The sequence below is a fragment of the Bartonella sp. SL317 genome, assembly GCF_059687655.1.
On record NZ_CM185144.1, the window covers coordinates 605686 to 663356 of the forward strand.

Annotated in this window: 45 protein-coding genes and 14 pseudogenes (1 of these 59 running past the window's edge); 20 read left to right on the forward strand and 39 right to left on the reverse strand. The window is 39.4% G+C overall.

Annotation, left to right across the window (positions count from 1 at the left end; genetic code table 11):
• Positions 1-814: 814 nt before the first annotated feature.
• Positions 815-1333: a DUF1465 family protein gene (locus tag AC6ER9_RS02970; protein WP_497074932.1), complete on the reverse strand. Its 519-nt coding sequence runs from the start codon at positions 1331-1333 to the stop codon at positions 815-817.
• Positions 1334-1513: 180 nt separating this feature from the next.
• Positions 1514-2656, reverse strand: coding sequence for an OpgC family protein (locus AC6ER9_RS02975; RefSeq protein ID WP_497074933.1), 1143 nt, complete (start codon positions 2654-2656; stop codon positions 1514-1516).
• Positions 2657-2993: 337 nt separating this feature from the next.
• Here AC6ER9_RS02975 and AC6ER9_RS02980 point away from each other — a divergent pair, with 337 nt between their 5' ends.
• Both AC6ER9_RS02980 and AC6ER9_RS02985 read left to right on the forward strand, forming a co-directional pair.
• Positions 2994-3656: a thiamine phosphate synthase gene (locus AC6ER9_RS02980; protein WP_497074934.1), complete on the forward strand. Its 663-nt coding sequence runs from the start codon at positions 2994-2996 to the stop codon at positions 3654-3656.
• A 716-nt stretch (positions 3657-4372) separates the two neighbouring features.
• Complete coding sequence (locus AC6ER9_RS02985; RefSeq protein ID WP_497074935.1) at positions 4373-5017, forward strand: TIR domain-containing protein; 645 nt, start codon at positions 4373-4375, stop codon at positions 5015-5017.
• 211 nt (positions 5018-5228) lie between these two features.
• Here the strand turns inward: AC6ER9_RS02985 and AC6ER9_RS02990 are convergent, their stop codons facing one another.
• Positions 5229-5423: a type II toxin-antitoxin system RelE/ParE family toxin gene (locus AC6ER9_RS02990; protein WP_497074936.1), complete on the reverse strand. Its 195-nt coding sequence runs from the start codon at positions 5421-5423 to the stop codon at positions 5229-5231.
• A gap of 92 nt (positions 5424-5515) precedes the next feature.
• On the reverse strand, positions 5516-5704 hold the full coding sequence (relB, locus tag AC6ER9_RS02995) for a type II toxin-antitoxin system RelB family antitoxin (protein ID WP_497074937.1): 189 nt from the start codon (positions 5702-5704) through the stop codon (positions 5516-5518).
• An 820-nt stretch (positions 5705-6524) separates the two neighbouring features.
• Here relB and AC6ER9_RS03000 point away from each other — a divergent pair.
• The 7 genes and pseudogenes from AC6ER9_RS03000 to AC6ER9_RS03030 all read left to right on the forward strand — a co-directional run.
• Complete coding sequence (locus AC6ER9_RS03000) at positions 6525-6890, forward strand: helix-turn-helix domain-containing protein (RefSeq protein WP_497074938.1); 366 nt, start codon at positions 6525-6527, stop codon at positions 6888-6890.
• Between the two features lie 696 nt (positions 6891-7586).
• On the forward strand, positions 7587-7736 hold the full coding sequence (locus tag AC6ER9_RS03005; RefSeq protein WP_497074939.1) for a hypothetical protein: 150 nt from the start codon (positions 7587-7589) through the stop codon (positions 7734-7736).
• A gap of 143 nt (positions 7737-7879) precedes the next feature.
• Positions 7880-8922 (forward strand): annotated as a pseudogene (locus tag AC6ER9_RS03010) (tetratricopeptide repeat protein).
• 1568 nt (positions 8923-10490) lie between these two features.
• Positions 10491-11066, forward strand: coding sequence for an elongation factor P (gene efp / locus AC6ER9_RS03015; protein WP_497074940.1), 576 nt, complete (start codon positions 10491-10493; stop codon positions 11064-11066).
• Positions 11067-11078: 12 nt separating this feature from the next.
• On the forward strand, positions 11079-11870 hold the full coding sequence (locus AC6ER9_RS03020) for an inositol monophosphatase family protein (protein ID WP_497074941.1): 792 nt from the start codon (positions 11079-11081) through the stop codon (positions 11868-11870).
• Positions 11871-12056: 186 nt separating this feature from the next.
• A pseudogene (locus AC6ER9_RS03025) lies at positions 12057-12238 on the forward strand (inositol monophosphatase family protein); the annotation flags it as partial.
• A 186-nt stretch (positions 12239-12424) separates the two neighbouring features.
• Positions 12425-12607, forward strand: a pseudogene (locus AC6ER9_RS03030) (inositol monophosphatase family protein); the annotation flags it as partial.
• Positions 12608-13069: 462 nt separating this feature from the next.
• Here the strand turns inward: AC6ER9_RS03030 and AC6ER9_RS03035 are convergent.
• From AC6ER9_RS03035 to AC6ER9_RS03065, 7 genes and pseudogenes are all read right to left on the reverse strand, one after another.
• Positions 13070-14011 carry a hypothetical protein gene (locus AC6ER9_RS03035; RefSeq protein WP_497074942.1) on the reverse strand — a complete coding sequence of 314 codons (942 nt, stop codon included), beginning with the start codon at positions 14009-14011 and terminating at the stop codon, positions 13070-13072.
• Positions 14012-14154: 143 nt separating this feature from the next.
• Positions 14155-14331, reverse strand: a complete 177-nt coding sequence (locus AC6ER9_RS03040; protein ID WP_497074943.1) for a hypothetical protein — start codon at positions 14329-14331, stop codon at positions 14155-14157.
• A gap of 292 nt (positions 14332-14623) precedes the next feature.
• Positions 14624-14830, reverse strand: a pseudogene (locus AC6ER9_RS03045) (ABC transporter); the annotation flags it as partial.
• A 43-nt stretch (positions 14831-14873) separates the two neighbouring features.
• Complete coding sequence (locus AC6ER9_RS03050; RefSeq protein WP_497074944.1) at positions 14874-15239, reverse strand: helix-turn-helix domain-containing protein; 366 nt, start codon at positions 15237-15239, stop codon at positions 14874-14876.
• Positions 15240-15656: 417 nt separating this feature from the next.
• A pseudogene (locus AC6ER9_RS03055) lies at positions 15657-15863 on the reverse strand (ABC transporter); the annotation flags it as partial.
• Between the two features lie 43 nt (positions 15864-15906).
• Positions 15907-16272, reverse strand: a complete 366-nt coding sequence (locus tag AC6ER9_RS03060; protein ID WP_497074945.1) for a helix-turn-helix domain-containing protein — start codon at positions 16270-16272, stop codon at positions 15907-15909.
• A 739-nt stretch (positions 16273-17011) separates the two neighbouring features.
• Positions 17012-18802 carry an ABC transporter transmembrane domain-containing protein gene (locus AC6ER9_RS03065; protein WP_497074946.1) on the reverse strand — a complete coding sequence of 597 codons (1791 nt, stop codon included), beginning with the start codon at positions 18800-18802 and terminating at the stop codon, positions 17012-17014.
• A gap of 189 nt (positions 18803-18991) precedes the next feature.
• Here AC6ER9_RS03065 and rpmE point away from each other — a divergent pair, with 189 nt between their 5' ends.
• Complete coding sequence (rpmE, locus tag AC6ER9_RS03070; protein WP_497074947.1) at positions 18992-19213, forward strand: 50S ribosomal protein L31; 222 nt, start codon at positions 18992-18994, stop codon at positions 19211-19213.
• A gap of 634 nt (positions 19214-19847) precedes the next feature.
• Here the strand turns inward: rpmE and AC6ER9_RS03075 are convergent.
• The 8 genes and pseudogenes from AC6ER9_RS03075 to tkt form a co-directional block, all read right to left on the reverse strand.
• Complete coding sequence (locus tag AC6ER9_RS03075) at positions 19848-20261, reverse strand: hypothetical protein (RefSeq protein WP_497074948.1); 414 nt, start codon at positions 20259-20261, stop codon at positions 19848-19850.
• A gap of 643 nt (positions 20262-20904) precedes the next feature.
• Positions 20905-21444 (reverse strand): annotated as a pseudogene (locus AC6ER9_RS03080) (class I fructose-bisphosphate aldolase); the annotation flags it as partial.
• A gap of 180 nt (positions 21445-21624) precedes the next feature.
• Positions 21625-21949 (reverse strand): annotated as a pseudogene (locus AC6ER9_RS03085) (class I fructose-bisphosphate aldolase); the annotation flags it as partial.
• 24 nt (positions 21950-21973) lie between these two features.
• Positions 21974-22309 (reverse strand): annotated as a pseudogene (locus AC6ER9_RS03090) (class I fructose-bisphosphate aldolase); the annotation flags it as partial.
• A 16-nt stretch (positions 22310-22325) separates the two neighbouring features.
• Positions 22326-23357, reverse strand: coding sequence for a class I fructose-bisphosphate aldolase (locus tag AC6ER9_RS03095; RefSeq protein WP_497074949.1), 1032 nt, complete (start codon positions 23355-23357; stop codon positions 22326-22328).
• Between the two features lie 125 nt (positions 23358-23482).
• Positions 23483-24676 carry a phosphoglycerate kinase gene (locus tag AC6ER9_RS03100; RefSeq protein ID WP_497074950.1) on the reverse strand — a complete coding sequence of 398 codons (1194 nt, stop codon included), beginning with the start codon at positions 24674-24676 and terminating at the stop codon, positions 23483-23485.
• A gap of 542 nt (positions 24677-25218) precedes the next feature.
• Positions 25219-26226, reverse strand: a complete 1008-nt coding sequence (gene gap / locus AC6ER9_RS03105) for a type I glyceraldehyde-3-phosphate dehydrogenase (protein WP_497074951.1) — start codon at positions 26224-26226, stop codon at positions 25219-25221.
• A 189-nt stretch (positions 26227-26415) separates the two neighbouring features.
• A pseudogene (tkt, locus tag AC6ER9_RS03110) lies at positions 26416-28421 on the reverse strand (transketolase).
• Positions 28422-28756: 335 nt separating this feature from the next.
• Between tkt and AC6ER9_RS03115 the strand changes: the two are divergent.
• Both AC6ER9_RS03115 and AC6ER9_RS03120 read left to right on the forward strand, forming a co-directional pair.
• Positions 28757-29032: a DUF4164 domain-containing protein gene (locus tag AC6ER9_RS03115; protein WP_005774573.1), complete on the forward strand. Its 276-nt coding sequence runs from the start codon at positions 28757-28759 to the stop codon at positions 29030-29032.
• Positions 29033-29044: 12 nt separating this feature from the next.
• Positions 29045-29428, forward strand: coding sequence for a cell division protein ZapA (locus AC6ER9_RS03120; RefSeq protein ID WP_497074952.1), 384 nt, complete (start codon positions 29045-29047; stop codon positions 29426-29428).
• A gap of 1098 nt (positions 29429-30526) precedes the next feature.
• Here the strand turns inward: AC6ER9_RS03120 and AC6ER9_RS03125 are convergent.
• From AC6ER9_RS03125 to AC6ER9_RS03145, 5 genes and pseudogenes are all read right to left on the reverse strand, one after another.
• Positions 30527-30828: pseudogene (locus AC6ER9_RS03125) on the reverse strand (pyruvate kinase alpha/beta domain-containing protein); the annotation flags it as partial.
• A gap of 46 nt (positions 30829-30874) precedes the next feature.
• A pseudogene (locus tag AC6ER9_RS03130) lies at positions 30875-31176 on the reverse strand (pyruvate kinase alpha/beta domain-containing protein); the annotation flags it as partial.
• 46 nt (positions 31177-31222) lie between these two features.
• Positions 31223-31524 (reverse strand): annotated as a pseudogene (locus tag AC6ER9_RS03135) (pyruvate kinase alpha/beta domain-containing protein); the annotation flags it as partial.
• 46 nt (positions 31525-31570) lie between these two features.
• Positions 31571-33007: a pyruvate kinase gene (gene pyk, locus AC6ER9_RS03140; protein ID WP_497074953.1), complete on the reverse strand. Its 1437-nt coding sequence runs from the start codon at positions 33005-33007 to the stop codon at positions 31571-31573.
• Positions 33004-33492: a DUF1036 domain-containing protein gene (locus AC6ER9_RS03145; RefSeq protein WP_497074954.1), complete on the reverse strand. Its 489-nt coding sequence runs from the start codon at positions 33490-33492 to the stop codon at positions 33004-33006. Before AC6ER9_RS03145 ends, pyk begins: the two co-directional genes overlap by 4 nt.
• A 271-nt stretch (positions 33493-33763) precedes the next feature.
• Between AC6ER9_RS03145 and AC6ER9_RS03150 the strand changes: the two genes are divergently transcribed.
• Positions 33764-34024, forward strand: a complete 261-nt coding sequence (locus tag AC6ER9_RS03150) for a DUF2312 domain-containing protein (RefSeq protein WP_039760779.1) — start codon at positions 33764-33766, stop codon at positions 34022-34024.
• A gap of 579 nt (positions 34025-34603) precedes the next feature.
• Here the strand turns inward: AC6ER9_RS03150 and rimJ are convergent.
• Positions 34604-35166: pseudogene (rimJ, locus tag AC6ER9_RS03155) on the reverse strand (ribosomal protein S5-alanine N-acetyltransferase).
• A 1686-nt stretch (positions 35167-36852) separates the two neighbouring features.
• On the opposite strand from rimJ, the gene AC6ER9_RS03160 reads away from it, so the two are divergent.
• Positions 36853-36990: a hypothetical protein gene (locus AC6ER9_RS03160; protein ID WP_497074955.1), complete on the forward strand. Its 138-nt coding sequence runs from the start codon at positions 36853-36855 to the stop codon at positions 36988-36990.
• A 42-nt stretch (positions 36991-37032) separates the two neighbouring features.
• Here the strand turns inward: AC6ER9_RS03160 and AC6ER9_RS03165 are convergent, their stop codons facing one another.
• The 3 genes from AC6ER9_RS03165 to AC6ER9_RS03175 all read right to left on the reverse strand — a co-directional run bounded on the left by AC6ER9_RS03165 (position 37033) and on the right by AC6ER9_RS03175 (position 40025).
• On the reverse strand, positions 37033-38898 hold the full coding sequence (locus tag AC6ER9_RS03165) for an ABC-F family ATP-binding cassette domain-containing protein (protein WP_497075260.1): 1866 nt from the start codon (positions 38896-38898) through the stop codon (positions 37033-37035).
• On the reverse strand, positions 38898-39284 hold the full coding sequence (locus AC6ER9_RS03170; RefSeq protein WP_497074956.1) for a YMGG-like glycine zipper-containing protein: 387 nt from the start codon (positions 39282-39284) through the stop codon (positions 38898-38900). The genes AC6ER9_RS03165 and AC6ER9_RS03170 overlap by 1 nt, the downstream gene beginning before the upstream one ends.
• Positions 39285-39389: 105 nt before the next feature.
• Positions 39390-40025 carry a thiamine diphosphokinase gene (locus AC6ER9_RS03175; RefSeq protein ID WP_497074957.1) on the reverse strand — a complete coding sequence of 212 codons (636 nt, stop codon included), beginning with the start codon at positions 40023-40025 and terminating at the stop codon, positions 39390-39392.
• A 160-nt stretch (positions 40026-40185) separates the two neighbouring features.
• On the opposite strand from AC6ER9_RS03175, the gene AC6ER9_RS03180 reads away from it, so the two are divergent.
• Positions 40186-41751 carry a M48 family metalloprotease gene (locus tag AC6ER9_RS03180; RefSeq protein ID WP_497074958.1) on the forward strand — a complete coding sequence of 522 codons (1566 nt, stop codon included), beginning with the start codon at positions 40186-40188 and terminating at the stop codon, positions 41749-41751.
• Positions 41752-41916: 165 nt separating this feature from the next.
• On the opposite strand, the gene AC6ER9_RS03185 is transcribed toward AC6ER9_RS03180, so the two are convergent.
• Positions 41917-42828 (reverse strand): RNA polymerase factor sigma-32, encoded by a 912-nt coding sequence (locus AC6ER9_RS03185; protein WP_497074959.1) that lies wholly within the window; start codon positions 42826-42828, stop codon positions 41917-41919.
• Between the two features lie 584 nt (positions 42829-43412).
• Here AC6ER9_RS03185 and AC6ER9_RS03190 point away from each other — a divergent pair.
• The 3 genes from AC6ER9_RS03190 (at position 43413) to AC6ER9_RS03200 (ending at position 46244) form a co-directional block, all read left to right on the forward strand.
• Positions 43413-44993 (forward strand): hypothetical protein, encoded by a 1581-nt coding sequence (locus AC6ER9_RS03190; RefSeq protein ID WP_497074960.1) that lies wholly within the window; start codon positions 43413-43415, stop codon positions 44991-44993.
• Between the two features lie 21 nt (positions 44994-45014).
• On the forward strand, positions 45015-45356 hold the full coding sequence (gene fdxA, locus AC6ER9_RS03195) for a ferredoxin FdxA (RefSeq protein ID WP_497074961.1): 342 nt from the start codon (positions 45015-45017) through the stop codon (positions 45354-45356).
• 303 nt (positions 45357-45659) lie between these two features.
• Positions 45660-46244 (forward strand): CarD family transcriptional regulator, encoded by a 585-nt coding sequence (locus AC6ER9_RS03200; RefSeq protein ID WP_497074962.1) that lies wholly within the window; start codon positions 45660-45662, stop codon positions 46242-46244.
• 303 nt (positions 46245-46547) lie between these two features.
• Here the strand turns inward: AC6ER9_RS03200 and AC6ER9_RS03205 are convergent, their stop codons facing one another.
• Both AC6ER9_RS03205 and rpmF read right to left on the reverse strand, forming a co-directional pair.
• Entirely contained in the window at positions 46548-46880 is a 333-nt protein-coding gene (locus AC6ER9_RS03205) for a DUF3987 domain-containing protein (RefSeq protein ID WP_497075261.1), read from the reverse strand.
• A gap of 506 nt (positions 46881-47386) precedes the next feature.
• Positions 47387-47566 carry a 50S ribosomal protein L32 gene (gene rpmF, locus AC6ER9_RS03210; RefSeq protein ID WP_005774555.1) on the reverse strand — a complete coding sequence of 60 codons (180 nt, stop codon included), beginning with the start codon at positions 47564-47566 and terminating at the stop codon, positions 47387-47389.
• Between the two features lie 428 nt (positions 47567-47994).
• Between rpmF and AC6ER9_RS03215 the strand changes: the two genes are divergently transcribed.
• Positions 47995-48897 (forward strand): polyprenyl synthetase family protein, encoded by a 903-nt coding sequence (locus tag AC6ER9_RS03215; RefSeq protein ID WP_497074963.1) that lies wholly within the window; start codon positions 47995-47997, stop codon positions 48895-48897.
• A gap of 250 nt (positions 48898-49147) precedes the next feature.
• Here AC6ER9_RS03215 and AC6ER9_RS03220 read toward each other — a convergent pair whose 3' ends face one another.
• From AC6ER9_RS03220 to ispG, 6 genes and pseudogenes are all read right to left on the reverse strand, one after another.
• The gene (locus tag AC6ER9_RS03220; RefSeq protein ID WP_497074964.1) at positions 49148-50314 is read right to left on the reverse strand and encodes an MFS transporter; all 1167 of its coding nucleotides are present in this window, start codon (positions 50312-50314) and stop codon (positions 49148-49150) included.
• A 59-nt stretch (positions 50315-50373) separates the two neighbouring features.
• A pseudogene (locus tag AC6ER9_RS03225) lies at positions 50374-51122 on the reverse strand (HesA/MoeB/ThiF family protein).
• Between the two features lie 64 nt (positions 51123-51186).
• Positions 51187-51474 carry a hypothetical protein gene (locus AC6ER9_RS03230; RefSeq protein WP_497075370.1) on the reverse strand — a complete coding sequence of 96 codons (288 nt, stop codon included), beginning with the start codon at positions 51472-51474 and terminating at the stop codon, positions 51187-51189.
• Positions 51458-51772, reverse strand: coding sequence for a hypothetical protein (locus AC6ER9_RS03235; protein WP_497074965.1), 315 nt, complete (start codon positions 51770-51772; stop codon positions 51458-51460). The genes AC6ER9_RS03230 and AC6ER9_RS03235 overlap by 17 nt, the downstream gene beginning before the upstream one ends.
• 216 nt (positions 51773-51988) lie before the next feature.
• A complete protein-coding gene (locus AC6ER9_RS03240) occupies positions 51989-52204 on the reverse strand; it encodes a hypothetical protein (RefSeq protein WP_497074966.1) in 216 nt (71 codons plus the stop codon).
• Between the two features lie 705 nt (positions 52205-52909).
• Positions 52910-54151, reverse strand: coding sequence for a flavodoxin-dependent (E)-4-hydroxy-3-methylbut-2-enyl-diphosphate synthase (gene ispG / locus AC6ER9_RS03245; RefSeq protein WP_497074967.1), 1242 nt, complete (start codon positions 54149-54151; stop codon positions 52910-52912).
• Positions 54152-55072: 921 nt separating this feature from the next.
• Between ispG and AC6ER9_RS03250 the strand changes: the two genes are divergently transcribed.
• Entirely contained in the window at positions 55073-55360 is a 288-nt protein-coding gene (locus AC6ER9_RS03250) for a hypothetical protein (protein ID WP_497074968.1), read from the forward strand.
• Positions 55361-55845: 485 nt separating this feature from the next.
• On the opposite strand, the gene AC6ER9_RS03255 is transcribed toward AC6ER9_RS03250, so the two are convergent.
• Together AC6ER9_RS03255 and AC6ER9_RS03260 are read right to left on the reverse strand one after the other, a co-directional pair.
• Positions 55846-56853, reverse strand: a complete 1008-nt coding sequence (locus AC6ER9_RS03255) for an HlyD family secretion protein (RefSeq protein ID WP_497074969.1) — start codon at positions 56851-56853, stop codon at positions 55846-55848.
• A 24-nt stretch (positions 56854-56877) separates the two neighbouring features.
• On the reverse strand, positions 56878-57671 hold the final stretch of the coding sequence (locus AC6ER9_RS03260; protein ID WP_497074970.1) for an MFS transporter. Its footprint extends 841 nt past the window's final position; the window shows 794 of its 1635 coding nt (coding positions 842-1635); its start codon lies beyond the right edge, outside the window; it ends in the stop codon at positions 56878-56880.

Here is a 57671-nt window from a genome sequence, read left to right on the forward strand (position 1 = left end):
TGACAGAAAATTTCTGGGTACTCATTCCAATGCGGGGTTTCAAGTTCCAATGTCGGTGTCTGAAGAGAAGCTTTTGCGATTTCTTTTTGTATGTGTTCCGCTGACATTTCCCCTTCGCGCAAAACAAAGAACATATCTCCCCCGAAAGGCTGTTTTCAGCAATTCAATTTGCCTTCCCAGCCAATTATCATTGTTCAAGATAAAAGCTGCCCTATCTTGACCAAAACACATCAACCGCAGCATCAAGCGCATAAACCGCAGCCACATATCCTAAACGAAAAATGCGCATGCCTCTAAAATAAGAGCGAATGAACAAAAACTAAAGGAATATTTTTAAGAACGTCCAAAGGCTGTCTTCAGCAATTCAATTTGTTTTGCTCTCGGATTTTCATCATCTCAAGTACAAGCAGCAGCAGCTTCCCACCCCGCACACATGTATTTTATGCGCGCCTCTCAAACGAGAGTGAATGCGCAACAAATTGACAGAAAATTTCTGGGTACTCATTCCAATGCGGGGTTTCAAGTTCCAATGTCGGTGTCTGAAGAGAAGCTTTTGCGATTTCTTTTTGTATGTGTTCCGCTGACATTTCCCCTTCGCGCAAAACAAAGAACATATCTCCCCCGAAAGGCTGTTTTCAGCAATTCAATTTGCCTTCCCAGCCAATTATCATTGTTCAAGATAAAAGCTGCCCTATCTTGACCAAAACACATCAACCGCAACATCAAGCGCATAAACCGCAGCCACATATCCTAAACGAAAAATATGGGTGCCTCTAAAATAAGAGCGAATGAACAAAAACTAAAGGAATATTTTTTAAGAACGTCCAAAGGCTGTTTTCAGCAATTCAATTTGTTTTCCCACGGGATTTTCATCTTCTAAGGAACAAGCAGCAGCAGCTTCCCACCCTGCGCACATATATTTTATGCGCGCCTCTAAACGCAGTGAATGCGCAACAAATTGACGGAAAATTTCTGGTAGCTCATTCCAATGCGAGGTTTCAAGTTCCAATGTCGGTGTCTGAAGAGAAACTTTTGCGATTTCTTTTTTTATTTGTTCTGGTGACATCTCCCCTTCGCGCTCTGCTCGAAGGAGAAGGAGTTGAGAGGCAATTTGCATAAGTCGTGTACTTAAATACATCGCCTCTTTTGCATAGATTGCAGAAATTTCTGCCGAAAGGGAACGTGCCACGACCTTCCCTTCTGAATCGATATAGGCTGCTGTTTTTTCAATCAGTGCCATTGTCTCTTCATAAAGACGATTAAAAGCATTTTCAAAAGCATTATGCTCAATCATGATAATAGGTTCATCATAGGGACGTTTATGTACGCTCACGCTTTTATACTCCAAGTATCAGCACAAAACCACACCACTCAACGAATAGAGTCCTAAAAAGTTTCTTTTGTTACTGTATAGAATGCTTTTTTTATTGACTACCTCTTTTACATTTTTTGCGCAATGCACTTTTTATACTAAGGTTAACGCAGCCAAACAACAACTATGAAACCGTTTTTCTTACAAACGGATCAGTTTCCTCGAAAACGCGCTCTGCAAAAATCGACGTTTTTCGCAATAGTAAGCGACTCCAAATTGCAAAGCAATACCTGTTATTATTAAGAGACTATCGGAAAAAAACGTTCCTGTCATCACTGTTTTTACAATTTGTCCAAACATAGCAAAAATGGTTCCCGTTACAAAGACCGGTAAACTATGTTTTCCTAAGATTGCTAAAGGATGTTGTGTTGAAACATAAAACCATTTATTGACGCGCGGCAAGCATACAATGAGAAAGGATAGAGCAAGAACATGGAGCAAACGAGGTAAGCTTAAAAAGGTTTTATTAAAGTTGATCAACGGAGAAGACCAACCCAACCACCCCAAAACGCCCCACCAGTTTAAGCGAACCCATAACAGTGCCAACAAGAGATATCCTGCCGCACAAACCACCCAAAAAAACTGAAAAGCAATTGTTTTTCCTTGTTTAAGCGCTAAAGTGCTGGTTAAACCTATAACAAATAGGAGTTGCCAAGACAAAGGGTTCAAAAACCACTTTCCCTTTATAGGATAAGAAGGAGGAGCAATTTTATAAAACCCGCAAGTAAGATAAAGCATAAACGACCCTAAAAGCAGCCATTTTGTCTGTTTACAACCCCAATATAGGATAAAAGGTGCAAAAAACATCAAAACCATATAAAGTGGAAGAATATTATTATAGCCTAATTGATGCCCCAAGCTAAAACTATGCAAAAATGCCGTAAACGGCTGTGTAACAAAAAGCCCCACATTGTTCATCATTAACAGTTTTTCTGTTCTCCATAAGAAAAAGGCTCCAAAAAAAAGGCTTAAAGTTACAAAGGTTGTAAAAAGATAGGCCCCATAAAGTTGCAAAGCCCTGTACCACAGTTTTCGGATAATAAAAGCAAAAGACTTATGCTGTAACTGCCCTTGAAAGCTTAGCCCCAGAGAAACGCCTGAAAGCAAAACAAAAATTTCTGCAGAATCAGAAAAACCGAAGTTTCTATGGGTTATATTCTCATAGAGTGTCCCAGGAATATGGTTAATGAAAATTGTCAATAAAGCTAGAGAGCGAAAAACATCAATGCGTGTATCGCGACAGAAATGTTGCGTATTATGGTTAATAACAGCTTGGTATTTCATCAACGGACTCCCACACACCCTAAACCTAGTGACATAAAAACGGTGGTGATCCTGATCGCAAAAGAATAGTGTAAGAATAAACTTTAATTTTGAAGAGTCAAGTTGCTTTATAAGTCTCATTTTTTAAGACAAAAGAACAAAAAGCAACCACGCATCGAAAACAACAAAAGGCGACATTTTATACTCAAATTATACTCAAAAAAACGCTCATTACTCAATTGAATGGATTTCCACGCACCACAAAAAGTTAGATAAAATAGTAGTGCCCCTCATCGCAAAAAAGGTAGGATGAAATTTTAATTTTTAAATGTTATTTTTAAAAAAACAGGAATTTGACATGACACAACAAAAAAACAAACCGATTGAATCACCTCTTTTTCCTCAATTAGTTTTAACACTTGATGTTCGACGCAACGCCCCAGATAATTTTTTGCGTCCGATTTTACAAACCAAATCTTTTGCTTGTGTCATTCTTTATGATTCTGAAAAGCAAAAAGATGATGGTTCTTTTTTACAACGACAAGCACAAACTTACGCAGAAGATATTCAAAATAATGGTGCCGCCCTTCTTATTGCTGGTGACAGCCGCATTGCCGGACGCATAAAAGCTGATGGTTTACACATAGAAGATGATCTGAACATCCTTGAAAGCTTTAAAAATCAGCAAAAGGAACAAAAAATCATCGGCTTTGGCAATTTACGCAATCGCCATAGTGCTATGCTTGCCGCAGAAACAGGGGTTGATTATCTTCTCTTTGGCAAATTAGGAGCTGATAAAAAACCCCAAGCGCACCCCCGCAATATTCAGTTAGCAACATGGTGGGCAGAGATTATGGAAACCCCCGCCATTATTCAAGGAGGAAGTGATTTTGCAACCTTTGATGAAACCTTAAAGACGGGATGCGAATTTATTGCCGTAGAAGAAGTTATTTTTACCAACGACACCCCCTTGGCTCTGCTTCAAACTTGCCAAGAAAAATGTAAAAATTTCCCCTTGTAAAGCTCTTTATTTAATTGACTCTTGTAAAGGAAAAGCGTTCCCAGACTAAAGCATACTCTTGAACACGCGCCCCACCACACCTTACAAACACACACATCCTATAGTCTAAAAAGAAATAAGTGCTCCTCACTCTTCTTTAAAAAGCAAGCGATTGTGCAACATTTGATGAAGAGACCGCCTGTAAATTCATTGCCGTTAAAGATATCATCTTTGTAAACGACATCCCCTTGCCTCTGCTTAAAACAATGCAAAAACGCCCCCCTTTTAATACGGGAAGAATTTACAAAGAAAGCGTTAAAAACAACACCACACCCACCGCTATATTACCTATGGTGAACACACGGTAACAGATAAAGAGAATAAAAATGTGTTTTGTTTACCTCAAAACTCAATAAAATTGCTTCATAATTCAATCAAAAGAGCTGAAAAAGCTAGCGTCTTTTTTTGACATAATATATAGAAAGAAGGATCATAAAAGCTTTCTAATTCAGTTCTTATAAAAAGAAATCATTACGATTGGGGGATAATCATCATTTTCTCATACCAATAGTGAATACAAACAACTGATGATAAAAATATAAAGGGGATATAAAAATGGAATACAAATACAGAGGAACGTTTGAAGATCTTCAAAAGATAGTTTGCAATGCTGGTATTACATTCTAAAAGCTAAACCTCTCTTACATAATTCTTCTGGAAGATATCAGATCAAAACCTTGTGTGGAGGAATTATTAATTGGTATGAAAGTACAGGAACACTCAACTTTCAAGGTAAAGCATCCGCTGCACGAAAGTTAAAAGAAGATTTAACTCCATATCTAGAAGAAGCATCAACGATTCCTTCCCCAATAACTCTTTCCAACATTCTTAAAACATCTTCTCATGTCTCTCCCCCTTCTCCAAAAATTTTTATCGTTCATGGTCATGATCATGTCTCCTTAACAAAGCTTGAAAATGCTCTTCTCAAACTTAGGCTCGATCCATACATCCTACAAAATACGAGTGGTAATGGTTTACCCATCATTGAAACTTTGAAACAAGAAATTTGTAATGGTTCTATAGGGTTTGGTATTGTACTGCTAACACCTGATGACGTGGGTTATGCGAAGACTGACGGTGAAACAAAGGCCAAAGATCGTGCACGACAAAACGCTGTTTTGGAAACGGGCATGTTAGTCGGCGTGCTTCCTCTTGATAAAATTGCTATTTTATACAAAGAAGGTGTTGAAATACCTTCAGATGTTAATGGAGTTCACTACCTTTCTTTTAAAGAAGACATAAAAGAAACATTTCCTAAACTTATGAAGCGGTTAAAACAAGCTGGCTTCTCTTTAGATGCAGATGCAATTGATGCATTATAAATTTAAACACTCATCCTTAATTTTGAAAGTATACTTTATTTACTCGTAATTTACTTTAAGCAAGCACTATCCCATACGCAAAATAATCCTACTTTTTTCTGCTTTTTAACCCTCTCCACAAACACGGGGTTGATATCATGACTTTGGTCATCGTTCCAGAGAAGTTGAGAAGCGAGAATAGCCTCTCATTCAATTAAAGAGAAATAGGCAATTAAAGAGAAGTAGGAACTTCACGTCGCGCATGTACGACAACGACAATTTCGCTTTGATTTGCAGCAACTCGATACAATATAAGGTAATTTGGATGCGCTATGATTTCTCGCAATCCAAGCACCTTCTCACTCTGTCTGTACAGGTAGGGATGTTCAGCCAATGACAGTACAGATTCTTCCAATAACCTTTTCATTCAGCGTGCAGCGAAGGAGTTCTCGCGAGCAATGTAAGTTAAAATCTAACGCAAATCATTACGAGCCGAAGGCAACCAAACAATTGGAAGCATCACTGTTTCTGTTCAGCTTCAAGTTGATCTATGATAACTTCCATTTCAGCCATAACCTCATCGTGCGGAATAGGAGGAAATGGATTTGCAAAACTTATCGCGACCTTATCATGCAACCATGTCGTGTAGCTTTTTTTCTGCTCAACGGTTTCGAACTCTGAAATGAACGGAGAAAGGGTGGTCTTCATAGCTCTATGTCCTTATCCTTTCCTTAATATTGAAGATAATGGCTATGGTTTATGTTATCAATATTAGCGAATTGAAAACGTTTAATTTTTTAAGCATCCAAAGTTTTTTTGATCTTAAAACTTAAGTTTTTTTGCCGCTCTCCACAAACACGCGGCTGATATCATCATTTTGGTCATCGTTCTAGAAAAGTTGAGAGACCGATAACCTCTCATTAAAAAACAAATTTTGATCTTAAGAACTTATTTTTATTGTAAAATTTCTGAAATGGTTTTAGGGATTAAAAAGTGTTTTGATCGCATACGCAATAATCAAAAGAGCTCTGAAAAATCTAAGCTTGAGCGTAAAAGTACACCCGCTTTTCGAGTGTGTGGAATTCTGGGAGATTTTGCCATGTCCAAGTGCTTTTTAAGCACTAAAAGCAAAATGCTGAGTCAAGTCAGTGTTTTTAACTCCCAGAATACTTCATGCGAGAGTGCTCGAAACCCTAGCGGGGGAAGCCAAACCAGAAACTCTCAAATCACGTTCCCATTGGCAAAAAAATTCGCTTAAAAAGCTCTCTTCATTTTTATTGCCAATCCCCTCAAATTACTTTATGAGTTAAAAGGTGTTTTGGTCGCATACGCAACGACCAATAGGGATTCAAAAACCCGAAACCTCGTACATAAATTTGCCCCACTTTGTGGGTATCCCGGAATTCCGGGAGTTTTTGCCATGTCCAAGTGCGTTTCTACGCACTAAAAGCAAAAAAGCTGATTCGAGGTCAGTGTTTTTGACTCCCGGAATACTTATGCGAGGGCGCTCGCACTAGGGGGAGGAAAAATGCAATCCCAAAATCTTAATATTGATCTTTGTGTGGGCAAAAAAATTCGCTTGAGACGAAAAATGCTCAAAATGTCTCAAACAACTTTAGGAAATGCTTTAGGAATAAGCTTTCAACAAATTCAAAAATATGAAAACGGTTTAAATCGTGTAAGTGCGGGGCGTTTAATGGAAATTGCTGATATTTTGAAGGTTCCGATTTCCTTTTTTTACGCGGATATCATCACAAAACAACAGCCTCCCTACCATCACGATGAAATCATCTCGGATACAGAAGAATATCTGCTGCTTAAAAGATTTAGAACGCTCACTACTGTAAAAAAGAAAGCCTTTTTACAGCTCATCTCTGATGAGAATGCAAGCTAACATCATGCGATAGCGCACACCACGCTCTCCATAACGCGACACATACTCATAGAGCCTACACGCTCTCTAATATTCTGCTCTCTTCATTGAATCAAAATGAAACCCAGCATCATGATATAGAGCGCTATACGCTCTCACACGCTCCGTTATTGACGTGCCATCACAAGCCGGCACCATCGTTATATTTGCCAGTCTTTGCGTGTTACGGACCAACCCTTGGACTTGTAAGACGGTTCATGAAAAAACATTTTTTAGTCCTTTCTTTAGCAATTTTTACCCACACACCAACCGCGCTTTTGACATACAAGCAAGTGATATTAATTGATTCAATATAAGAGGGGTTGTAATGAGAAAATCTTACAATATTCAGAGTTATGATTCAAACTAAAAAAGATATTTTATTATTATAAATCAATGTATTAAATATACATAAAAAGGAAAAGTCTCCTACAATTTTTCAATCTGTAAAAAATTTCCAATCTGTAAGAAGTTTAATGTCTTTTGGAGCTCGTTTCCATTGCTTGACCTCTCATGGGGTTCACTTGCATCAGCTCTAGGAACAAGTGCTTCCTTAAAGACTTAACCACACACACAAAAAACACTTCAATATAGCTTAATTTGTAAATGTACGATCTTGGTATTACTGCCCTAAACAACCGTGTTTTGACACAAAAATAGGATAGGCATTCTCTTAATATGCAGCCTCTTACTTTCATAAGCCATGGTAACAAAGCTGATAAAAAAGCCACACGCTCACCACCGCAATTTTCAGAGAGAAAAATGGAAGCAGAAATTATAAAAATCCCTCCCGTTGTTCAAGCAAGGAATAATTTTGCAACCTTTTAAAACTTTTGAGGCGAAAGAAAAAACCACATATAAATTTATACCCTTGAAGAGAAGTATTTTGATGAAAAATAATTCTTTCCTCATACTTGATATCATAAAAGAAAAATGTGAAAACTCTGATTGGTAATGAGGAGGAGACACGGATGATCAAGAAAAGCGTTAAACTTCTGATGGTAGCCATGATGGGATTGACAAATTCTATTGTAAATTCTGCTGGCAACACTGAAGAATTCTCAAATTTTGAACGCTCTTTCAATACGATTCAAGGATCTTCAAATCCAGAAGAACCTTTTCATCCCTTAAAAGCTGGAGACTATGACAAAGCCTATGACTATTATATCCAAGGTTATTATTTAAAAGCTTTTCGAGAAGCTCTCCGGCGTGCTGAAAAAAATGATCCTTTTGCTCAAACGCTTCTTGCCCGAATTTATATGGAAGGATGCGCTGTTCCAACTGACGGTGCGCGAGCTGCTTTATGGTTTGAACGTGCGGCAAAACAAGGGGAACCCCAAGCCCAGCTTCGCTATGGGCTTATGTTGTTTGATGGTCATTTTGTAAAACAAAATCAAGAGCTTGGAGCACAGTTTATTCGAAAAGCTGTCAACGCAGGCGTCAAGGAAGCCTATTTTTATTATGGACAACTGCTTCTTTATAAAGCCTCACAGGAAAAACAAAATCTCCCGGCGTCTCTTCCTCAAGCCGTGAAAATAAAGCCATTGAACAAGCCTTAAAATGGCATTTAAAAGGGGCTGCTCTTGGAGATGCTGAAGCGGCTTTTGCAGCGGCAAAAATTCTTTCCTTAGGCACTTTAAATCAACCAAAAGATGATCGTAATGCCCGCAAGCTTATGGAAGTCGCGGCTCAAAACAACCACTTACAAGCTCAACTTCATTTAGCACAATGGCTTATACAAGGTCGTGGAGGAGCAAAAGACTTTAACCGTGCTTTTCATTTGCTACTTCACAATGCCACCAACATGATCGCCCCAGCACAAATTTCTCTTGCCAGACTTTACCGCGACGGCATCGGAACAAAAGGCGATACGATCATGGCAGCAGCATGGTATATGCTTGCAAAGGAGGCAAAAATGCAAGCGCCTGACCTTGAAATAATGCTCCAAGACATGAACAAAAAACAACGAGCAAAAGCGCGCAAAGAAGCAATAAAGCTCCTTCCTGTTTTTTAAAACGCATTGAATAAACTTAAATTTTGCTTGGCACAAATTTTCTCAGAAAGACTTTATCAAAAGAATACATAAAATAATACTTCAAAGCATATAAAAAATTGATTTATAATGATAATCTATCATTATTCATATTGAATGAGGGTCCCGAATAATGTAAGATTCCCTTATTTCAAACCTGCTTATATTGAATCAATCAAAACCACTCATTTGCACATAACAAGCGGGATGAGTGTGTGGATCAAATTTGTATAAGACAAGGATTTAAAATGGTTTTTCATGAACCGTCTTATGTGCCAAGGCCTGTCGCAACATTGGGGGCATAGTGTGATGGTGCCGGCTTATTACTTCATAAGCATGGAAGAACAGCACAATAACAACGCCATACTCTAACAAGCCCCGTGCGCTCTATTGGCTAAAACAGACAGAAAGCGCCTGATCTTGAAACAATGCCCCCCCTTACATATTTTACCAGCCATTCTCATCAAAACATCACATGTGCAAAGTCTTATGCCTTACAAAACAACATTTCAAACGAATAGTATTTTACAGCAAACAGCATAAGCACTTATGCATATTTTAAAAAAGGTAACCTTCAAAAACGTGCCCCTCAAAAGAACACATTATCCCTATCATCATCAACATTTTCACGCGGCTTGGCAGAGTTAGAAGAAGCTAAGATAATTGCCAAACATATCCGCAAAGGTTGGTATTTTATCAATCCAAATTTTGTTTTTAATGGACAATATGTGATATTCTCACACCACGTTAATCATAAAGAAGAGCATAACAAAAACGTTGTTTCATACAGCGAATAATATTTTCTTCAACGATGTATGTCTCTTTTTGCACTGAGATGAATTTGAAATAAACTATTGTAAGAGAAAAAAGCACATCATGGCCAGAAAATCACCCCCACGCTGTTCATTAAATTTAAAGAACAATTGATCAATGAAACATTTCTCCCCACATTTCAAAGAACAAAGATCTCAATCTCACACCGCTAGACAGTCATCTGTAAACAATCCAATCTCTGAAAATGCCTTTTAAAAAAAACCATTTCATGGGATTCATATCACGAAGATTATAAGGACAAGCGCCCTCTCCCATATTCATCACAGATTTTCATAAAAAATACCTCATGATTTTACAGAGTTTTTACCATCAACCTTAAGAGTATTTTCCGACACAACAGAATGATTTTCTCCCAAAATCCCCAAAAAACTTCCCAAAAATCTTAAAAAATTTTGCGCAAATTTTTAAAAAGCTTGCGTCTTAGCCCTTTTTATGGTCTTGCAAAGAACTGAAAAGTAAAAATACATCAAGGTCCTTGTTTGTATTTAAGCCTTTCTCTGCAAAGCTCATGAGAAAATTTATGAGAAAACGCCATGAACCAATCCATGGCAAGACAGATGAAAAGCACACAAAGAGACCATGAAAGAGCAGCAAGACTAACAAGAGAGTTTGAACCCAAACACAAGATAAAGAGTTTATTGTTAAAGGCAGCAAAGAAAAGCGCCATCAAAGCGACAAGAGAGCTCTTTTTGCAAGAATAGAATTGGATAGAAACGATGAAAATTAATGGCAATGAAATTCGTCCTGGTAATGTGATTGAACATCAAGGAAGTTTGTGGGTTGCAGTCAAATGCAACGCTGTAAAGCCTGGAAAAGGTGGTGCATTTAATCAAGTTGAACTGAAAAACCTCATTGATGGAACAAAACTTAATGAACGCTTTCGCGCCGCTGAAACGGTAGAGCGCGTACGCTTAGAACAAAAGGATTTCACTTTTCTTTATCAACAAGGGGATGCTTTGGTCTTTATGGATTCAGAGTCATATGAACAACTTGAACTTCAAAAAGATTTTGTTGGTGAACGGGCTGCTTTCTTACAAGATGGGATGACAGTTACCGTTGAACTTTATCAAGAAAAGCCTATTGGCATCTCCCTTCCTGATCAAGTTGCTGTCACGATTGTGGAAGCCGATCCAGCTCTTAAAGGACAAACGGTGACCTCCTCTTATAAACCTGCCATTCTTGAAAACGGTATTCGTATTCTTGTTCCCCCCTTTATGAATGCCGGTGAGCGTATCATTGTTGACACCAACGAGTTGATTTATTTGCGTCGTGCAAATGAAAAAGATAAATAAAGGAATAAAAAGATGGCCCATTCTGCAGTCATGAATGTTATGGTGCAAGCTGCCATGAAAGCAGGACGCTCGCTGGTGCGTGATTACGGTGAAGTACAAAATTTGCAAGTGTCTTTGAAAGGGCCAGCCGATTACGTTAGCCAAGCCGATCGCAAAGCAGAAAAAATTATTTTCACTGAACTAAGCAAAGCACGCCCCAAATTTGGTTTTCTGATGGAAGAATCTGAAGAAATCATTGGAGAAGATTCACAACATCGTTTTATTGTTGATCCTTTAGATGGTACTACAAATTTTCTCCATGGCATTCCTTTTTTTGCTGTTTCCATTGCTTTAGAAAGCCAAGGAAAAATCGTTGCGGGTGTTATTTACAACCCCGTAAGTGATGAACTTTTCACCGCAGAACGCGGCAATGGTGCTTTTTTCAACGACCGACGCTGTCGCGTTTCTGCGCGACGCAGACTAGAAGATTGTGTCATTGCTACAGGCATGCCGCATTTTGGGCGTCCAGGTCATGGAACCTATCTGATTGAATTGCGCAATGTAATGATGGAAGTTGCTGGACTTCGCCGTTTTGGCGCAGCATCCCTTGATTTAGCTTATGTTGCAGCAGGCCGAACTGATGGCTATTGGGAAGACAATTTGCAAATTTGGGATATGGCTGCTGGAATCTTGATGGTTCGCGAAGCTGGTGGTTTTGTCACCGATAAAGAAGGTGGTGATGATATCTTCCGCAAAAAAAATATCCTCGCCGGCAATGAGCACATCCGCACCAAACTAGAAAAAGTTCTCAAAAAAGGCATTTAAACCTCACATTCACCTCTCAAAAAGTGTCTTTCTAAAAAGCAATACGCCCCCTGCTCTTAATCTAAATATCCCTCATCACACAGCCGATCTTATAAAATTGGCAATGTGATGAGACAAGCCATAACCCCTCCCCATTTTGATACTACTGCTCTTGATTGAGCACACCTTGCCACTAGCCAAACCAATAGCTTTTGGGAAGACAACCTGCAAATTTGGGATATGACCGCTGGAATCTTGATGGTTCGCGAAGCCGGTGGTTTTGTCACCGATAAAGAAGGTGATGATAACATATTCCGCAAAAAAATATCCTCGCCGGCAATGAGCACATCCGCACCAAACTAGAAAAAGTTCTCAAAAAAGGCATTTAAACCTCACATTCACCTCTCAAAAAGTGTCTTTCTAAAAAGCAATACGCCCCCTGCTCTTAATCTAAATATCCCTCATCACACAGCCGATCTTATAAAATTGGCAATGTGATGAGACAAGCCATAACCCCTCCCCATTTTGATACTACTGCTCTTGATTGAGCACACCTTGCCACTAGCCAAACCAATAGCTTTTGGGAAGACAACCTGCAAATTTGGGATATGACCGCTGGAATCTTGATGGTTCGCGAAGCCGGTGGTTTTGTCACCGATAAAGAAGGTGATGATAACATATTCCGCAAAAAAAATATCCTCGCCGGCAATGAACACATCCGTACCAAACTAGAAAGAACTCTCAAAAAAGGCATTTAAACCTTATAGCCTTTTGAAAAAACCGTTTTAAAAGGCTTCTTAAAACATGCCCCCTCCTTAAAGTTTTATAGAATCTGAAAAAAACAATGTGGAGGAAAGCTTTTCAACTTTCTTTACAGACTAAAAGAAAATAATAATGAATGCACCAGCACAAACCATCAAGCCCCCCCTAAAAATGCAATAACAGCTTAGCCAATATTATTGACGCTGTTTTCCTCAATTCGCTCACAAACACGCTAGAAAAAAAACCAACACAGCAAACGCTTCAAAAAGCACCAATCATACCAAAAACAAGCCCCCTCCTTCTCTTAAGAAATCACCCTTCACAGCGCAAAATATTGGCTCTAAAAATCTCCTCTTTGCTAAAAGCTGCCGCATCTACCTCTCATGACTTTTCACTCCTACAGAGTGACAGAAATTTCAGTAAATTCATTGCACGTCCCATCCCCCTTCATTTAACCATTAGCTCAGATAGCCTATGAAATGCGCACGGGATTTGTAGTAACAAAAACTCTTTTTCTCAAGAATTGCTTCCTGCATTTCTCTCTTAACCTGTTCTCGATCCTTTTTAACAGCCTCTTCCAGTGCCTTAAACTTCTCATCACCAAAGATAAATCTCAATTTTTTTTGCGAATTACCTATTCCAACGAGCTTTTCCCAAAAAATCAACCGATCATCACATTTTTCATTTGATGATCTCATCCATGCTCTAGCGCCTGATGCGTAAGCTTTTTCAAATGTTCGCAGCCCTTCAACAATGAAGGAATTTCTGTCTCTAGTTGCATCATTCTCTCTACAAGTATTGATCGCATTTTTAACTGTATTAAAATCGCAATTCTTATCAAAGGCAAGATACCCCTGTTTCACTGTATTAATCAGCTTCTTATAATAAATGAAAGTTTTTCTTGCCGCTTTATAAACATTGGAAATATCATACAATAATGAGAGAAGCTCTCTTTTACAAATACACAATAATTCAGAATCCCCCAGCATATTATAATACCAGCAAGGCAGTATCTCTTCTAGCGTTTCATATTCCGTATATTTAGGGAGATCTTTATAATAGATTTCTATAGATGCTAGCTCTTCATATTCTCCTGAAGCCTTATCTTTTTGTTGCTGTTCATATTCTGCTGTAATCATATCATCAACCACATATAAACACCAATGAAGCGACAGCATTGTATGTTTATAGCGCGTTTTTTTAGTAAGAGGATCTAAAAACTTTTGCAAAATGATCCCATTCTTTCTCATCAATTGCACTGCTTTTAGATAAGTTTCCTTAAAAGTTATAATGAATGCATTTATTTTTTTGAACTGCTCAGCAGTGAGTTCTTTTTTCAGCGCCGTTTCATACAACAACCATGCTTTTCCATATCCTTGCATACAAATATCTTTTACCATCAAAGGTCATTATCCGCTGGATTTAGAAGGTGGCCAATGTCTAGGGCTTTTTATCTCTAGTATTCCCAATGTCTTACTTCTTGATCCCATTGTTTAATCCATACCTTTTATATTTTTCGCACTTTTTGAAAAAGCCTTTGTTCCTATTGTGCAATAATATTGTGATATATCTCGCACTCTCGATCTTTTAGCTGCAGTAATTTCTCATATTGCTCAAGCTGTTCAATGAGTTGCTTGTTGCGATGATTTGCTAACCAAAGACTATAGATTATGCTTCCTGCTATAAATATTCCCCCTATAACTATGACAGCTTCACCCATTCTTGCTCTCTTTTATCTTCACCGACATTTTACATATCTCTCATCAACACCTCAATATTGTGTCATTTTGTGTATATCTGATTCAGAAGTTGCTCTATATTCTGTTTTCATAAAAATAACACACAAAATATAGATATTTTTATTGGCTATATAAAACAATTTGTATTTAATTAGACTGTTCTCGTTGAGAGTGGTACTTTAAATAAAAGCTAGCTCTCAAACTTAATAATTCTACTTAAAAAGAATGCTGTTTATTGCCTTCTTAAAGAGACTGCCCTTGTATCAAGATCTCTTATTTGAGTGAAAATTGCAATTTTGCGAGGTAAGCATAAGCGCCATTTTTTGCCACAAGTTCGGCATGAGTTCCCTCTTCCACAAGGGCGCCTTTATCCATCACAAGAATACGATCCGCTTTTAAAATAGTTGCCAAACGGTGCGCAATCACCAATGTTGTGCGGTTTTGCATCAAGCCTTCAAAGGCTTCTTGCACAATCTTTTCTCTGCCTATTGATCAGCTCTTCTTCTTATAATCCAGCACCATTTTAGCTTACATTTTCATCCATGATAAGTTGTAAAATAGCCCTTTGTTTTATTGCGGTGAGCGTTCTAAATCTTTTAAGCAGCAGGTATTCTTCTGTGCTGGAGATGACATCATCGTGAGAGTAGGGAGGCGGTTGTTTTGTGATAACATCTGCATAAAAAAAGGAAATTGGAACATGCAAAATATCAGCAATTTCCATTAAATGCCCTGCGCTTACACGATTTAAGCCGTTTTCATATTTTTGAATTTGTTGGAAGCTTATTCCTAAAGCATTTCCTAAAGTTGTTTGAGACATTTTGAGCATTTTTCGTCTTAAGCGAATTTTTTTGCCCACACAAAGATCGATATTAAGATTTTGGGATTGCATTTGCCCCCGCCTCGTGCGAGCGCCCTCGCATAAGTATTCCGGGAGCTTGAAAATACTGAAACCTAATCAGCCTTTTTTGCTTTTAGTGCTAAAGCGCACCTGGACAGTGCAAAAACTCCCGGAATTCCGAGATACCCACAAAGCGGGGCAGATTCACGCGTAGGTTTTAAGGTTTTCAAGACCCTCTTGGTCGCCATGTATGCGACCAAAACACCTTTTAATCTGTAAAGTAATTTCAGAAGATTTACAATAAAAAACAGCTTTTTAATAAGAGGTGGGGTGTATTTGCAAGTCATAAAGCGCTTACAACGAAGGCTGTTCTTTTTCCCATGAAGGGGTGTGCTTTCCCAAAAAACACGAGAGAAACAAAAACGTCAGGCAATGCGTCACCTCCATTAAATACTGATAATTATATTCTTATTCAGGTGAAAATTGCAATTTTGCGAGGTAAGCATAAACGCCATTTTTTGCCACAAGTTCGGCGTGGGTTCCTTCTTCCACAAGGGCGCCTTTATCCATCACAAGAATACGATCCGCTTTTAAAATAGTTGCCAAACGGTGCGCAACCACCAATGTTGTGCGGTTTTGTATCAGCCCTTCTAAGACTTCTTGCACAAGCTTTTCTCTGCCTATTGATCAGCTCTTCTTCTTATAATCCAGCATCATTTTAACTTGCATTCTCATCCATGATGAGTTGTAAAATGGCTTTTTGTTTTATTGCGGTGAGCGTTCTAAATCTTTTAAGCAGCAGGTATTCTTCTGTGCTGGAGATAATTTCATCGTGCTGGTATGGAGGCGGCTGTTTTTTGATGATATCTGCATAAAAAAAGGAAATTGGAACATGCAAAATATCAGCAATTTCCATTAAACGTCCCGCGCTTACACGATTTAAGCCGTTTTCATATTTTTGAATTTGTTGAAAGCTTATTCCTAAAGCATTTCCTAAAGTTGTTTGAGACATTTTGAGCATTTTTCGTCTTAAGCGAATTTTTTTGCCCACACAAAGATCGATATTAAGATTTTGGGATTGCATTTGCCCCCTCCGGTTGCGAGCGCCCTCGCATAAGTATTCCGGGAGCTTGAAAATACTGAAACCTAATCAGCCTTTTTTGCTTTTAGTGCATAGAGATGCACCTGGACATAGCAAAAACTCCCAGAATTCCGGGATACCCACAAAGTGGGGTAGATTCATGCGTAGGTTTCGGGTTTTCAAGGCCCTATTGGTCGTTGCGTATGCGACCAAAACACCCTTTTATTCATAAAGTAATTTGAGAGGATTGGCAATAAAAATGAAGAGAGCTTTTTAAGCGCATTTTTTGCCAATGGGAACGTGAGCTTGAGAACTTCTGGTTTGCCTTCCCCCGCCGGTTGCGAGCGTCTCTTATGCGTATTCCGGGAGCTTGAAAGTACTGAAACCTAATCAGCTTTTTTTGCTTTTAGTGCTAGTAAGCACTTGGACAGTGCAAAAACTCCCGGAATTCCGAGATACCCACAAAGCGGGGCAGATTCACGCGTAGGTTTTAAGGTTTTCAAGGCCCTCTTGGTCGCCATGTATGCGACCAAAACACCTTTTAATCTGTAAAGTAATTTCAGAAGATTTACAATAAAAAACAGCTTTTTAATAAGAGGTGGGGTGTATTTGCAAGTCATAAAGCGCTTACAACGAAGGCTGTTCTTTTTCCCATGAAGGGGGGTGCTTCCCCAAAAAACACGAGAGAAACAAAAACGTAAGGCAATGCATCACCTCCATTAGAATACTGATAATTATATTTTTATTCGGGTGAAAATTGCAATTTTGCAAGGTAAGCATAAACACCATTTTTTGCCACAAGTTCGGCGTGGGTTCCTTCTTCCACAAGGGCGCCTTTATCCATCACGAGAATACGATCCGCTTTTAAAATGGTTGCCAAACGGTGCGCAATCACCAATGTTGTGCGATTTTGCATCAGCCCTTCTAAGGCTTCTTGCACAAGCTTTTCACTGTTAGCATCAAGCGCAGATGTTGCTTCATCCAGCAGCAAGAGAGGTGCATTTCTTAAAATCGCCCGTGCAATACCAATGCGCTGCTTTTGCCCCCCAGAAAGCATGGTCCCACGTTCTCCTACCTGCGTATCCAAACCATCGGGTAAAGATTCAATAAATTCAAGTGCATTGGCTGCTTTAGCGGCAGAAAGAATATCCTCTTCCGTAGCATTTTCAGTCCCGAAAACAATATTATCACGCAATGTACCATCAAAAATAGCAACCTCTTGCGGAACATAAGAAATTGCTCCCCGTAAATCCTGTAAAGAGAGGCGGTCAATTTCCATACCATCTAACCGAATTTTGCCACTTATTGGGTCATAAAAACGCAAGATCAAAGAAAAAATAGTGCTTTTTCCTGCCCCTGAAGCACCAACAAAAGCAACGGTTTCGCCGGCTTTGATAGAAAAGGAAAGCGCATGTAAAATCTTCTCTTGTGGTCTAGAAGGATAGGTAAAATCAACCTGATCAAAAACAAGTTCGCCTCGAACCGGTTTTACTAAAGAAGCAGGTTTTTTGGGCGTTAAAATCATCGGCTTTTCTTGCAACAATTCGGCCAATCGTTCAGCAGCACCGGCAGCTTGGATTAATTCTGCCCCCAGTTCCGATAATTGCGCAAAGGTTGAAGCTCCAAAAACAGCATAAAGGACAAATTGCCCTAAGGTTCCCCCTGTCATCGTTCCATTCAAAACATCACGCGATCCAATCCACAAAACAGCAACCACACTGCTAAACACAAGAAAAATGGCAAATCCGGTAAAAAAGGATCGCAAAATTACAGAAGCCCGCGCTGTCTGAAAAGCACGTTCTATCAACTGAGAAAAACGTGTCGAAACAAGTTTTTCAGCCGTAAAAGCTTGCACCGTACGAATAGCACTAACCTGTTCTGTTGCAACAGCATTCGCATCTGCAAGACGATCTTGCGCCGCACGCGTGCGTGCACGAACTTTACGTCCAAAAACCACCAAAGGGATTGCCACAACAGGAATAGCAGCCAGAACCAACAAAGATAATTTAGCATTGGTAATCACCATCATCACAACGGCACCGATCACGATAATCAACTGACGCAAAGCGGTAGAAGCCGTTGAGCCCACAGCTAATTTTATTTGTGTCGTATCTGTTAGCAGCCTTGAAACAATCTCTCCGGAATGCGACCGATCAAAAAAAGCAGGAGAAAGTTTCATAATATGGACAAACACATCACGGCGTAAATCGGCAACAATCCGTTCTCCTAATGTGATCACACAATAATAACGACAAGCGGAAGAAAATGCCAAAACCAAGGCTAATAAAAACAAAACGCTAAAGTAAAAATTGATATGTCCATGACTTGAAGCAGAAAAACCATGATCAAACATTTGGCGGATTGCTATGGGTAAAGCTAATGTGACAAAGGCAGCAACAGACAAAGCCACAAAGGCTAAGATAAACAACCAGCGATAACGCAAAAGATAAGGAATAAAAATTGCAAGCGAAGAGAAGGGAGATTTTTTAGAAAAAGACTTTGTAGATTTTTCTGAATGACGATATAATTTCATAAAACTCCGCTCACTCTATTCAATGATTTATAACACATGATACAATGATGCATCTTGAACACTTGTTTTTTAATGCGTGCTCAGCTATAGGAATAAATACTTTAATCAATGTATCAAAAAGACAAAGGAAGCGCACTTAAAAAATCGTGCAAGTGTTCTTTCACTCTATAAACGCAAAAGGTTTGACGCATGAAAGCGAATATTCATCCTAACTATCACAAAATTACCGTTGTTATGACGGATGGAACCAAATATACAACGCGCTCCACTTGGGGAAAAGAAGGGGACACCCTTAATCTCGATATTGATCCCAAAACGCATCCAGCATGGACAGGTGGGTCCCAGACACTCGTAGACCGTGGCGGTCGCCTTTCTAAGTTCAAAAACCGTTTTGGTAATATTGGGATGTAGAAGCTTCCTTCTCGTGGAGCAAATTTTTAAACAAAACGATTGCCTCGTTAAACGACGAGGTTTTTCTTGTGCTGTAAAAAATGCACTTTAAAGGTTAATTAAAAAACGCATCCAATAGAAACAGATGGGTCTCAAGGCTTATCAACCATAGTGGCTGCGTTTTTTAAATTTAAAAATCATTTTGTGATATCGCTATATCAAACACCTAAAATACACCTTAGTTGCTAAGTATAGGCGACTTTTCCCCTTATATCGTATCAATTTGTAGAAGACTTTAAACCCTTTATATTTAAATCAAAAAATCATAATTGGATTATATTGCCTAAAGATGCTTTCTCATTTTTCCATTTAACACACGATAACATACCGTTAAGGCACCATGAGAAGCTTTCCCCTTATATCATGATTTCATAAGCCGCGTGAAAAGGACACAATAAGCCGTTTTGGTATCTTTAAGGTCAAGGACGCGGTCAATCCGCCCTACAAGACTTCCATTGAGCTTAAGGACCAAAGTTTGTTATAGTCCCTTCATTCAATACAGCTCTAATATCATGATTTGGGAGAGCAATTATTAAGAATGTGAGAGGCGAACAGCCTCTCATTTTGATTTGTATGCAACCAAAGTGCGCTCTATTTATTCACCGAGAATAAGCACATACCCAGAAGGAGCTAAACGGAATAAGAGAGCATCGTAACCCCACTTAGCAGACAGGAAGCAAATAGAAGAAACACCTTCAACAATTGTTAAGAATAATGCGTACGATACAGCGGCTTCATCTACTGTTGCTTCGCGACGTTCTATAAGATATCCGAAAAAAAATAAAACGCACCCTATTCCACTCACCGATCCTAAGGCGCCTAATGCGGCATGAACTGGTCCACGCATGTGGAACAAGATAATAAAAGTTATGAAAATAAACACTCCGAATATTCCAGCGAATATCCCACGCATCATATAGCAAAATTTTCGCATCATAATTTCAGAAACGCTCTTTTCTGCGTATCGATTTTTTTTGGTGTGTGTATTCTTAGAAGATATGCTGTCCATAACTCCCCCCGATTTCTCTAAGCCAAGATGCTACAAAATTAATGCTCTATAATTATATCATCACAAAATACAAGAAAAATTTATTCATTTTAATGAAAAAAGAGGTGTTTTATTGAGATACAAATCTATTTTCTTTCGCAAGAATTATTCAATCCATGCGTCAATGAAAGACGCCCCCTTTGAAAAGAAAGCTATCCTGACGCACAAAAGTTTCATAAGCAGCATGTCTCATCCACTCAGAAATCACAACTTCCACTCTCCCCGCTTATCCACCTTTGAAACTGTAATCAAATGAATTCTGCTGATGACAAACAATGATAACATGAAAAAGAGAAACTATCACACTATCAAACTCTTCAATATAATATCAACTTTATGATTTTTACTTAAAAAGCAAGAGCCCACCTCATGAACGACAACACACTAAAATGCTGCGCATTCACAAATTTCCTTCAAAGCACCATCTCACATTCCTACAATTGCACTCTCTGACAATCTTATCTCACGATGCCCCCATAAAGACTATTAAAGTGTCCAAAGAAAAAACGCTTCTGAGAAAGCCTTCAAGTCTAAAACACCTCCATCATTTTTATCATGATAAGGGCTCAAAAATCACGCAGAAACATGCAAAATATCCCCGCATTTAAGCATAGATCTTGTACTTCGAACACTGACCTTTTTGGGGGCTCTTTGTCCATTGTCCTAAAGCCGCAAGATAGTTCATGCGCGTACGATGACAAAACGCCTTTTGTGCGAACCACAATATTCTCATCTTTGCCAGCCCATGCTTTTAAAGCAGCCGCTTACAATGCACGTCGATCAAGAAAAAGTCAATTTCCAAGGCAATGCCCCTAAAGAATTCATAGCCGACAAATGCGCCGTTGCTTCTTGTATCTGATTGTCAGAAAGACAAGAAAAGCAATTCTTAAGAACAGCAGAAGGAACGGTTTGTTTGAGCACTTGAATTGTCTTTTCAGCCACTTCTTCAACAAAAGCCTTGCGCGCATCTTTGTCAGCAATCACTATATTGGGCACCATATTGGGCTTTAAAATCATCCCCTCCAAAGCATACGGGTTTCCAATTCTTTAAAGACAACCCAGCGCGTGTCACTTCAAAGCAACATGCAATGGAGTATTTTGACAGGCACGCAAGAGAGTGCTGACACGACGGCCCATCCATCAGCTACTTCACCATTCAATAATCGGCACAATCTAATCACGAAATTCTTGAGACAAAAATAACAATATTCCTTATCGAGGAGCAGAATGTGCAAAGAGCTTGTGCATTTTGATTGCCTCGCCTGAACTCTGCATCAAGGACAATCACCCCACATCCTTATGAAAAATTCAAGTCTATGGCACTTCAAGCAGACGCCTCTTCTTGGCTCTTTGTCCATTGTCCTAAAGACGCAAGAGGGTTCATGCGCGCACGATGACAAAACGCCTGAACCACAATATTCTCATCTTTGCCAGCCCATGCTTTTAAAGCAGCCGCTTGCAATGCACGTCGATCAAGAAAAAGTCAATTTCCAAGGCTAGGCCCCCAAAGAGTTCATGGCCGACAAATGCGCCGTTGCTTCTTGTATCAGATTGTCCGAAAGACAAGAAAAGCAATTCTTAAGACCAGCAGAAGGAACGGTTTGTTTGAGCACTTGAATTGTCTTTTCAGCCACCTCTTCAACAAAAGCCTTGGTGCATACCCTTATGGCAATTTAAGCAAACGCCTCTTCTTGGCTCTTTGTCCATTGCCCTAAAGCCGCAAGATGGTTCATGCGCGCACGATGACAAAACGCCTTTTGTGCAACGGCAATATTCTCATCTTTGCCATCCCATGCTTTTAAAGCAGCCGCTTGCAATGCACGTCCGTAGGAAAAAGTCAATTTCCAAGGCAATGCCCCTAAAGAATTCATGGCAGACAAATGCGCCGTTGCTTCCTCATCTGATTGTCCTCCAGAGAGAAAAGCAATTCCTGGAACAGCAGAAGGAACGGTTTGTTTAAGCACACGAACAGTTTTTTCAGCCACTTCTTCAACAGAAGCCTTGCGCGCATACCCTTATGGGAATTTAAGCAGACGCCTCTTCTTGGCTCTTTGTCCATTGTCCTAAAGCCGCAAGATGGTTCATGCGCGCACGATGACAAAACGCCTTTTGTGCAACGGAAATATTCTCATCTTTTCCAGCCCATGCCTTTAAAGCAGCCGCTTGCAATGCACGTCCGTAGGAAAAAGTCAATTTCCAAGGCAATGCCCCTAAAGAGTTCATGGCAGACAAATGCGCCGTTGCTTCCTCATCTGATTGTCCTCCAGAGAGAAAAGCAATTCCTGGAACAGCAGAAGGGACAGTTTGTTTAAGCACACGAACAGTTTTTTCAGCCACTTCTTCAACAGAAGCTTTGCGCGCATCTTTGCCATCAATCACCATATTGGGCTTTAAAATCATCCCTTCTAAAACAACACGGGCTTCAAATAATTCTTTAAAGACAGTTGTCAAAACAGCGCGTGTCACCTCAAAGCAACGTGCAATGGAATGCTGACACGACGGTCCATCCATCAATACTTCCGGTTCAACAATCGGCACAATATTGAGTTCCTGACATAAAGCAGCGTAACGTGCAAGAGCTTGTGCATTTTGATTGATAGCACCTCTTGTTGGTAAACTATCTGAATTAATGGCAATCACCGCCCGCCATTTAGCAAAACGCGCACCCAAAGCATAATAGTCTTTTAGCCGTTCACGAAGACCATCCAACCCTTCGGTAATGGTCTCTTGAGGAAAAGCAGCCAAGGGCTTAGCACCCGTATCCACTTTAATGCCTGGTAACGCCCCTGCATCACGAATAAGATCGGTTAACATTTGCCCTGTTGAGGCTTTTTGTCGAATGGTTTCATCAAATAAAATCACCCCAGAAATAGCACTTTCCATCGCTTCTTTTGCGCTAAAAAGCATTTCACGATAAGCACGGCGTCTCTCTTCATTGGATTCAACACCAATGCTTGTAAAACGCTTGCCTATTGTCGCCGTACTTTCATCCGCCGCTAAAATACCTTTCCCCACTTGGACAAGAGAAAGTGCAATATCTTCAAGCCGTTCAGTCATAAAAAATTCCTCTTTATTTTCTCTACTTTATCTGATCTTAAAATTTTCCAAAAGTGCACAATACGCTTAAACACACCCTATGCAATGACATACAGCTTTAAAGCTGCTTTTTAAATATAATCCCTTTAATCCTGCGTAAGAGCAAGAATTCCAGGCAGAACCTTCCCTTCCATCCATTCTAAAAAAGCCCCTCCTGCCGTTGAAAGGTAAGTAAAATCATTGGCAACACCAGCATGATTAAGCGCAAAAACCGTATCGCCTCCTCCCGCAATTGAAATCAACTTTCCCGTTAAACTGCATTCTGCGGCATGGCGTGCAACAGCAATTGTTCCCTTATCAAAGGGGGGCATCTCAAAAACACCAAGCGGACCATTCCATACAAGGGTGGCAGCCTTATCTATTACGCCCTTGATATGGGCAATAGAGCGCGTGCCAATATCCAATATCATGCCATCTTCAGGAATATCACCAATATCATAAAGACGATGCGGCGCTTCTTTTTCAAAGCGAAATCCAACAACAGCATCCACAGGAAGCAGAATTGTACAGTGACATTCTTGTGCTTTTTTAATGATCTTTTTGACCGTTTCCATCAACGCATGTTCACACAGAGATTTTCCCACATGAACACCTTGTGCGGCCAAAAAACTGTTGGCCATTCCTCCCCCAATAACCAAGGTGTCAACTTTTTCCACCAAATGATTAAGAACAAAAAGCTTACTGGAAACTTTCGCTCCTCCCACAAGAGCAACAACCGGATGCGTTGGATTTCCAAGCCCTTTTTCTAAAGCCTGCAACTCACCTTGTAACGAGCGCCCTGCATAAGAAGGCAACAAATGTGTTATCCCCTCCACCGAAGCATGCGCACGATGCGAAACTGAAAAAGCATCATTGACATAAAGATCCCCATTATGCGCGAGAGCTTCCGCAAAAGAACAATCATTTTTTTCTTCACCGGCATAAAAACGAACATTTTCGAGCAATAAAATATCCCCGTTTTGCAATGCCTCCACAGCAACCTGCACCACCGAGCCGATACAGTCAGGAACAAAAGCAACCGGCTGATTAATAATTTTTTCCAGCACTGGCACAACAGGGCGAAGTGAAAATTCTGGCTCTATCTTCCCTTTAGGACGACCACAATGAGAAAGCAGAATAAGTTTAGCTCCCCGCTTTTGTAGCTCAAAAAGAGTCTCTTTATGTCGTTGAAGACGTGTCTCATCACAAACTTTTCCCTGCGCCATAGGAACATTAAAGTCCACGCGCACAAGAACACGTTTTCCAGTGACATCAATATCATCAAGCGTACGAAATCCCATCACGGCTTCCTCTTCACTTTCCATTGTTTCAAATCAAAACACATCGAACAAATCCGCTTAATTTTCTCTCCATTAAAGCCCCCTCCTGGCTTTTGCCTGCCCCCTCCTGACCTTTACATGAAAAGAATCCACGACAATCCTCTTCTCTCAACGCTTGTGCCTAGAAAATCTAAAGCTTCCATCATCAAGTGTACCAAAACCGCTCATCGCTCTTAATTTTCTTTCCACTAAAACGCCCCTTTACTTTTATGCAAATATGCAAAAGGGATTTACATTTTTCGTTTTCTAAACCTTTGCTTAAACGTTATCTCGTGATGTTGTTTTTTCAAAATTTACTCTTTCATACGGCTTTTAACGGCACATATTGCCTCGTATTAAAAATACCATCAATCTTTCAATAGCATTGTCTCTCTCACGCATCAAAACAACAATCTCTCTTTATTTTCTCAAAAGAATGCACCTTAATTTGTACAAAAACGAGACTTTTTCTTAATAAAACTTTTTCCTATAAAAAGAGGACCCTGAGGTCCTCCTTAGAGTGTTTATATTGTCTTAGCAAAAGCTACAGCCGTATCACTCATACGGTTAGAAAAGCCCCATTCATTATCATACCAAACGAGAACACGACAAAGCTTACCATCAATAACTTTGGTTTGATCATTATGCAAAATCGCTGAATGCGGATTATGATTAAAATCACAACTGACGAGTTTTTCTTCTGTCGTATCCAAAATGCCTTTCAGAGAACCTCTTGCAGCAGCCTCAATCGCTGTATTAATTTCTTCAATTGTTGTGGAACGCAGAGCAGTAAATGTCAAATCCACCACGGAAACATTAGGGGTTGGAACACGAATCGATACGCCATCAAGCAATCCCTTTAATTCTGGCAAGACCAACCCCACAGCTTTTGCTGCGCCTGTTGAGGTGGGAATCATCGAAAGAGCTGCCGCACGCGCACGATAAAGATCACGATGCATTGTATCCAACACCGGCTGATCACCCGTATAAGAATGGATTGTTGTCATAAAGCCTTTTTCAATACCTACCGTATTGTGCAAGACTTGTGCAACAGGTGCCAAACAATTGGTTGTACAAGAGGCATTTGAAACAATGCGATGCTCTTTGCTTAAAGACTGATGATTAACCCCATAGACAACCGTAAGATCTGCACCCTCTGAGGGAGCAGAAACAAGAACACGCTTTGCCCCTGCATCTAAATGAGCCTTTGCTTTATCACGTGCGGTAAAAATGCCCGTACATTCCAGCGCGATATCGATATCCAACTCTTTCCAAGGCAACTGTGCAGGATCACGCTCTGCGCATACCTTTATTAAACCACCCCCTACATCAATGGCATCTCCCACCACCTTAACATCCCCAGGAAAACGCCCATGAACTGAATCATAGCGCAACAAATGGGCATTTGTTTCCACCGATCCTAAATCATTAATTGCGACCACTTCAATATCTTTTCGTCCACTTTCCATAAGTGCCCGTAAAATATTGCGTCCAATACGACCAAACCCATTAATTGCAACACGAACTGTCATTTCACATGTTTCCTTATCTAGTTTTTAAAGCACAACAAATGGGCATTTTCCAATCCCAAACCATGAGTTTCCAAGACATCAATATCCCGATTAATCACTCACTTATCCACAATAATGCACAATACTATCCACAACACTAAACAAAATATAATCCCCTAAAATACCCCCCACTCACGACAACACAAGTTGTTATTTTGTCTTTTCCTTTTTGATCTTTTCCAGCTTTCCTTCAGCACTAGCAACAACATTTTCAGGAGTAATACCAAAATGCGCATAAAGGTCCTCTATTTTTCCACTTGCCCCAAAGCCCTCCATACCAATAAACACACCATCACAGCCAATAAAACGTTCCCATCCTTGAGCAACAGCCGCTTCAATCGCGATTTTAATCGGTGCATCACCAATGAGAGCCCGTTGATAAGAACCAGACTGTTGAGTAAAGAGTTCAAAACAAGGCACAGAAACCACACGGGTTGGGATACCTTTTTCTTCTAAGACTTCACGTGCTTTGACCGCAATTTGCAATTCTGAACCAGAAGCAAACAGAGTTACTTGCGCGTCATCACTGGCCGTTAACAATTCATAAGCACCAAGCATACAGAGATTTTCTTTTTCATATTCTTGACGCAAAAGCGGTAAATTTTGTCGGCTCAAGGCCAAGGTAGAAGGCGTGTTGCGTGTTTTCAAAGCCAATTGCCAACACTCGAGTGTCTCCATAGCATCAGCAGGACGGAACACAAAATGATTAGGCATGGCGCGCAGACAAGCCAAATGCTCCACAGGTTGATGAGTAGGACCATCCTCCCCAAGCCCAATAGAATCATGGGTCATGACATAAACCACCCGCAACCCCATGAGAGAAGACAAACGCATGGCAGGACGCATATAGTCAGAAAAGCATAAAAATGTTCCTCCATAAGGAATAAAGCCCCCATGAAGAGCCAACCCATTCATGATAGCGCCCATGGCATGTTCACGAATGCCATAATGGAGATAACGTCCTGAAAAATCATCCGCCGCGATACTTTTCATCTGACTGCTTTTTGTATTATTAGATCCCGTTAAGTCGGCAGAACCACCGATGGTCTCCACCACGACTTCATTAATCACTTCAAGAGCCATTTCTGACGCTTTACGCGTCGCAACAACAGGGCGCTCTTCAACGAGTTTCTGTTTATACTCATCTAAAGCGTTATCAAATCCCCCTACCAAATCACCCCGCATCAATCTTTCAAACTCCACCCGTTCTGAAACAGGAAGATCAGCCAATTTTTCTTCCCACTTTTGGCGCTTTTTAGCGGCATTAAGCCCTGCCAAGCGCCAGTTATCAAGAATATCAGCTGGAATAACGAAAGGCTCCGCCTCCCATCCCAAAGCGATACGGGTCTCAGCAATTTCTCGTGCTCCTAAAGGGGCTCCATGAACTTTATTGCTTCCCGCTTTATTAGGCGCTCCAAAACCTATCGTTGTTTTACAAGCAATCAAGGTTGGTTTATTACCATTGCGTGCTGCTTCAATCGCCCGTGCAATGGCGGCTTGGTCATGTCCATCCACTTTGAGTGTGTTCCAACCAGACGCTTGAAAGCGGGTTATCTGATCTGTACTGTCGGAAAGAGAGATTTCTCCATCGATAGAAATATTATTATCATCCCACAACACGATAAGCTTATTGAGTTTCAAATGCCCAGCTAAAGAAAGTGCTTCTTGAGAAATCCCTTCCATCAGACATCCATCTCCCACCAACGCATAAGTATAATGGTTGATCAGATCGCCAAAACGAGCATTGTGCAACCGTTCTGCAAGAGCCATCCCCACGGCATTTGCCAACCCTTGTCCCAGAGGTCCAGTCGTTGTTTCGATTCCTGCCGCATGCCCATATTCTGGATGCCCCGCAAGCTTTCCCCTAATTGGCGGAAATTTTTGATGTCCTCAATACCAATATCTTCATAACCAGAAAGATAAAGCAGAGCATAAAGCAACATAGAGCCATGTCCTGCGGATAACACGAAACGATCACGATTAGGCCAATGCGGCTTTTTAGGATCATGTGCCAAAAATTGTGTATAAAGAACCGTAGCAATATCGGCAGCCCCCATTGGCAAACCCGGATGACCAGAATTTGCTTTTTCAATCGCATCAATAGCTAGAAAACGGATAGCATTGGCCATCTGATTCTGTTGGTGGGTATTTGTCATGAATGATCGACCATTTCATTAATACGTTATTTTGTTACTTTGTTTGTATTGTCTTAGAATCTCTTAAGAAATACTCTTTTAACCATCAGCGTGAGACTGCCTGTCACCACTATCAATAACACTAATAACACATTCCCCTCACGCATCCTGTATATCCATGTCATTTATGACAATACGCGCAAAAAATCCAGCTTTTAATTTATATCTATTCTCTGCTTTGCTTGCTAAAATATCCTACATACTTAAAAATAAAATACACACAATATTAAAATGTAAGTGATTCGTTTTTGCATAACGCATTGATAAAGGATACAATTACTCAAAGGACAAAAGCAATGAACCAAGAGACTACGGTTCTACAAGATGCTCTAGAGCACCTAGAAAAAGCACTTAGAACCTTAGAGATCACCATAATAAACCGCAATGCCGTTATTGATAAAAATAACGAATGGGAAGAAGAAATTCAACGAATGAATGCAGACCGCAGCCATCTTGCCCAAGCGCTTGACAAAGCTGAAGCCCAAATTGAACGCTTAGAATCTGTTAACAAAGAAGTTTCCAAACGTCTTATTAAAGCAATGGAAACGATTCGCGTCGTCATTGATAGATAAAGGTTTGAATGTATGGAAACTGTTTCTGTTACCATTGATGGTAAAAATTATCGCATGGCTTGTAATAAAGGACAAGAACGTCATCTTATGGCACTTGCAGCTCAATTAGATCAATATATTAGCCATTTAAAGAAGAATTTTGGTGAAATTGGCGACCATCGTTTATCGGTGATGGCCGGCATCATGATTATCGATGAAATGGAAGAAATAAAACGAGAAAATAAAAAGTTACAAGAAGACTATGATGCGCTTTTACGACTCCATAATGAAAGAGACCGTACCATGGGAGAAATTATGCGTGATACCACACAACGCATTGAAAAACTCACCAACCAATTGCTCAAAGATGATCAAAACAGCACAAACACTCAAGAACAAGAACAGGAAGACCTCTAAACATACATCAAGCCGTAACAAACCAGCAATGTGTGACGTATCTCTCACATTCTTACAGGACAAAAATTCTTAAATTGATCTCCATAAACAGTTTAGTTTATTGAGCAGATTAATGTGCCTCACAAAGAATAAGGCGCCGCCCAGTTGCAGTTTCACGGACTTATTTTAAAGAGATATCTTAGCACCCAAACTTATTTTACGATAGCACCCATGAATGCTATAAAGGCAAATCCATTAAAGCTCCCCCATCTTTACACTTGTAAAGGAAAAGAAGAAAATAAAGGAAAAAGTCGTCGCTCTTGCATACTATCCCCAATATTGCAACAGCTCTTAGCTCTTGAAATGTTTCATGCAAAAACATGGCCTTTCTCAATAGTTTTTATCCACGGAGGCTTTCTCACTTGTAACGTATAAGAAAATAGACATGATTGACACAGCATGAAACCAATTTAAAATAAGAAAATCTTATGATCTTGGAAAACGATCATTCCAGTTGAATAACGCTCAATTATTATAAATCAATATATTATCAACGCACCAATAATACATAAAACTCGATGCATAGAATTAATGATTTTTGTAAAAGACAGTGCACAAAAAATAGATTTTAAAACACCTTGACCCGTCATTTTTTTCCATAACATGCGAGTATAACTTTTTAAGCGCACGATGTTTTTGGTATATAATTTTATTCAATTCTGTTTACAAAAGTTTCATCCGTTCGCAAAAGTTTAAAATGAAAACAATTTTAAAGGTCTTGTTCAAACATCAAAAGAATAAACACTCATGATGAATGAACACCGCGCTCATAAGACAACATTTATCAAGCGATCCAAAACATACCTCAATAAGATAATAAGATAAAAAAAGCTCCTCTTTAAATTCTAGACGACTGTTTCGCGATAACAACCAACACCCCAGAACGCCATCCCCGCATCTGCTCCTGCCCCCAAAACCTGACACCAAAATGCCGTGCTCTTTCCCTAACGGAAGATCGAAGCAATAATGAGTCTATTAAAACGCTCACGAGAAGCGCACATACCCGTTGTTCCTAAATCCTTTTCAAAGGCACATGAAAAAAGCTCATATGTCAATGGGTCAAAGTCCTTTCGTTCCATCTTGAGAGACAGAAGCAATACGCAAAAGATTTGTTGCACCAGAGGTTCCAAGAGGAACACCGGCTGTCACAAGGAAGCGATCTCCCGCTTGACAAAAACCTTCCTGAAAGGCAATGGCGGCTGCGCGATCAACCATATCCTCTAAACTCCATGCGATCCTCGCTCACCACACAATGAAGCCCCCAAACGAGTGCCAAACGCCGTGCTGTTTCCACAACGGAAGATCAAAGCAATAATCGGTTTATTGGGACGCTCACGAGAAGCACGCACACCCGTTGTTCCTAAATCCTTTTCAAAGGCACATGAAAAAAGCTCATATGTCAATGGGTCAAAGTCCTTTCGTTCCATCTTGAGAGACAGAAGCAATACGCAAAAGATTTGTTGCACCAGAGGTTCCAAGAGGGATACCAGCTGTCACAAGGAAGCGATCTCCCGCTTGACAAAAACCTTCCTGAAAGGCAATGGCGGCTGCGCGATCAACCATATCCTCTAAACTCCGTGCGATCCTCGCTCACCACACAATGAAGCCCCCAAACGAGTGCCAAACGCCGTGCTGTTTCCACAACGGAAGATCAAAGCAATAATCGGTTTATTGGGACGCTCACGAGAAGCACGCACACCCGTTGTTCCTAAATCCTTTTCAAAGGCACATGAAAAAAGCTCATATGTCAATGGGTCAAAGTCCTTTCGTTCCATCTTGAGAGACAGAAGCAATACGCAAAAGATTTGTTGCACCAGAGGTTCCAAGAGGGATACCAGCTGTCACAAGGAAGCGATCTCCCGCTTGACAAAAACCTTCCTGAAAGGCAATGGCGGCTGCGCGATCAACCATATCCTCTAAACTCCGTGCGATCCTCGCTCACCACACAATGAAGCCCCCAAACGAGTGCCAAACGCCGTGCTGTTTCCACAACGGAAGATCAAAGCAATAATCGGTTTATTGGGACGCTCACGAGAAGCACGCACACCCGTTGTTCCTAAATCCTTTTCAAAGGCACATGAAAAAAGCTCATATGTCAATGGATCAAAGTCCTTTCGTTCCATCTTGAGAGACAGAAGCAATACGCAAAAGATTTGTTGCACCAGGGGTTCCAAGAGGAACACCGGCTGTCACAAGGAAGCGATCTCCCGCTTGACAAAAACCTTCCTGAAAGGCAATGGCGGCTGCGCGATCAACCATATCCTCTAAACTCTTTGCATCCTCGCTCACCACACAATGAAGCCCCCAAACGAGTGCCAAACGCCGTGCTGTTTCCACAACGGGTGATAAAGCAATAATCGGTCTATTGGGCCGCTCACGAGAAGCGCGCACACCCGTTGTTCCTGAAGCCGTATAGGCAACGATAGCCGCGAGTGAAAGTGTTTCAGCAATCTGACGCGCTGCAAGAGAAATTGCATCTGTTCCTGTTGATTCTGGTGCTGGATGTTGTGCTCCAACCTGAGCGGCATAAGTATGATCTTGTTCAATTTGCCGTGCAATCTTATCCATCATAAGCACCGCTTCTTCCGGATAACGACCAGAAGCAGATTCAGCAGACAACATCACCGCATCTGTTCCCGCATAAACCGCCGTAGCCACATCTGACACCTCTGCGCGTGTAGGAACAGGAGAGGTGATCATTGATTCGAGCATTTGTGTTGCCACGACGACAGGTTTTCCAGCTAAACGGCAAGCTTTTATCAGCTCCATTTGAAGTGCAGGAATCCTTTCTAAAGGCATCTCCACACCCAGATCGCCGCGTGCAATCATAATACCATCACAAACTTCAATAATCTTTTCTATATGCTCTAAAGCTTGCGGCTTTTCGATTTTAGCCATCAAAGATACCTTACTTTTCGTCAACCGACGCACGGCCATAATATCTTCTGGACGTTGAATAAAAGAAAGAGCAACCCAATCAACAGGCTGTTGCAAAAGAGCTTGAAGATCAGCCTTATCTTTTGACGTTATCGAATCAAAAGGCAAAGTGGTATCAGGAAAACTCACACCTTTTCGATCAGAAATACGGGTACCAGAAACCACACGACACTGAACAAAATGATCATCACAAACTTCAGCACAAAGCTCTAATCTTCCATCATCAATGAGCAACCGATCCCCTGGCTTAATCGCCGAAAAGACATCCCTATGTGGGAAAAAAACACGCTGTGCATCACCAAGTACATCACGACTATCTAAGGTAAAGATTTGCCCAGCACGTAAATCTTCTTGACCGTTGGCAAAACGACCAATACGCAGTTTGGGCCCCTGAAGATCCACTAAAATACCAATGGGTCGTTGAACGATTTTTTCAACCTCTCGGATAGACTTGACCAAGTCACCCATTGTATCACGATCCGTATGGCTCATATTAAGGCGAAAAACATCTGCTCCTGCCCTAAAAAGCTTCTCAATCATTTCACGAGAAAAAGACGCAGGACCAAGAGTCGCAATAATTTTTACTTTACGAGAACGTTTCACGGGAGAGAATTTCCTGAAAGAGAAGGGACAACGGAATTATTGAATAAAGATTCATCCGTCAACTGCACCATCCAACTGGTTTGATTACCGGTATCGATTTCCTTAAACTCAGCCTTTTGATATCCGCGAGGGAAACAATCATGAACCCCTTGAATGGTAAACTGGCTATCTTGCACACACATGGTTATAGAACCTGCCCAGTTTCCTTTTTTTTGCGCCCCTTCCGCATAAAAATAATAAAACCGTGAAGCAAGGGGCCCTTCGATTAAGGTTTTACATTCTGTGACAGGAACCACCCACCAACCTTCGCTTACCCACCCTGAAAACGTACGATATCCAAGAGCAACCCCCACAGACTGTTGGGTTGCATTACACACCCTAAAGTCAGCTTTTGCACAAACAACAAGGGGAAACACGAGCAAAATGCTCAAGAGAAAAACCTTTAATCTTCTTCTCAATGCCCAATATCGTTTTTTTAAAATCACAAAACTTCCTCTATAAGGTCAAATAATGTTAACTTTCAACAAATTATAAATCTCTTTTTCCAAAAGTCTTTCAAGTCTAAATAATATATTTTCACATTTTTCTTTTTATAGCCCTTTTATAAAGGCATATATATTAAAAATTTTACAAAATATTTAAAATCAATTTGTAAAAAACTGTAAAGCTTGATTGATTTTTTATTTTTCAAGCTTTTCCAACATAAATTTATCGTCGAAAAAACAACTTAAAATAGATAACCTGGAGAAAAATACCATGAATGATACAGTGACCGATCAAACACATGCTATATCCGTCAACCAATTACGCTCTTTTATTGAACGAATTGAACGACTAGAAGAAGAGAAAAAAACCATTTCTGATGACATTAAAGACGTTTACACAGAACTTAAAGGCTCAGGTTTTGATAGTAAAGCTGTGCGAAGCATTATACGGCTACGCAAAAAAGAAGAGCATGAACGAATGGAAGAAGAAGCCATCATTGAACTTTATAAAAATGCGCTCGGAATGAGTTAATATCTTTAACACCAATGGAAATTTTCTTAAGAAAATGACAAATGAAAAAAACGCATGAATGCACAAAAATTCTGCTACCCTTGAGCAATTTGTGCAAAATAACAAAAAACTCGTGTGACTTGTGACGAGATGGCTGGTCACAAGGATTCGTGAAATTGCAATAGCCCTCATATTTGAAAGGATTCATGAAAAGCGCATTTTTATTCTCCAATTCTTTTTATCCATACGGGTATTTTTATTCATATAGACATTTTTTATCCATATGAGCTGCCTCTTTTATAAACCAACCGCACCTGTGCATAAAAGCAAAGCATTTTGAGTGCAGCAACCTAAAAACAGGGGAATTCTGCGATATTCAAGGATTCTTCTTAAAATTGAAAAACAATGAATGATAATGATCAATCAATGCATTATCTAGGATAAAAAAACATGTAAAGGAAGCGGCTCAAAGGAGGCTGCAACTGAAATCCGCTCAACAAGAGGTCTTTACAAAAAGAGAGATTTAAGGATCTTTGTCTTTTATAATAGTGAAGAATTCAGCATATTGATACATCTCATCAAAATCCCCTTAAGAGAGCTTTATGCAGATCTATTGGCCGGTTCATAAAGATCATTTATTCGAGAAGTTAGAATATGATCTCTCCATTTTCCAGAAATCATCAAATAATCCTTGGCATAGCCTTCTTTTTCAAAATGAAGACGCTTTAATAAAAGTCCGCTTTTTATATTCTCAGGTCTATAATTTGCCATGATCCTATGCAGGTGATAAACATGAAAGATATGACGTATGAGCGCCGATAAACTCTCAGACATGAGACCTTTGCCTTGTTGTTTTTCATCAAGAGAAAAACCAAGATGACAGGCTTGAAAAACACCACGAACCACATTTGTGAAGTTCACAACACCAATGATTGTATTTTCATCTTTTAAGCGTACCGCATATCGGTATGCTTGTCCCTGCCTGCTTTCTAAAAATAAGCATTAGCTCTTGTTTCCCAAGCGGTTAGAGTATGGTAATCCTCCGCTCTTATAGGTTCAAAAGGGCGCAGATAATCCGCATTACGCAAGTAATAAGCAGACAATTCAGCCGCATCTTCTAAACCAATCAATGTGGAAATTGTTCGCTTTGTTTTAATTGCCATCATTTTCTCCTCCCAGAAATATTGCAATTAATACATTGATTTATCGTAATAAATTATCATTCTTTTAAACTTAAATCATTAACGTCAAATACAACACGCTTTTCGCATCAAAACAGCTGCTTACATAAGAATCAATGAGGATTATTTGCTTGTTACTTTATAAGCGGAATTAGTGTGTTTAGGGTATAAAATAAGAACAAGAAAATGCTTCTTATGCATGCTTTCAAGTGCCAAGGGCTCTAGCAACACTCAAAGGCTGGCATAAGTTTGTGATGGAACCAACAATTTCCCTATACGGAACTTTGAAAAAAACACACAGCAGAGATATTCTGTTTTTTGCCTTGGTTTTTTGCCTTGTAAGCGGAGAAGTTACTTATTTTGCACCATTCTATTCGACATATAACCACCCGCATACAAAGCCCTATGATCATCGCCTTAAAAAACCAACATAGGGGATATATATACGATCTAAAAGGTCTCTGTCATAGCTTTAAACAAAACACTGATTCCACAAAATTAGCCACAAACGCTTGCAACAAATCCAAGAAACCGCAACACAAAGCTCTTAAAAGTCCGATAGCACAAAAGTACTTCGCATTCCCTGTTTTTACTTTCCATTTCTTCACGTAAAAATTCTCGCCATTCTTTTTGTGTGCCATTCTCTTTGTATGCAAGTATTTTTCTTTTTTTTAAAACGCTTATTGATAAATATTTAAAACGCTTCTTTATCCCTACGATAAAACTTACTCAAAGAGCTCTTATTCAACCTTTTTATTTCATTTTGCAAAACAGTGAGTGCTAATGGCTATATTTCCAATGCTTGTCCTCTCTATAAATTCTGACATCTGCTTATAGAACAATTTGCCCTATGTTTTTTCTCTTGTCTCAGTAAAAACAACCATCTGTTGATCAATCATTCACCCATTATAATATATTTATTTATAATGATAATTTATCGTTATCCCTCTTGAATGAAGAATCCCGACAATCGTAAGATTTCCTCATTTCAAGTCGTCTTATTTTGAATCATAAAAAAACACCTCTCTTGCGCATCACAAGCTATGTGTGGCTTACAAGCTAAGGACGACGTAGAGATAAAAACGAAGAAGGCCCCTCCTATGAATTCTCTTAAAACGATAAGAATTGTCGGACATTGAAAGCAAAACAAAGTATGTAACGGTGCGTACATGCTTGCATAGATAAAATTTTGACAAAACGCACCGCACCAATAATTTTTTCTTTATCAAGATTTCTTGTAACAAGAATTATGCAAAAAAAGCCAAACATAAAAAGTCACAGTTTGCTTCAAGAATCCATTGATCAGCACCATAACTTGAATCGCAATTAAATGAGCTTCAGTCAAAAGTGCATTTTTAAAAATCAACTCCTTATAAAATCAATATATTGATTTGTAATAATAATTCTACCTATTGAATGAGAGACCCCAATACCGTAAGATTCTCTGATGATAAATCTCTTTCATATTGAATCAATTAAAATCGTTTTCTTGCACGTTAAAAGCGAGATAAATCGTGTGGAGTAAAACTGTATAAGAAAAGACTAAAAATGGCTTTTCATGAATGCTCTTACGCGCCAAAAGTTGGTCCACAACACCCAAAGGCTGGCAAAATGTGTGATGATGCCAAAACTTGCTTCTTTTAAAAACTTCAAAGATGGGGATGCTCAATGGATCGACCATTATACCATTCACGAGAGCACCGTCGTAAAACAGGTGTGATGTGCTCTTTGAAAGATGTTTTTTTTAATAGCAAGGATACTGTCGTCGTGCTTCAATATGTCCAAGTACTCTACAGAAAACAATGATGCAAAATCTCTTAAAATACTTTAATATTCATCTTTGAAACCTTAACATGAACAGGCTTCTATTTCTTCGCGTAAGATTTCAAGTTCTAGCCATTCTTCTTGCTTTTGTGTGCACATATTTTGCTTTTTTTCCAACGCTGTTGTTAAACGCTCAAAACGCTCTTTATCACTGCTATAAAGAGCTGGATCAGAGAGCTCTTGTTCAATTTTTTTGATTTCATTTTGCAACACAGCGATTTCTTCAGGCAATTTTTCCAATGCATAGACCTGCTTATAGGACAATTTGCTGCGTGTTTTTTTCTTTTCCCTGTCATTCAAGCTAGGATCTGTTGATGAAGCACGTTTTCCGTACTCACCCATATGAGACTTTGAAAATGCTTTACGGTGCGATAATTCTATCCCCTTGCGTTGTAACTTCAGAGCCTGCTTATTTTGCGCCATCATATCGCTATAGCCGCCCGCATACAAAACCCAATGACCATCACCCTCCGGTGCTAACATATGCGTTACAGTACGATCTAAAAAGTCTCTGTCATGGCTTACCAACAAGACTGTTCCCGCAAAATCCGCAATAAATTCTTGCAACAAATCCAAAGTTTCCATATCCAAATCATTGGTTGGTTCATCAAGAATTAAAAAGTTTGCAGGACGCGAAAGAAGACGCGCAAGCATGAGACGCGCTCTTTCTCCCCCAGAAAATTCTTTAAGGGGGGTGCGCGCTTGTTCCGGTAAAAATAAAAAATCTTTCATATAAGAAACTACATGCCGCTCTTGCCCATTAATCACAAGAGTATCGCCCCGCCCCCCTGTTAAATAATGTGCCAAAGTTTCTTCTTCATTGATAATCCGTTGCTGATCAAGCAATGCCATAGAAAGGTTATAGCCATGCCTTACTGTTCCACTATCCACGGCTTCTTTCCCAATCAATGCGGAAAGGAGCGTTGTCTTTCCAATACCATTAGGTCCTACCAAACCAATGCGATCACCCCGCTGAATGCGTAAAGAGAAATCTTTCACAATCACGCGTTCACCATAAGATTTTGAAATTTTCTTTGCTTCAAGCACCAATTGACCAGAATCATGACTTTTGGCAGCGCTCAACAGTGCACTTCCCGGCTGCCCTTTATAGGTTTGATGACGCTGTCTTAAGTCTTTGAGTTCCCCCAAGCGCCTTACATTACGCTTACGCCGTGCACTCACACCATAACGCAACCATTGCTCTTCGCGAACAATTTGGCGCCCCAATTTATGCTGCTCGAGTGTTTCTTCTTCTAGTGCTTTATCACGCCAACTTTCAAATTCTGAAAAACGCTTTTCCAGTCTTTTCGTTGTCCCACGATCAAGCCATACCGTTGAACGCGTGACATTTTCTAAAAATCGTCGATCATGGGAAATCACCACAATCGCTGAACGCAAAGAAGATAAAACCCCCTCCAACCATTCAATGGTTGGTAGATCAAGATGATTGGTTGGTTCATCTAAGAACAAAATATCGGGTTTTGCTGCGATAGCCCGAAGCAATGAAACACGCCGCTTCTCACCCCCCGATAATGTTTCTAATTTTTCTTCCCCCGAAAAACCTAACTTTGTGCGAAGCGTATTAATCCACTGGACATCAGATGTCGCGTCCAGTCCTGCTTCCATATAGGCATTAATATCTTCAAAACCTGAGCAATCCGGATTTTGAGAAACATAACGCAAGAGCACCCGAGGGTGGCGAAAAATTTCGCCTCCATGAGGCTCTAATATTCCTGCGGCAATTTTTAACAGGGTCGATTTTCCACAACCATTACGGCCCACCAGCGCAATACGCGCCCCCTGCTCAACCGATAAACACGCTTGGTTGAGCAAAGGCGTTGTCCCAAAGGTTAGGAAAATGCGGTCAAGCCGCAGCAATGGCACTGCCATTAACGAACGCGGCGCGGACAAGATGCTTGATACATCATCCCTCTTGCATCACGGTAAGTACATAATTGTTGTACAGGAACTCTTTGCGCACAAGGTGCTTGGTAAATATATCCTCTACGACCACGATACGTACACAATTGTGATGCCTGTTTTTGTTGTCTTCTTTGATTTACAGCCTCACCGGTTACTGTTCCAGCTAAAGCACCAAATGCCGCACCGGTAAGCGCTGCTCCAGGCGTGCTCCCGCCAATAGCCGTTCCAGCCAAGGCACCAATTGCAGCACCGCCTACACCGTAACGTGCAACACGTTGATCATTTGTGGTACAAGCTACTGAACTGAAACCAATCGCAGAAACGACGGCCACTTTTAAAACTGATTTTAACATATCAAAACCTTTCCTTCTCAAGATCAATACATAATATATCGTTTATGTCAGCACTTAATCACTAAGCCCCCCCCTTGCCTTATTCAAAATATTATTGGAAGAGCTTTATGGCATAGGCACAGACGCTAACAATATAGCTTTTCCAGAACCTAAATGGCAAGAAAAGGTTCCACAAATACGGTTAGAAAGTGTCAAAGAAGAGCCAAATGACACATTTTTGTCACAAATTGGCCATTTTACCCCTTTAAGAGTTAAGCCTTTTAAGTCAGAAAAACCGATAAGACTAAACAAGCACCCTTTAGGTAAATCATACGGCACAAGTTTTGGTAAAACCGGCCAACCTTCTTCTAGGCCGCTTGTCAACAACACTGAAATGCCTTTCTCAGCCATCATCAATGCTTGCGTCATATGAGAAAGGCTATGATCACTTCGCTCCCCTCCCAAAGCCCCGCACAAAATAAGCTTTTTAGCCCCATTTTGTAGCGCTCTTTCACAAGCCAAAGCACTATCGGTCATATCTTTATCAGAGGGAAAAACCTCACGCGGAACATGGTTATATTGATCTATCAGGGTCTGATCAGACGAATCAAAATCTCCTAACCACAACTCAGGCTTTACATTAAGTGCTTCCGCATGACGCATACCACCATCCGCAGCAATCACCCGACTGTTTTGAATTTGATTCAACAAACGATCAGTGATACAAACATCTCCGTTTAACAATATCGTAAATGTTGTCATGCCATATTTTGCCTTTCACAACCTTTCATAAAGTTTCCTTCTTTAGCATCCTCTTAAATTAAATCTAAGGGCCATTTTTTATAAACAATAACCGTGATATAGCCAAACAAATCCTTACCCCTAAAGCTTCTCTTTAAAAACGCACAATACAAAGATATACATGAAATTTGCCAAAATACACCGCACAAACAACATACTCTGTGACTCGACACACCGCATTTTTCAATGGCGTTTTCTTTGTCGCGCGCCTTTTTATAGAGCTTCTTTCATCAGTTTAACACTTCTCCTTTCAGCGTGTCATACACCCCTTTCTCAAAATGATAAGCTTTCTTCCAGTTCTTCTGAAACAGTCAAACGTACTAACAACCACAATATCTATGTCACATTAAGCGCTCTGCAACACCCCCGTATCTTGCAAATGTATGGTGGTGCCTATCATGATACAAAACTTGAACGCTTTTTAGCAAAGATCGTTCGTAAACTAACCCTTACCTCACACCATTCTCATCAAAGCTATTCTGTCACCATTTTAAACTCAGAAAGTGTCAATGCATTTGCGCTTCCCAATGGTTCAATCTACATCACCCGTGGTATGCTGGCACTTGCCAATGATTCTTCAGAAGTTGCCGCCATTTTAGCCCATGAGATAGCCCACATCAGAGCCAATCATGGCATTTTACGTCTGCAAAAAGAAGCAGAATTGAAGAAGATGATAAACCCTATGTCTCCACGTCTTCTTTCTTCTATAGACAAAAAACTTCATAATCCCATACACAGCAAGCAACAACTCGCGCAATTTTCCCGCAATCAAGAGCTGGAAGCTGATTCCATTGCCCTCGAAATGCTCCAACAAGCAGGATATGATCCATTTGCCTCACCACGCTTTCTCCAAACGATGGAAGCCTACAGTGCTTTTCAGCATATCTCTGGCACCCCAAGTGCTTCCTTAGATTTTCTAGCTTCTCACCCAACCACCCCTCAACGCATTCGGCTTGCGATAGAAAAAGCCCATAAAATCAGTAAAAAAAACAAAGGACACACGGATCGCGATTCTTTTCTCAAAAGTATTGATGGCATGACTTTTGGAGAAAGCTTTTATACAGGATTTGTACGAGGCAACCAATTTATTCACCCACAATGGCGCATCGCTTTTTCTATTCCCAACAATTTTACAATAGAACATTCAACCCACACAGTTTGGGCAAGTGGCCCCAATAAAATAGCGATTCGTTTAGATGCTGTTCCCTATCCTGCTGGAATGTCTGCAAGCGATTATTTGAAAAGCGGGTGGATTATTGGGCTAGACCCATCCTCTATTCGCCCCATCACGATTCAAGGACACCCCCATCAAGGACACTTAAGCCAAAATTTACTTGGAGCGCGAGCCCATGCGACTCATGAACAATGGCAATTTGATGTGGTTGTCATTCTGTTTAATGATCATATTTTTCGTTTTCTGACAGCTGCCCCCTATAATTCTCAAAATTTTGCAGAAATTGCCCAAAAAACAATCCAAAGCTTTCAGCCTCTTTCAACTTTAGAGTTAAAAAAATTGAAACCCTTAAAAATCCGTGTTGTCCGCGTTAAACAAGGAGAAAACGTTGCAAGCCTTGCCAATAAAATGCAACACACACCCAACAAAGAAAAACTCTTTCGCATTCTCAATGCTCTCTCACCAATTCAAACTTTACATGCCGGCACAAAAGTAAAAATTATCACCGACTAAGACTCCTTTTTCACCGGCTACAATCTTGATTCTTTTGTGTCTTTAATCACCCTCTCCTAAAGTCTATTCGTAAATGAAGCCGGCCAAACCCTCAAACCAGCTTCATCACGCCCTATCCCCCGCACCTACGCACTCTGCTTTTTCCTCAACAAAGCCCTTCACAGCTTATATATCATAAGCATCTTCTGAATGAACCGTAAGGAGAGCGGAACGCAATTTCTGCAAAGCCCGTGCTTCAATTTGACGCACACGCTCTTTCGAAATTCCTAATTTTTCACCCAACACTTCTAGAGTAGCCCCCTCTTCATTTAAGCGACGAAAGCGAATAATTTCCAACTCTCGTTCGTTGAGAATTTGCAACGCATCGTAAAGCCATTGTGTACGCCGTTGACCATCAATCACTTGCTCAATTAAAGCATCAGGAAGAGGATTCTCATCAACCAAAACATCCATCTTGGCAATGGGATTATCACTGTTTTCAGAAACAGAAACGCTCAAGGAGTTATCTGAACTGGAAAAACGAAAATCCATTGTTTCAACATCGCGTACAGAAACACCGAGTTTTTCAGCGATTGTGCGAAAAATATCCTGTTTTGACAAAGCACTATCATCTTGCACCAGTTTTGCCCGCAACCGCCGAAGATTAAAGAAAAGTGCTTTTTGCGAAGAGCTGGTTCCCCCTCGAACGATTGACCAATTTCGCAAAATATAATCTTGGATAGAAGCCCGTATCCACCATGTTGCATAGGTTGAAAAACGCACTTCCCGATCAGGTTCAAAACGTGCAGCGGCTTCCAACAAGCCCACATACCCTTCTTGTACCAAATCCCCTAAGGGCATTTTGAAACGTTTAAAACGGTTTGCAATAGCAATCACCAAACGCATATGAGCCGCTGCAATTTGATGCATGGCATCATCATCGCGTTTGTCTTTCCATCGCAGAGCCAAATCATGCTCTTTTTGTCGTTCAAGATAAGGTGCTTGCATAGCAGAACGCATCATATTACGTCCTAAGCTTTTGTCTGCATCGCTATAATTTTTGCTGCTTTTATAAACAGCATTTGAAAGATTACCCATAATAACCCCTTGCGATTAAAATTATCAAAATCGATTTGGCAACGATACCATTGTTCTTCCTTAAAAAGAACTAAAAAGTTGTCCGCTCATGCTCTCGCTACTTTAGCGTGTAATTTTATAATCGCAATTGTTTTTTTCATGATTATGGTAAAACTTTTTATCATAAGACATAATTTCACCTGAAAAACACTCCTGCAATACGCCTTTTTGCCTATGAAATATTTGAAAAAAAATTCTCTTCACGTTTCATGACAAAACAGCCAAAAAAATAAAATGATCAGAAAAAATATACATGCTGCTTTTTTGATGATCGATTCCGTTTTCTTTTAAATTTGAAAGAATCTATTTTTATGCTTTCAGCTTTACATTACAACTAATAAGTGTAATTTACAAATATAAAACATCTTAACTGAATAAAAACTGAATAAAAAAGAAGTATCTACGTTTTAAAGACGCAAAAAGAAACATCAAAAAACGACAAGAGTGATTGAAGCAAGCGCAACAAACGTGTTAAAGAAAGAGCAGCATTATGGGGTTATCGCAAAAGGTTTTTTACCAGTGTTGCACTTAGAAAGAAAATAATCATGGATAGCAAGATTGTTCAACACAATGAGATTCTTCAGGATGATATTCTCATTGAAAAATACGGAAGGGGTAAATTTGAAGGTTTTCGTTTTTATGCCAACAAAAACGATACCGATCAAACAATTGAGAAGCAAGTCTCAATAGAGAATGAAAGTTTGATTCTTGCGTTTTCCAAACGCGCAACACGTTTTTGTGCTTGTGCCAATGGCGATTTTACCCTCAGTTCTGATGGCATTGTGCGCTGGATTGGTCAACCCGTAGGACAGCTTGTAGCGACAGAAGATTTTTTCAAACCAAAACTGATTGTTTTAGCAGACACACAACTCATCGGAGAAGCCCGCGATAACGTCGTGAAACGATTAGAGCGCTTTGTAACCTTTCATTTTGAAACGGCTTTAAAGCCCCTATTTGATTTACGCAATGCCGATAATTTAACAGATTCAACCAACAGTCTTGCCTTACAACTGGTTAACTCTTTAGGGGTTTTACCGCGCCGAGAAGTTTTAGACCTTGTCAAAAACCTTGCGCAAGAATCACGTGCTGTGCTTCGGCGTCTAGGTGTGCGTTTTGGTGCTTTTCATATCTATGTTGCAGGAATACTTAAACCTGCCCCGGTTCAAGCCATTACCCTGTTGTGGAACCTTCAAAATGTAGGACAAGATCAAACAGGTTTGAGTGAAATTTTCACAGCATTATCAGCTGGTCGCACCTCTTTAATTGTTGAACCTACCTATAACCGCCAGTTTTATCAATTGGCCGGTTACCGCATCTTAGGACAACGTGCTGTCCGGATTGATATTTTAGAGCGTCTTGCCAATCTCATTCGCCCCGCCCTTCATTGGAAACAAGGAAATGATCCAAAACCTGATGGTGCCTATGATGGTAAAAGTTTTTTTGTGACCCCAGCCATGATGTCTATTCTTGGAGCCAATGGAAATGATATGGAAGAAATCCTCAAAGGTCTTGGCTACCAATCATACAGTATAAGCCATGCTGTTTTTGAACAAAATCTCCTTGCACACCAAAGCTCTTTTCCTCTCAATGCGACAACCCAAAAGGTTCGACCAGCAGAATTTGTTGGTAGTCATTGGCAAACAATCAGTATTTCAGAAACAACACAAGAAGAAAAAAGCACTTTACTCCTGAATAGTTTATCCTCTCATCTTAAAAAACACCCCCATAAAACCAATAATTTACCAGCAGCTGAACCTGTTGGAAATTTTGCCAAATCTACTCCTCCTATCGCAGAAGATAAAGTTATTTTATTATGGCATTATAGGCGTCAATTTCACCACAACACACAAAAAAAACGTGATAAATCCGGATATAAGTGGAAAAATAAACCGAAGGGCGATGTCAAAAAAGAGGATAATGCGAATGGAAATCGCCTTCAAGAAGCGCCATCACAAACAAAACGTTCTCATAAGTTCCATAAGTCCCAAGACAAGCGTACAAATCATAAATCCTTTCAAAAAGAAAAGCGTCTTAACCCTGATTCACCTTTTGCGAAACTCGCGGTGCTACGCGATCAACTCACCAATCATAAAAACACAAACACTCTTTCCTCTAAAAAGCATTAAAGTAATAAATGGAGTTTGATCTTGACCCACGTCGTAACCGACAACTGCATTCACTGTAAATATACGGATTGCGTTGAAGTTTGCCCTGTTGATTGTTTCTATGAAGGTGAAAATATGTTGGTGATTCATCCTGATGAATGCATCGATTGCGGTGTTTGTGTTCCAGAGTGCCCAGCAGAAGCCATTATACCTGATACAGAGCCAGGGCTCGAGCAATGGTTAGAACTCAATCTTGATTATGCCAATAAATGGCCTAATCTGACAACCCGCAAAGAGCCTCTTCCTCAAGCAAAAGAAATGGATGGCGTTCCAAATAAACTAGAAAAGTATTTTTCAGAAAATCCAGGAAGCGGCGAAGAATAATGATACAGTGCACAACCCCTTCTTCACCAAGTAAAAGACTTCTTTTGTAAAAATAAAAAATCCTTAAGTGAAATGATTGATTCTTTTGAAGTTTGATGTTAGTGTTATCTTAACATGATCATCTTTCTAAGTATTTTTCTTTGCTTTTCGTAATAAAGCAATGTATTTTTTTTGGATTTAAAAGTACTCAACTTTTATACTCACTTAATTGGTACAATATACTTGGTTAAAGAAAACTCAACCCTCAGGTTTATAGCCTGTTTTCCGATACATTTATTGATCATAAGGGAGTAAAATAAAATTATGGCATCCCAACATGGAACATCTTCCAAGATTAAAGAATTTGCAACCTCTGAATATATTGTCTACCCTACACACGGGGTGGGACAAATTATAGCAATTGAAGATCAAGAAGTTGCAGGACACAAATTAAAACTCTTTGTCATTCATTTTGCAAAAGATAAAATGGATGTCAAGGTTCCCATTGCAAAAGCCCTTTCCGTTGGAATGCGTAAGTTATCTGCTAGTGATTCCGTTGAACGCGCCTTAGAAATTTTACGCGGAAAAGCGCGCGTTAAACGAACCATGTGGTCTCGCCGTGCTCAAGAATATGATGCTAAAATAAACTCTGGAGATCTTATTTGTATAGCCGAAGTGGTTCGTGATCTTTTTCGCTCTAACCTACAGCCCGAACAATCCTACTCTGAGCGTCAACTTTATACCGCTGCTCTTGAAAGAATGGCCCGTGAAATTGCGGTTATTAATACTCTTTCTGAAACAGAAGCGATTAATCTTATCGAGATGCATCTTTCCAACAAGCCGAAACGTGAATTTAAAACTGAGAGAGAAGAGACAGCTGAAAACAGCAAAGCTGTCTGCGCTGCGTAGTAGATTCTTTCATAACGGCAAAATATTTTGATAAAACCAGTTTTTTGCTGGTTTTATTTTTTTATCATCCTCTGTATTTTTAAAGATAAAGCTTCTTGGAATACCACTAAATAATCTAACATTTTGACAAGTTCTACCCGCCGCCACCGCGTGCGTCTTATTATCCATTTTCAAAAGATATGATTGTAAACTTGTAGAGAAATTTTCCCCTTTAATTGTTTTTTTTTAACTTTTTTCACCATTCACGAAACATCTCTTGGGTTTCAACAGAAAAGCATATGGTAATAGAGTGTTTTGGTGATCCTAAAGGCTTATCATAAAGGGAACGAAGATCCCTTGATAGTTTTCCCATGCCGCTTGATTGGGAGCTCTATCACTCCATCTCCGCTCTTTTTGTTCATCGAGAAAAACCAACATTTGAAATCGTTGCAATAAGCCGTCATCATTTATTCCACAGTGCATTGCTTGAATAAGTAGAATAATCCGTGAAGGTTGAATGCCCCTTATAATTGAAAAATTTGCGTTGGGAATAAAAGTGGTTCCACGCCCGATACGGTCATAGATGTATGACTTATTGCCATTAAAAGCTGTTAAACAGAAAGAATGGGTCTGATAAATACTCCTTCCGTTCCAAATTGGCTAAAAAACAAGATAATTTATTACGAATTAATAAGAGACCACAGAGATTTTCTTTTAACAATTCCCCAAACTTTTCAACCGTGACATCATTGATGATAAGACGTCGTTTATTAAGCGTGCATCATCATCATTTTCTTTGTTGTTTAAGAGATTGAGCAAGAAAGAAAGTCCCCCCTAAACTATAAAATGAAGTGCGATACAGATAGAATATACAGTTTTACACATTATGACAGCATTAATTATTTTTATGTTTGCCTTTTACCGTCCCTAGAAAACAGCTCTGTAAAAATATTTTTAAGAAAAATGATTCCATGCGTGAGCTAACTTATATCAATACCCAAGCTCTTAACGAAGTTATCATAAAAGATACTGCACATAAGCAACCTTTTATCTTCTCTCAAGAAAACAAAAAAACCACCCCCCACAGTAGAATCACTTTTCTACGGAAAAACCTTACCATTTACTCAAGGAAAAGCAGAAAATGCACGGCTTGAGAACGTGCATCAGTCCTTAACCACTAAAACGGAACGTCCACGATACATTCCCGTCTTCAAATCAATATGATGAGGGCGACGCAATTCACCTGAATTTTTATCTTCGATATAAGTCGGCGCCTTCAGAGCATCAGCGGAACGGCGCATGCCCCTCTTCGCTGGAGAGGTTTTTCGTTTAGGTACAGCCATAAAAAGACACTCCAAATCCATTAAAACAGAAAAAGCAATCTCAAAGTTGACAATGCTTCATTTAAAAACACCATAAAATTTTGAGAGCACTATACACTGATAAAAAAGAAGAGGCAATGTCAAAATGATCACCCTCGTACCAAAAATAATCTTCTTTTTATCAAAAATGATGTCACAATAGTTCAGTAAATATCAAAAACACTGAAAAATTCGGAAATTTTATACAGCAATAAAAGCATTTTTATAAGACAAACATTTCATTTTTTATTTGTTTTTAAAAGGGATTTGCGCATACAGTAGAGATACGCATAATAAAGGGACGTTTATTTTTAATAAAAAGTGATACCAATTGATGAAAACAAGAAAAAGCAACAGCCTTTCTCTTAAAACTTCATAATTTCATTTTTGTAAAAACAAAGGAAGCAAGAATGCACGAATTTACCACCCTTCTTGCAAAACATGGCCACACCGTTGAAAGGCGACTAAGCACACTGTTAAGTGATCACATCCAAAATGGTGAAATTTCACGTCCTGAAAACTTAATCAAAGCCATGCGCTATGGTGTGCTGAACGGTGGAAAACGCCTGCGACCTTTTCTTGTGATTCAAAGTGCTGCACTTTTTGATGTCCCTGTAGAGCATTCACTTGATGTTGCCTGTGCCTTAGAATGTGTTCACTGTTATTCGCTTATTCATGATGATCTTCCAGCCATGGATAACGATACCCTCCGACGTGGAAAACCCACCGTTCACATAGAATTTGATGAAGCAACAGCAATCCTCGCAGGCAATGCTCTCTTGACATTTGCCTTTGAAATTATTGCCCATAAAGCCAATACACTGTCTACAGATATCAGAATAAAACTGATCACAGCTCTTGCACAATCAGCTGGGCTTGGCGGTATGCTAGGGGGACAAATGCTGGATCTTGAAGCTGAAAAAAAACCACAAGAGAGTACCGACATCATCACACTACAACGCATGAAAACAGCAGCTTTGATAAGCTTTGCTTGCCAAGCAGGCGCCATCATTGGCAATGCATCAAAAGAATTAACGACAAATTTAACAGCTTTTGGAACCTATCTTGGTTTAGCCTTTCAATTAACCGATGATCTTCTTGATGTTACTGCTAACACGCAGATCCTAGGCAAAACCGCTGGGAAAGATGAAGCGGCACAAAAGGCAACTTTTGTTCGTCTTTATGGCATTGAAGAAACCCAAAAAAAGCGAGATGCGCTCATCACAAAAGCTGAAGCCCTCTTACACCCCTTTGGTGTCAAAGCACTCCCCCTCCAACAAGCCGCCCGCTTTAATGCAACACGCAAAAATTAATCTCAAGTCTTGCTTCATTTTACACCATCATCTTTGCTGAATAAAAAATACAAGGCAAGCACTATTTATACCTCTCAATGTTGCAACAACCCAGAACATTCATGAAAGACATTGATCCCTTTTTTAATGGTTTTATTTATACGCCATCCCCCCTTCTGACGAGCAAGAATATAATTTTGATTGATGCAATATACACAAATTTAATAAGCCGGAGCTCTTATTTAAGATGAATAATGGTAAGGTACTCTTCTCACAGAGCTTTTTTGAGAGTTCCTTCTAAAAAAAACACTGCCAACAAGTAAATCAATAAATAAAGAGCAAAAATATAAACGAGGGAGAAAAAACCAAACATATTGACCATAGATGCACTCATGTAAAACAATACCAACAGGCTAAATCTTCCCACAGTGGACAAAAAGGACTCGTATGTCGCCCTGAAATGATCGCTAATGCTATCATGGAGGAAAACTTCCACACGAAGATAAGTATACTTAATGAGATAAAAAATCATACAAACTAAAAGAATAGCAATTTCTTTTCTTGGTTCAAAGAAAACCCCTGTAAAAATCATTGAAACCGAAAGAAACAACAATAAAACGAAATTTATCTTCTCATTGAGTTTTGTAAAGAGAAAACTCGCCAAGAGCTGAGAGAGCAATATCAGAGAAAACGTTATACCAAGCTCAAAATAAGTGATATGAATATCATAATCTTTAAATATCCACTGCCAATATTGCGAAAATATATTGAAAAAAATCAATGAAAAATAAAAGCATAAAGAGATATAAGGCACTTTAACAAAAATAGAGATCATCTCTTTAGCTTCACCAATGAAAGAATTCGCCTGAAGAGAATGGACATGATGCGGTTTTTTCTCTCCTTTGAGATCATCAAGAAAAAACAAACCAAATCCTGTTGTCATCAACATTAAAAACGCCGCGATATACCATATATATTGGCTCGAATAATCAGCAAAATAAGCACCGATCAAACTAAAGACAAACATGCCGATGTAATTATATTGCGCGCTGGATCCAAGTACTTTTTTAGTCGATGTCACTTTGGCTTTTGCATATTGAACAAGCAAAGCATTATAAGCCCCCGCAATCAATGTCAGCGACACTGCATTAAAAGATTCTGCCACAAGAAAACCATAAAAGCCCGTGGAAACTCCCATAAGAAAAAGCCATATGGCCGCAAAAGCCGCTGCCAAAACGATCGACATTTTATAACTTTTTCGATCAGCAAAATATCCCAGAGGGATATCTGTCACCATCATAATAAAAGCTTGGAATGACTTAATGACCCCGATATCAATAAGCGTTAAACCTTTTTCAAGCATATAAAAGACAATAAAGGCGCCTGTTAAAATTCTGATACCGTTAAATAAAAATCCAAAGGCTAATATACTCGCCATTCATCCCCCACTAACGCCCAAAAAGAGCACCGTATACATCATTTTATATCAATATAAAATCACATTTTATTACAAATAGGACAATAACCAGCATAAGGATCTTCAGTCCTATCGACTTTATATTTGGAAAAATTAATAAATAATGTTTTTTCTATAATTTGACATTTGTCAAAATCCGTTAAATATTTCACGGATTCAAGAGCAGCCAAAGAACCAGCAACCGCATTATACAGATCTATCAAAGTATTCATATAGTTTTGCTTAATAGTTTTAACAAACTCAAATTCATTAACATCCTTCATATGATTCTGATTCACGCATGCATAACATCTTGTTTTACCTGGAATAATAAGTGGCCCAACAATAGCATTCACCGTAGCCGAAGCAGCATATAACAGCGCACCGCTCATGTTAAAAGCAGCTTCGTTCATTAAATGAAAAAAATCTGGCCTTGGATTATCTGCGGTGCATATGACAAGATCAGCTCTTTCGAATAAACGGCATGCCTTTTCTATATTATCTATTTTTTTATCATAGAACTCGTATTGAGTCGAAGGACTAATATATGGGGCTTTATCTCTAGCAACTTCAACCTTTTTTTACCTAAATCACTATAATTATAGAGTATCTTCTTAGATAAATTTGATTCTTCGACAATATCAAAATCATAGCTTTTAAGATGTCCTACACCCATTGCAGATAATGTATAAAAAACATAGCTTCCGCACCCACCCAAACCAACTATAGTTACCTTAGCATCTTTCAATTTGGAGTTAGCTAAAAGGGCATTGTCAAAATTACCTGACACATGCTTGAATAAGTTAATTTGCCTATCAAATCTATTATACTCGCTCTCACTAAGCCCAACTTTTCTAATAGAATCCTCCTTCGAAAAAGGGGGGTCTATTATCAAGCATATATTTTGCTAAATACAAAAAATCTTCGCTTTCTGCAGTATCTAGGTTACATTTTAATATTATATCACCTATGGTACTCTCTGCGTCAAAACACGCCAAAGCCTTTATAACATTCGGTGACGTACTACTCATATCAAGGGCTATAACATTTTGTAGATCCGCCCCTATCAAAACCTCATCACCTTCTTGCCTCGCTGATATAGTATATGAGTAAATATACTTGTTTTTATATAGCAAATTCATTTTCAAATCTCCCTCTAGCAAGCTGAAGATTTACATGACTCAACAAATCGTGCAAATCTCTTGTATTATCAAAATTAAAATTATCGAAACAAAATTTACGCCCATGATACTCTTCAAGATATTTTATATGGAGCCTTATAGCATTCATTTTTTCATCTATTGAGAGCTCCCCCAAGCTTATATGATGAAATCTACGAAAAAACGCTGCATCCCTTTGAATATGTGCTAATTCTGCAGGAGTAGTCGCTATAATGAGCTTTAAATTCTGTTCCAGCATAAAAGGTTTGAATAAATCCATTGCACCGATACCTCCATCACTTTTTGTATAAGCGATTGAATGCCCTTCATCAATAAACAGAGCGACATTCTCATATGGAGATATAGCTTCTATTAAAGTTCCGATTTTTCGTTCAAACTCCCCCCCGTAATCCCGTATCAGATATCACGCTACCTAAGTTAACCTCTAGTATAACATATCCATTCAACATAAGCGTAAGCTGATTAAGTCTAAAAGCTAACTCACGCACAAAAGAAGTCTTTCCACATCCAGCAGAACCAGAAATAAAAATACTTTTTTATACGCGCAAAACAAAGAAACCATCGCTGTTCTTATCATTTCTTCGCGACCAATATAGGGAGATCTCTTTCCTAAACCAAGGATATTCAAACTAACTCTATGCTCTCTCATATCGCGAGCCAATAAGAGCGCCTCTTCATTTTGTAAATACATATTGCCCCCAACTGTAAATAGAAGGGGTCATACAACCCCTTCCAATATTTTTTAATTATGACAATGTAGAATCGCAAATCAAAGATTTTACTTTAGCAGATGTAGAAGAATAAGACTTGATCTTCGTTCCTAATACCACTTTACTATTTGATTCTACTTTCATTTTAACCTCCTCATTTAAAATAATATTTGGAAGAATAATCTCTCCCAATTTTGGGCTAGAATTTATATTAAATTATGTCAATTAATAACTTTGGGGGTTTATTTAATTGCAAAATTGCTCAAGCTATATTTTTTATAGCATCTCAAATCTGTAATATTTTTTTGAAGCGGGTTTTTATTTTTCAAAGATAAGTATTAAGCAATCTGCGCAGTTTATGATTTCAGGATTCTTTATACTTATGGATTTGCATAAGCAACTGTTATAGCGATATAAGTTTTTTTGAGAGAGGAGCATTTGAGAAAACAACTATAGAGCTCCATAATCCAAAAACTATAAAAATTTGATCACAAAAATTAAACAATAAGTTTTTTTAACAACAAAACTTTCCCCACTCATTAGAAAAATTCTAATGGCATTATCAAGCTACAATAAAATCTGTAAAAGTACTGGAAATAATGTTACATTTAGTTTTTAAATGAAGCTATTTGGGTACAGTATTATTAAGCAGAAATACTTTGAAACAGTAAACTCTAAGAGTTTTTTTAACCTTGTCCAAAGCGTGTATGAATATAATCACTCAAAAGCGCCTCAAATTCTTCAGCAATGTGATCGCCCCGCAAAGTTTTGACCTTTTGTCCTTCAATAAAAACGGGCGCCGCTGGACTTTCTCCTACTCCAGGCAATGAAATTCCAATATCCGCATGTTTTGATTCTCCCGGTCCATTGACGATACAGCCCATCACAGCAACCTTCAAACTTTCAACTCCAGGGTATTTTTCACGCCAAATGGGCATATTTTTGTGTAAATCCGCTTCAATTTTTTGTGCCAATTGCTGAAACACTGTCGAAGTTGTGCGACCACATCCAGGACAAGCTGCAACAACAGGCAAAAACTGCTGAAACCCCATCACTTGTAAAAGTTCTTGCCCCACTTTTACTTCTCGTGTTCGATCCCCCCCCAGTTCAGGCGTTAAGGAAATTCGTATCGTATCGCCAATTCCTTGCTGTAATAAAATGCCCAAAGCCACCGAAGAAGCAACAATCCCCTTTGTTCCCATCCCTGCTTCCGTTAATCCCAAATGAAGAGCATAATCACAACGCTCTGCCAAAGAGGTATAAACAGCAATAAGATCTTGAACATCACTCACTTTAGCAGAAAGAATAATTTTATCGCGCCCCAACCCAAGCTCTTCCGCAAAAGATGCCGAAAGCAATGCCGACTGAACAATCGTTTCCCGCATAACTTCAGCAACCGATAAAGGATTTTCTTGTTTGGCATTTTCATCCATAAGCTTTGTTAATAACGCATTATCAAGAGAGCCCCAATTCACGCCAATGCGAATAGATTTATGATACCGACAAGCAATCTCAATAATTTCTGCAAATTGACGATCTTTTTTTGCACCAAACCCAACATTTCCTGGATTTATTCGATATTTTGCAAGTGCCTCAGCACATGCTGGATGCTCTGACAAAAGCTTATGACCAATATAATGAAAATCTCCAACCAATGGGACAAAAAACCCCAACCGCTCCAACCTCTCCCGTATTTTCGGGACAGCTGCCGCCGCTTCATCGCGATCAACCGTAATCCGCACCAACTGTGAACCCGCCTGCCACAAAGCAGCCACTTGCGCAACGGTTGCATCAACATCAGCGGTATCAGTATTGGTCATTGACTGTACAACAATCGGGTTTTGCCCCCCAACCATCACATCACCAACAGCCACAGCAACAGAGCGACGACGCTCAAGGAGGTTCGATAAAGAATAGGTCGTGCTCATCAAGTCCTCAAATTTTTAAAATCTGTGCTTTTAATCATCATTGATATCGACTTCCTCCACGCCTCAAAGGACAAAAATAATACCGCCTCCGCAATCTTAACAGATTGCGCTACTTTCCTACCAGCTTACCACGAATGCAATCCCACTCATAAGTGAGATTTATTTCATAAACCCACCAGATCAGTTTTACCACTCCCGTCCAAGTTTATACTTTTATACTTGGTTGCTTAAAAAAGAAACTGAAATCAAACAAAGACAAGAGGGCATTTTGAAGTTGCACCACCGATACCTTACATCAACATCATCGCAGAATACTATTTTACAACATAATAGATAACGCTTATCACAACACAATTTTAAAAAGTATATCAAAGATATCACAAAATTAAGTCAACGTATTGATTTATAATAATTTATTTTACAAATTTGAATAAGAAACCTAAACACCGTAAGCGTCTCTCATTTCAAACCTGCTCATCATCACTCAAAGCCATGACCCTTACACACCCAAAAGAAACCATGTAGAAAAACTAACAAAATAAAAAGGTAAAAATACTTGATAAGCCATCTCTAAAATCTATCACAATAAAAAAAACAACAAAACGAAGGCAAAAGCTTGATATCTTTTATGAAATCAAAAAGAGAATGCAAAACGAGCTTTATACCTTTCACGAAGAATTATTCTTTACAGAAGATTTTATCTTACACCCTTCAAAAACCACCATCATGAAATGAATACAAGCCCATTAAGAAATGCCTCATTAAATCCAAATGCTTAATTTTCATCCCCCCTCCCCAAGCAGCACAATCGACCCAATCAGATGATCTATGCAACCTTTCAATTTTTAGGCCGTTATAGCAAAACCCTAAATACAAATCCCAATGATCATGCAACAATTTAACACATGAAGGAGTTAACAGATGTATCTATTTTCAACCAACACCAAAAATGCTAGAATAAAAAAACGTATCGCACAATTAAAAAAAGAGCTGGTCCCCGTTAATCATTGGGGTTCTCAAAATGATGGCTTTGAAAACATTTCTGAACTGTTTAACACATGGAAATTAAAGGGGTGCCATGCGCTTTATCACCTTAACGAACATGCGACAAAATTAAAGAAAAAAGCGAAAGAAAATCCTAAAAAAACCCTCGCACTCACTGCAGGATTAGTTTTAGCAAGCGTCTTACTCATACGCAAAAATTACTAACACAACCAATAACCTCCCCTTTATAATGCCTGTCCCAAAACGGGCATTTTTTTATCATTGATAAAGTACAATACTTGACACCTTTCCCTCACTTTACGCGCCCAAAAGGATAAAAATTTCCACCCCATCAATCTATCATACAACTTTTTATCAATGCGCCCTCTATCACACATTTGCGCTTTACAGCACCATACCTCCAAGAGCAGCGTTGTGAAAGATGATAGGCAAGCTTTCAGTATCCCTTCCCCCCCTTTTTTACTGAGTTATTTCAAAAAATGGAGGAGATTAAAAAGCTATGCACTTCAATATTCTCAAAATTCTCAAGAACATTATCGTACCTCCTAACAAATAAGGGTTTTAAGAACTTAAAGACTTTTAAGAACCTTAAGAGCTCAATCATAACAATCCAAAAAAAATCTTCTAAAGTAAATACCCACTTACTATAAGAAAATGGCATAAAAATTAAACTGAAAAAAAACAAAATTTTACCCTCCAGAATCGGCACGCTGCGAAGTATCCACATATGTCACTACAGACATTCCAGGAATAAGCTTTTCAACCCCTTCCTGACCAGGGTCTAAAGCAATCCGTACTGAAATACGTTGCGCAATTTTGATAAAATTACCAATTGTCGTATCTGTTTTTAACAATGAAAACTCTGAACCTGTCGCTGGAGCAAAACGCACCACACGCCCTGTTAACTTTTTGTTGTTCAATGCATCAACAGAAAAAACAACCGGTTGTCCCACACGCATCTGAGAAAGCTGCGTTTCTTTATAATTAGCAATAATCCAAATATCATCAGAAATAACAGAAAGCAATTGCGTACCCGGCATAACATATTGCCCTACCCTAGCACCAACCAATCCAATATAGCCTGTTCGAGGCGATAAAATCTTCGTATGATCGAGATTAAGTTTTGCCAACTCAACCCCCACCTTTGCTCCCGAAACTTCTGACTGTAAACTTTGCCGTTCAAGATTTAATTGTTTTTGCAATTGTCTTTTTGTTTCTAGCGCCGCCAAGAGTTGTGAAACAGGACGAGAAACAGAATTTGTCGCCTCATCAAAACCTAACTTTTTACTGTCAGGAACAACATTGGAAAACGCTCGAGAACGCGCCAATTCGACTTCTGCTGTATTAATTTCACCCTGCAAAAGCTGTGCTTGCAATTCAATACTGGCCAGTTTTGCATTTTTTGAATCAAGAATAGCCTGTGCTCGTGCAAACTGTTGACGAAAAAGAGAATCATCAAGCTCAAAGAGCAGCATTCCCTTTTCAACGCGTTGATAATCTTGCACATAAATCCGTGCGATCACCCCAGAGATCTGTGAACTAACTAAAGTCACATTGCCCTTAATGGAAGCATTATCTGTTATTTGAATGTTACTCACAAAAGGAGGAAGTCTCCAAGCCCACAAAATCAACAAAACACCTATAATGCCTGATAGAAATGCAACAATTGTAGCTTTTGACCGTAATGCTTTTATCATTTTTTGCACCCCTCTTCCATGACATCACTCTACTTTATTTAATGCCCGTAAAGAACATGACTTAACAACCATTGTGACAAGAAAAATAACGAATACAACCATTGAAATGTAAAAATAAAGCCGAAAAACGTCATCATAAGCAAAAATATTTGCTGTTAACTTAAATTTCTCTATCAGCAGAGAAGTTCCCTGCTCACTTCTCAAGCCATGAACGACAGAAGTACCATAAGAAGGTGAAAATAAAGTATTCATCTCACCAGAAATAAGCGGATCAGTCACAACAATATTTTGTGTTAAAGACTCAAAGTTCTTGTGAGCAAAATAAACCTGCAGGCTGCCAAAAAAAGCCGACCCCATCAGCCCTCCTGTCACTTGCGTTAGCAAAAAAACAGCAATAAAACTCAAAACGTAACGCGGCCCTTTTTCTCCAGCTATCACAAATCCCTTGCAAAGAGCAGGAGGCAAAAAAAGTGCATAACTAAAACTCACCAACCCTTGACTGAGCATCATGTCTTGTGGACGTGTTAAATGATTTACACGACTATCTAAATAAGCCCCCAGTGCCAAACACCCCAAAGATAACAAATAAAAATAATCTTCACGCCCTACGCGTAAAAAAAACACACAAACAGCCCCTCCTAACAAAGTCCCCAATGTCACCGCAAGATACATAGGAGCCATCTCACGATTGAGCAAACCGAAAAGACTAAAAAAACCGACGGGCAAATTGGATCTCTCCAATAAAAAAACATGAAAAATCAATAAAATAAAAACAGCTTGAATCATTTCTTTACTAAAGATCCAACGCAGATCAATCA

Coding starts and splice junctions, on each gene's coding strand:
- AC6ER9_RS03120 (WP_497074952.1), top strand. CDS start 29,045: ATGGAAACTGTTTCTGTTACCATTGATGGTAAAAATTATCGCATGGCT.
- AC6ER9_RS03170 (WP_497074956.1), bottom strand. CDS start 39,284: ATGTTAAAATCAGTTTTAAAAGTGGCCGTCGTTTCTGCGATTGGTTTC.
- efp (WP_497074940.1), top strand. CDS start 10,491: ATGAAAATTAATGGCAATGAAATTCGTCCTGGTAATGTGATTGAACAT.
- AC6ER9_RS03160 (WP_497074955.1), top strand. CDS start 36,853: ATGGATCGACCATTATACCATTCACGAGAGCACCGTCGTAAAACAGGT.
- AC6ER9_RS03150 (WP_039760779.1), top strand. CDS start 33,764: ATGAATGATACAGTGACCGATCAAACACATGCTATATCCGTCAACCAA.
- AC6ER9_RS03165 (WP_497075260.1), bottom strand. CDS start 38,898: ATGGCAGTGCCATTGCTGCGGCTTGACCGCATTTTCCTAACCTTTGGG.
- AC6ER9_RS03175 (WP_497074957.1), bottom strand. CDS start 40,025: ATGACAACATTTACGATATTGTTAAACGGAGATGTTTGTATCACTGAT.
- AC6ER9_RS03250 (WP_497074968.1), top strand. CDS start 55,073: ATGTATCTATTTTCAACCAACACCAAAAATGCTAGAATAAAAAAACGT.
- gap (WP_497074951.1), bottom strand. CDS start 26,226: ATGACAGTTCGTGTTGCAATTAATGGGTTTGGTCGTATTGGACGCAAT.
- AC6ER9_RS03050 (WP_497074944.1), bottom strand. CDS start 15,239: ATGCAATCCCAAAATCTTAATATCGATCTTTGTGTGGGCAAAAAAATT.
- AC6ER9_RS02980 (WP_497074934.1), top strand. CDS start 2,994: ATGACACAACAAAAAAACAAACCGATTGAATCACCTCTTTTTCCTCAA.
- AC6ER9_RS03190 (WP_497074960.1), top strand. CDS start 43,413: ATGGATAGCAAGATTGTTCAACACAATGAGATTCTTCAGGATGATATT.
- AC6ER9_RS03075 (WP_497074948.1), bottom strand. CDS start 20,261: ATGGACAGCATATCTTCTAAGAATACACACACCAAAAAAAATCGATAC.
- AC6ER9_RS03185 (WP_497074959.1), bottom strand. CDS start 42,828: ATGGGTAATCTTTCAAATGCTGTTTATAAAAGCAGCAAAAATTATAGC.
- AC6ER9_RS03060 (WP_497074945.1), bottom strand. CDS start 16,272: ATGCAATCCCAAAATCTTAATATCGATCTTTGTGTGGGCAAAAAAATT.
- AC6ER9_RS03220 (WP_497074964.1), bottom strand. CDS start 50,314: ATGGCGAGTATATTAGCCTTTGGATTTTTATTTAACGGTATCAGAATT.
- AC6ER9_RS03035 (WP_497074942.1), bottom strand. CDS start 14,011: ATGGTAAAAGATATTTGTATGCAAGGATATGGAAAAGCATGGTTGTTG.
- AC6ER9_RS03000 (WP_497074938.1), top strand. CDS start 6,525: ATGCAATCCCAAAATCTTAATATTGATCTTTGTGTGGGCAAAAAAATT.
- AC6ER9_RS03255 (WP_497074969.1), bottom strand. CDS start 56,853: ATGATAAAAGCATTACGGTCAAAAGCTACAATTGTTGCATTTCTATCA.
- AC6ER9_RS03005 (WP_497074939.1), top strand. CDS start 7,587: ATGCAGCCTCTTACTTTCATAAGCCATGGTAACAAAGCTGATAAAAAA.
- AC6ER9_RS03020 (WP_497074941.1), top strand. CDS start 11,079: ATGGCCCATTCTGCAGTCATGAATGTTATGGTGCAAGCTGCCATGAAA.
- AC6ER9_RS03215 (WP_497074963.1), top strand. CDS start 47,995: ATGCACGAATTTACCACCCTTCTTGCAAAACATGGCCACACCGTTGAA.
- AC6ER9_RS02975 (WP_497074933.1), bottom strand. CDS start 2,656: ATGAAATACCAAGCTGTTATTAACCATAATACGCAACATTTCTGTCGC.
- AC6ER9_RS03115 (WP_005774573.1), top strand. CDS start 28,757: ATGAACCAAGAGACTACGGTTCTACAAGATGCTCTAGAGCACCTAGAA.
- ispG (WP_497074967.1), bottom strand. CDS start 54,151: ATGAGCACGACCTATTCTTTATCGAACCTCCTTGAGCGTCGTCGCTCT.
- AC6ER9_RS03200 (WP_497074962.1), top strand. CDS start 45,660: ATGGCATCCCAACATGGAACATCTTCCAAGATTAAAGAATTTGCAACC.
- relB (WP_497074937.1), bottom strand. CDS start 5,704: ATGAAGACCACCCTTTCTCCGTTCATTTCAGAGTTCGAAACCGTTGAG.
- AC6ER9_RS02990 (WP_497074936.1), bottom strand. CDS start 5,423: ATGAAAAGGTTATTGGAAGAATCTGTACTGTCATTGGCTGAACATCCC.
- AC6ER9_RS03040 (WP_497074943.1), bottom strand. CDS start 14,331: ATGGGTGAAGCTGTCATAGTTATAGGGGGAATATTTATAGCAGGAAGC.
- AC6ER9_RS03095 (WP_497074949.1), bottom strand. CDS start 23,357: ATGACTGAACGGCTTGAAGATATTGCACTTTCTCTTGTCCAAGTGGGG.
- rpmE (WP_497074947.1), top strand. CDS start 18,992: ATGAAAGCGAATATTCATCCTAACTATCACAAAATTACCGTTGTTATG.
- AC6ER9_RS03240 (WP_497074966.1), bottom strand. CDS start 52,204: ATGTATTTACAAAATGAAGAGGCGCTCTTATTGGCTCGCGATATGAGA.
- AC6ER9_RS03180 (WP_497074958.1), top strand. CDS start 40,186: ATGAAATTTGCCAAAATACACCGCACAAACAACATACTCTGTGACTCG.
- AC6ER9_RS03065 (WP_497074946.1), bottom strand. CDS start 18,802: ATGAAATTATATCGTCATTCAGAAAAATCTACAAAGTCTTTTTCTAAA.
- rpmF (WP_005774555.1), bottom strand. CDS start 47,566: ATGGCTGTACCTAAACGAAAAACCTCTCCAGCGAAGAGGGGCATGCGC.
- AC6ER9_RS03100 (WP_497074950.1), bottom strand. CDS start 24,676: ATGGGATTTCGTACGCTTGATGATATTGATGTCACTGGAAAACGTGTT.
- AC6ER9_RS03235 (WP_497074965.1), bottom strand. CDS start 51,772: ATGGATTTATTCAAACCTTTTATGCTGGAACAGAATTTAAAGCTCATT.
- AC6ER9_RS03230 (WP_497075370.1), bottom strand. CDS start 51,474: ATGAATTTGCTATATAAAAACAAGTATATTTACTCATATACTATATCA.